The organism is Pseudomonas sp. SWI44, from assembly GCF_002947915.1.
GTDB classification, from domain to species: domain Bacteria; phylum Pseudomonadota; class Gammaproteobacteria; order Pseudomonadales; family Pseudomonadaceae; genus Aquipseudomonas; species Aquipseudomonas taiwanensis.
The window spans coordinates 2,005,623-2,061,953 of sequence record NZ_CP026674.1 but is presented as its reverse complement, the minus strand read 5'-3'; the positions used below and the strand labels follow the sequence as shown (position 1 = coordinate 2,061,953).

The window sequence follows — 56,331 nt, the reverse complement described above, 5'->3', positions numbered from 1 at the left end:
CCGCTGGTGGTCGATCGATTCTCCGAGCCTCAGCGGGCGTTGTCGATCGCCCGCATCGAGTGCCATTACTTCATGAACAACGCCTTCCTCGAACCGGACCAGCTGATCCGTGACATGCCGAAGATCGCCCACTTGCCGGCGGTGATCGTGCATGGTCGCTACGACGTGATCTGCCCGCTGGACAACGCCTGGGCGCTGCATCAGGCCTGGCCGAACAGCGAGCTCAAGGTCATTCGCGATGCCGGTCATGCCGCTTCCGAGCCGGGTATCACCGATGCGCTGGTGCGTGCCGCCGACCAGATGGCCCGCCGTTTGCTTGATCTGCCACTGGAAGAAGCATGAAGGGGTTGTTGCAACGGGTACGCGGCGCAAGGGTAGAGGTAGCGGGCGAGATCGTCGGGGCCGTCGACCAGGGTTTGTTGGTGCTGGTGGCCGTCGAACCTGGGGATACCCGCGAACATGCCGACAAATTGCTGCACAAGCTGCTCAACTATCGGGTGTTCAGCGACGAGCAGGGCAAGATGAACTTGTCCCTCAAGGATGTAGCGGGTGGTTTGCTGCTGGTGTCCCAGTTCACTCTGGCCGCCGACACACGAAGTGGGATGCGTCCGAGCTTCTCGACAGCCGCTTCACCTGCCTTGGGCGCCGAGCTGTTCGACTATCTTTTGCAGCAAGCCAAGGGCCAGCACGCCGATGTGGCCAGCGGGCGCTTCGGTGCCGACATGCAGGTGCATCTGGTCAATGATGGCCCCGTAACATTTATGTTACAAATATGAGGTCGAAAAACCCCTTGTTTGTAGGAAAACAAGGGGTTTTGTACGATAAATAGTTGCTCCAGCCTGATGCGTTGTAACGCGACCTGCTGGATAATCGCGCGCTGCGTGGACCTGCGTTCGCAGGTTCGTTTTACTCTGACTTGAGCATTGTCTGGATCCGTTTGGGGAATCATTGCGCCCTTACGGGGTCCGAACAGTGCTCGCCAACCCGGCATTGGTCGCTGGCCGTTGGTTTCATGATCTGTTTTCGGCGAGGGTTGCTCGTGATTGTTAGTCCCCATAATGCATCAAGAATCCCCGGCAATCGGTTGCGCAAGGCTCTGATGGCCAGCGTGGCGCTGGTTGGCCTGATGAGCGCGGGCCAGCTGTGGGCATTCAATCTTGACGATGTTGCAGCCAAGGCAAAGGATCTGGCCGGCCAGAAGTACGAAGCACCGAAAAGCAACCTGCCTGCGGTTTTCCGCGACATGAAGTTCGCCGACTACCAGAAGATTCGCTTCCTGCAGGAGAAAGCGGAGTGGGCCACGGACAAGACCCCCTTCAAGCTGTCCTTCTATCACCAGGGCATGCACTTCGACACCCCGGTGAAGATCAACGAAGTCACCGCCACCAAGGTCGAGGAAATCAAGTACGACCCGAGCCGCTTCGAGTTCGGTGACGTCCCGCATGACCCGGAAACCACCAAGAACCTGGGCTACGCCGGTTTCCGCGTGCTGTACCCGATCAACAAGGCCGACAAGCAGGACGAGATCATGACCCTGCTTGGTGCCAGCTACTTCCGCGTTGTGGGCAAGGGCCACGTGTACGGCCTGTCGGCCCGTGGCCTTGCCATCGACACCGCGCTGCCGTCGGGCGAGGAGTTCCCGCGCTTCACCGAATTCTGGGTCGAGAAGCCGAAGCCTGCCGACAAGCACCTGGTGATCTACGCCCTGCTCGACTCGCCACGCTCCACTGGCGCCTACAAGCTGACCCTGCGTCCGGGCACCGACACCATCGTCGACGTCAAGTCGCGTGTGTTCCTGCGTGACCAGGTCAGCCGCCTGGGCATCGCGCCGCTGACCAGCATGTTCCTGTTCGGCCCGAACCAGCCGTCGAAGGTCCTGAACTACCGTCCGGCCCTGCACGACTCCGAAGGCCTGGCCATCCATGCCGGCAACGGCGAGTGGCTGTGGCGCCCGCTGAACAACCCGAAACACCTGGCTGTGAGCAACTTCAGCATCGAGAACCCGCGTGGTTTCGGTCTGATGCAGCGTCAGCGCGCGTTCAGCGACTATGAAGACCTCGACGACAACTACCAGAAGCGCCCAAGCGCCTGGATCGAGCCCAAGGGTGACTGGGGCAAGGGTACCGTCGATCTGGTCGAGATCCCGACCGCTGACGAGACCAACGACAATATCGTGGCGTTCTGGAGCCCGGAAAAGCTGCCCGAGCCAGGTAAGCCGTTCGAGTACGACTACCGCCTGCACTGGACCATCGACGATGCCAAGTTCCAGGCCCCTGAGTTGGGCTGGGTCAAGCAGACCCTGCGCTCCACGGGCGATGTCAAGCAGTCCAACCTGATCCGTCAGCCTGACGGCAGCGTGGCCTTCCTGGTCGACTTCGCCGGCCCGGCGCTGGCCAGCTTGCCGGAAGATACCCCGGTGCGTAGCCAGATCAGCGTTGGCGACAACGCCGAGGTGGTCGAAAACAACCTGCGTTACAACCCCGAGACCAAGGGCTGGCGCCTGACCCTGCGCTTGAAGGTCAAGGAAGCCAACAAATCCACCGAAATGCGCGCGGCATTGGTACGCGACGTTCCGGTCGAGCCGGCCAAGGATGCCAAGCAGGACAAGGCTGCCGCCAAGCATGCCAAGGCTGAGAAGGCCGCCAAGACCGAACAGCCAGCCAAGGCCGAACAACCTGCCGCCGATGCGGCGTCCACCAACGGGACCCCGGCCACCACCGAAAAAGTGCTGACCGAGACCTGGAGCTATCAGTTGCCTGCCGATGAGTAACTCAAGCGCACGGCCAGAGTCGCTTCGCGAATACCTGGCCCATCTACCACTGAGCGACGAGCAGCGTGCGGAACTCGCCAGCTGCACATCGTTCAGTGAGCTGCACCAACGTCTGGCGGCCAAACTGGCCGCCGACCCAACCGAGGCCGTGCAGGCCTCGGTCGGCCCGCGCCTGACCGTGGGCAGCGCCGCCGAGCTGGAAGACGCCGAGATGCTCAGCGTCGACGGCAGCGGCCGCCTGTGCCTGAAGATCGCCCCGCCGATCAAACGCACCAAGGTGGTGCCCGAGCCGTGGCGTACCAACGTACTGATTCGCATGTGGCGGCGCATGACCGGCCGCACCAACGCGCCGCAGCCGCCCAAGCGCGAGCTGCCGCCTGCGCGCTGGCGCACCGTGGGCTCGATTCGCCGCTACATCCTGCTGGCCTTGATGATCGGCCAGACCATCGTAGCCGGCTGGTACATGAAGGGCATCCTGCCTTACCAGGGCTGGTCGTTCGTCGACTTCGACGAAGTCGTGCAGCAACCGCTCTGGGATACCGTGGTGCAGGTTTGGCCCTATGCGCTGCAGACGTCCATCCTGATCCTCTTCGGCATTCTGTTCTGCTGGGTATCGGCAGGCTTCTGGACCGCGTTGATGGGCTTCCTCGAGTTGCTCACCGGGCGTGACAAGTACAAGATTTCGGGCAGCAGCGCTGGCAACGAGCCGATTGCCCCCGAAGCGCGCACCGCTCTGGTGATGCCAATCTGCAACGAAGACGTGCCGCGGGTGTTCGCCGGTCTGCGCGCCACCTTCGAGTCGGTGGCCGCCAGCGGTAACCTCGACCGCTTCGACTTCTTCGTGCTCAGCGACACCAACGACACCGACATCGCCGTCGCCGAACAGCAGGCCTGGCTGGACGTATGCCGCGAAACCAAGGGTTTCGGCCGCATCTTCTACCGCCGTCGCCGTCGCCGCGTGAAGCGCAAGAGCGGCAACCTCGACGACTTCTGCCGTCGTTGGGGTGGCGACTACAAGTACATGGTCGTGCTCGACGCCGACAGCGTCATGAGCGGCGAGTGCCTGAGCAGCCTGGTGCGCCTGATGGAGGCCAACCCCGACGCCGGCATCATCCAGACCGGGCCGAAAGCCTCGGGCATGGACACCCTGTATGCACGTCTGCAGCAGTTCGCCACCCGTGTATACGGCCCGCTGTTCACCGCCGGCCTGCACTTCTGGCAGCTGGGCGAGTCGCACTATTGGGGCCATAACGCGATCATCCGCATGAAGCCGTTCATCGAGCACTGCGCCCTGGCGCCGTTGCCCGGCAAGGGCGCCTTCGCCGGTGCGATCCTGTCCCATGACTTCGTCGAAGCCGCGTTGATGCGCCGCGCCGGTTGGGGCGTATGGATCGCCTACGATCTGCCGGGTAGCTACGAAGAGCTGCCGCCGAACCTGCTCGACGAGCTCAAGCGTGACCGTCGCTGGTGCCACGGCAACCTGATGAACTTCCGCCTGTTCCTGGTCAAGGGTATGCACCCGGTCCACCGCGCGGTGTTCCTCACCGGCGTGATGTCGTACCTGTCGGCGCCGTTGTGGTTCCTGTTCCTGGTGCTGTCGACGGCATTGTTGGCGACCAACACGCTGATGGAACCGCAGTATTTCATCGAGCCGTACCAACTCTACCCGCTGTGGCCGCAGTGGCACCCGGAGAAGGCTGTTGCGCTGTTCTCCACCACCATCGTGCTGCTGTTCCTGCCCAAGCTGCTCAGCGTCATCCTGATCTGGGCCAAGGGCGCCACCGAGTACGGCGGTCGCATCAAGGTCACCCTGTCGATGCTGATGGAGATGCTGTTCTCGATGCTGCTTGCCCCGGTGCGGATGATCTTCCATACCCGCTTCGTGCTGGCCGCCTTCCTTGGCTGGGCCGCGACCTGGAACTCGCCGCAGCGTGACGACGACTCCACCCCATGGAGCGAGGCGGTGCGCCGCCATGGCCCGCAGACTTTGCTGGGTATCGCCTGGGCGGCGCTGGTTGCTTGGCTGAACCCCAGCTTCCTGTGGTGGCTGGCGCCGATCGTCGGCTCGCTGGTGCTGTCGATTCCGGTTTCGGTGATCTCCAGCCGTACGCGCCTGGGCCTGGCGGCCAAGGACGAGAAGCTGTTCCTCATCCCTGAGGAATACGCGACGCCACAGGAACTGCTGGCGACCGACCAGTACACCCATGAAAACCGCTGGCACGCCCTGCACGATGGCTTCGTGCGCGCGGTGGTCGACCCACGGCAGAACGCCCTGGCTTGCGCCATGGCCACGGCCCGTCACGGGCAGGCTGCGCCGATCGAGGCGTTGCGTGCCGAGCGTGTGGCCAAGGCGATGGAGGTCGGGCCCAAAGGACTGGATCTCACTACCCGCCTGGCCCTGCTGAGCGACCCGGTGGCGCTCACCCGCCTGCACGAGCAGGTGTGGGCCGAGCACAACGCAGCGTGGATCGACGTGTGGCGTGCTTCGATCAAGAACGACCCGCATTCGCCGCTGTTGCCGCTGCACCCGGAGAACGAAGGCCAGCCGGCGCTGGTCGGCGCCTGATCGGGCCTCTTCGCGGGTGAGCCGCTCCCACAGGGTATTCAACGTCCCTGCAGGAGCGGGTTACCCGCGAAGCGTTTCGGGCCCCACCGATTTTGGCCAACAAAGTCCCCCCCGGCTCTAGGTCCCAGAGCCGCCATGCGTTAGCATCCTTCTCCGATATTCCGCATAGGCCTGTAAGGCCGTGCCAACAATAAGATTCGATTATTTTCTTGCTAGGGGACCTGGTGATGATCAAGAAATACCTCTCGCGACTGCTGGTCGGTGTCACCGCCCTGGTCGCCGTGACGGCGGCCCAGGCTGGCGCCATCGATGACGCGGTCAAGCGTGGCACCCTGCGTGTGGGCATGGACCCCACCTACATGCCGTTCCAGATGACCAACAAGCGCGGCGAAATCATTGGTTTCGAAGTCGATATCCTCAAGGCCATGGCCAAGTCCATGGGCGTCAAGCTGGAGACGGTCTCCACCGCCTATGACGGGATCATCCCGGCCCTGCTGACCGACAAGTTCGACATGATCGGCAGCGGTATGACCCTGACCCAGGAACGTAACCTGCGCCTGAACTTCAGCGAACCCTTCATTGTCGTGGGCCAGACCCTGCTGATCCGCAAGGAGTTGGCGGGCGAGATCAAGTCGTACAAAGACCTGAACAACGAGAAGTACCGCATTACCTCCAAGCTTGGCACCACCGGTGAGATGGTCGCCAAGAAGTTGATCAGCAAAGCCAAGTACCACGGCTACGACAACGAGCAGGAAGCGGTGATGGACGTGGTCAACGGCAAGGCCGACGCCTTCGTCTATGACGCGCCTTACAACGTGGTTGCGGTGGAGAAGGCCGGCGCTGGCAAGCTGCTGTTCCTCGACGAGCCCTTCACCTACGAGCCACTGGCTTTCGGCCTGAAGAAAGGCGACTACGACAGCATCAATTTCATCAACAACTTCCTGCACCAGATCAAGCATGACGGGACCTACGATCGTATTCACGACAAGTGGTTCAAGAACAAGGACTGGCTGAAGGAAATGGAATAAGGCCAGGCCACAAGCCCAGGCTTTGACCCCGACGCGCAGGCAAACCCTGCGCGTTCGCATTTACGGAAGTACCCTCGTGATCAAACACAAGAAAGCCCAGTGGCCCTGGCATGCGCTGACCGCGCTGGTCCTGGTGGGCCTGGCGTTCAGCCTGTACCTGGCCACCTCGATGATTTCCTACGAGTGGCGCTGGAACCGCGTGCCGCAATACTTCGCCTACCAGGCCGAAGAAGCCCAGCGCGCCGCCAGCTACGGCACGGTCCAGGACATCGTCGTTTCCGGTGACACCGCGCGTGTCACGCTCAAGGACGAAAACGGCGACCAGCAGGTGCTCGACGTGGCCAAGGACAGCCTGCAACTGAGCCGCGGTGACGATGTCTCCGAAGGCGATCAGATCGGTGTGACCCGTCACTGGGCAGCCGGTCCTCTGGCGTGGGGCTTGTGGACCACGCTGTGGATTTCTGTGGTTTCCGGGGCACTTGGCCTGGTGATCGGCTTGTTTGCCGGATTGTGCCGGCTTTCCAGCAACCCGACCCTGCGCGACCTTTCGACGGTCTATGTCGAGTTGGTGCGCGGTACGCCGCTGTTGGTGCAGATCTTCATCTTCTACTTCTTCATCGGTACGGTGCTCAACCTGTCCCGCGAATTCGCCGGGGTGGCGGCCCTGGCGCTGTTCACCGGCGCCTACGTCGCCGAAATCGTCCGTGCCGGCGTACAGTCGATCGCCAAAGGCCAGAACGAAGCTGCGCGCTCGCTGGGCCTGAACGCCAGCCAGTCGATGCGTCACGTGATCCTGCCTCAGGCATTCAAGCGCGTGCTGCCGCCCTTGGCCGGGCAGTTCATCAGCCTGGTCAAGGACACCTCGCTGGTTTCGGTGATCGCCATCACCGAACTGACCAAGAGTGGCCGCGAGGCCATTACCACCTCGTTCTCGACCTTCGAGATCTGGTTCTGCGTGGCAGGCCTTTACCTGCTGATCAACCTGCCGCTGTCGCACCTGGCCAGCCGGCTCGAGCGGAGGCTTGCGCAAAGTGATTGAAGTTCGTGACCTGTTGAAAGTCTTCGACACGCGTGGCCAAGTGGTGCGCGCGGTGGACAAGGTGACCACGCACGTGGCCAAGGGCGAAGTGGTGGTGGTGCTGGGCCCTTCGGGGTCGGGCAAGTCGACCTTCCTGCGTTGCCTCAACGGCCTGGAGCACTTCGACGACGGCCACGTGGCCATCGACGGCCTGCAGCTGGACGACCCGAAGACCGACATCAACGCCTACCGCCGTGAAGTCGGCATGGTGTTCCAGCATTTCAACCTGTTCCCGCACATGACCGTGCTCGAGAACCTGTGCCTTGCCCAGAAAGTCGTGCGCAAGCGTGGCAAGGCCGAGCGCGAGGCCAAGGCCTGGGCATTGCTGGAGAAGGTCGGGATCGCGCAGAAAGCCAACGAGTATCCGTCCCGGCTCTCGGGCGGCCAGCAGCAGCGGGTGGCGATTGCCCGGGCGTTGGCCATGGAGCCCAAAGTGATGCTGTTCGACGAACCGACCTCGGCGCTTGACCCGGAAATGGTCGGTGAAGTGCTCGATGTCATGAAGACCCTGGCCCAGGAGGGCATGACGATGGTCTGCGTGACCCACGAGATGGGCTTTGCCCGGGAAGTGGCGGATCGGGTGCTGTTCTTCGATCACGGCAAGCTGCTGGAAGATTCGTCGCCAGCGGAGTTCTTCGCATCGCCTAAGGACCCACGGGCACAGGCGTTTCTGCGGCAGGTGCTGTAACTGCGGGGCGCGTGATGCAGGTCATGCGCTTGCCGGGGGTGCTTCAGCGTTTATCCGACCAAGCGCCGCCCTCGCGGCGCATGGCGAGCGAGGCTCCTACGTTCGTTTCTGGCCAATTGACAGAGGCGCGCGCAGTTCGCGCAGGGAAAACTGGCCCGAAACAGCCGTAGGAGCGAGCCTCGCTCGCGATGCGCCGCGCGAGCGGCGCTCGATTCACGCAACACCTCAAGACTCAAGACCGGCGCCGCAACCTCTCAAAGGCTGAACCGCCCCACCATCCCCCTCAGCTGTCGCCCCAACTGCTCCAGCTCACCACTGGACGCTGCGGTCTGCTCGCTCGCCGTACTGGTCTGGTCCGACGCATCGCGGACGTTGATCACGCTGCGGTTGATCTGCTCGGCCACCACGCTCTGTTCTTCGCTGGCCGTGGCGATCTGCTGATTCATGCCCTGGATACTCGAGACGGTATCGGTGATTTGACTCAACGCACAACCTGCCTTGCGACTCAACTCGACGCTTTGCTCGGTCAGGAGCTTGCTGCTGTCGAGCAGTGTGGTGACCTCATCGGTCCCGCTGTGCAGGTTCTCGATCAGTTGCTCGATTTCTTCGGTCGATTGCTGGGTGCGCTGGGCTAATCCGCGCACTTCGTCGGCGACCACGGCAAAACCGCGACCGGCCTCCCCAGCGCGGGCCGCCTCGATGGCCGCGTTCAGCGCGAGCAGGTTGGTTTGCTCGGAAACCGACTTGATCACATCGAGAATGCTGCCGATCCGCTCGCTTTCTCCGGCAAGGTGCTGCATGGCGGCCAGGCAGCGGTCCATTTGCCCCGCCAGTTGCTCGATGCGACCAATGGCCTGCGCTACCACCTGATCGCCCAGCTGTGCCTGGTGATCGGCGTCGGTGGCCGCCAGCGAGGCCTGTTCGGCATTCTGAGCCACCTCTTGCACGGTCGCGCTCATCTGGTTCATGGCCGTGGCCACCTGGTCGGTTTCCTCGCGTTGCTGATTGATCCGTTGCTTGGTGTCTTCGCTGCTGGCAGCCAGCTGTGTCGCGGCCTGGGACAGGTGGCTGACGCCCTGGTCGATACCGCCGATCAGCTCACGGAGGCTGATGGTCATCTCGCGCATGCTCGCTTGGAGTTGCCCCATTTCGTCGCGCCGTTGTACTGGCTCCAGTTGACTGAGGTCGCCACGGGCGATGCGTGCAGCCAAGGCCAGGGTCTGGCGCAGGGGTTGGGTGATCTGCAAGGTGATCAACCAGCCGGCCACCACGCCCACCACCAAAGCCAGCATGGCGACGCTGGTAAGCAGCGAACGGGCCGCCAGAGCCTCGCTGTCTCGCTGCTCGATCTTTCTCTGGCTCAGTTCCAGACTGGTGGCGCCCAGCTCATCGCCCATTGTTTCCATGCGCTCCTGCAGTTGCTCGACAGCCAGGGCAGCGTTGCGGTATTCGTTCAAGCTGGTCCGGTACTTGGCCAGTTCGACGCCGGGCTGCTCTCTCAATGCGCGGGATAGCCCCAGGGGAGCAAGGCCGACCAGCAACTGGGCGAGGCCTTTGTCGGCCGCATCCAGTGCTGAGTCCCCGACCTTGGCGAAGTCACTGAGCGGCGAGAAGGTGTAGGCCGGCATCTGGCTCTGCTGGTTGGCCCCATCTATGTGCCGGCCAAGCGTGTCCATCAGCCCCAGTACGCTTGCTTGCTGGCTGTCGGCAGGCATTTTCAGCAAGGCCTGGGTCTGTAGCTCGTCGATTACCTCGCTGAGTGTCTGCTCCTGCATCGCCATGGCCTGGCGTAGCGTCTGGCGGCTCTCGACCGTGCGTTGCAGGGTGGCGAAATCCTCGCGCAGACGCTGCAACTGCTGCAGCTTCTGCGTGAGCATCTGGCGTGAGGCATCCACGCCACTGCGCTGATGCAGGGTGGTCAGCATGCTTTCGAGTTGTTCGAGTATCTGCCCGATGCGGGCCTTGCTGGTGTCGTCGCTGAGGACACGGTAGGTAATGCGCTCGGCGCGCAGGTCCTTGACCAGGTCGTTGATCAGGCCGATTTCACTGAGCTGTTCCGAGCGCTCGATGGCGCCGTCCAGGGCGGTCCAGCCGGTGACGGTGGTGGTCAGGGTAAGCAGCAGGACCACGGCGAAGCCCATGGCGAGCTTCGCGGCGACGCTGATGTTGCCGAGCTTGCGATTGAGGTAGCCGAACATGTTGAGTCTCCGTGCGATTGAGAGGGGGATGAGGGCGCATTGCCAGCATCACACCTCTGCCAATCGGCAGCGGAGCTGTAGGACTTGACCTGAAAATCAGGTAGGAAATTTCACCGCAGCATGCAAGAAAATTCTGCCTGTACTGGCCTCTGCACGGGACTACCCCCGAAGAGGCCAGTACAGGCGCCCCCCGGGCAGCCTAGAGCCTGAACCGCCCCACCAACCCTTGCAGGTGCGTACCCAGGCGTGCCAGTTCCACGCTGGAGCTGGCTGTTTCCTCGCTCGCCGCCGAGGTCTGGTCGGAGATGTCCCGCACATTCATCACGCTGCGGTTGATCTCCTCGGCCACGGCGCTTTGCTGCTCGGCAGCCGTGGCGATTTGCTGGTTCATCGCCTGGATCGACGACACGGTGCGGGTGATGGTCTCGAGCGAGCTGCCGGCACGGCGGGTCAGTTCGACACTGCTGTCGGTGAGTCCGCGGCTGCTGTCCATGACGTTGGCCACGCGCTCGGTGCCACTTTGCAGGCCGGCGATCAGCTCTTCGATCTCTTCGGTCGACTGCTGAGTGCGCTGGGCAAGGCTGCGTACCTCGTCAGCGACCACGGCGAATCCGCGCCCGGCTTCGCCTGCGCGGGCCGCTTCGATGGCGGCGTTCAGGGCCAGCAAATTGGTCTGCTGTGCCACCGACTTGATCACATCCAGCACGCTGCCGATCTTGTCGCTCTCGGCCTTCAACTGGTTCATGGCTTCGCTGGAATTGACCACCTCGTTGGCCAGACGCTCGATCTGGGCAATGGCTTCGCCGACCACCCGATCACCCTCACGGGCCTGCTGGTCGGCCATGACTGCCGCTTCCGACGCCTGCTCGGCGTTACGCGCCACTTCGTGAACAGTGGCCGACATTTCGTTCATGGCCGTCGCAACCTGGTCGGTCTCGACCTTCTGGTTGCTGACCCCGGCGCTGGTCTGTTCCGTGACAGCCGACAACTCCTCGGCGGCACTGGCGATCTGGGTGACGCCGTCGCCTATACCGCCGATCAGCTCTCGCAGGCTCTTGGTCATGCGCTGCATGGTCGCTTGCAGTTGGCCAAGCTCGTCGCGGCGATCGACCGGCAGATCGTGGCGCAGGTCGCCATCGGCCACGCGCTCGGCGGCGGTCAGCGTATTGCGCAGCGGAATGATGATTTGACGGGTGATGACCCAGGCGGCCAGCACGCCCAACAGCAGAGCCAGGCCCGTTGCGGCGGCCAGCATCATCTTGGCCTGGCGAGTGCCGGCATTACGCACGTCAGTCTGCGAAACCGTCATTGCCTGGCTGGCCTGCAGCAACACCGTGCCTTGCTCAGCCATGCGTTGCAGGGCCTGTTCGCTGGCCGCCTGGGCAGTACCGAACTGGCTGACCGCATCGCGGTAGCCCGCCAGCGCGGTGGCTGCGTCGTCGAGGCTGGAGGCGTGTTCGGCGCCCACTTTGGCAGGCAGTGCCTTGAGTTCGGCCATGGCCTGGTCGATAGCTTGCAGAGCGGTCTGCTGGAAGTCGGCATTGCCGCTGTAGGTGTAGCCCCGTACCTGGAAGCGCGCTTGCTGCAGCAGGGCGCTGACTTCAACGGCGTACTGGTACTGGTTGATGTCGCCGCCTTGCAGCAGGCGCTGCTGGACCTTGCCGATCAGGTCGGCAGCCTTGTCGGCACTGTCACCCAGCACGCTGCGGCTGGCTTCGCGGCGTTGGCTGGACTGCTTGAGCTGGTTGAAAGCTTGCTGGTACTGGCGAACGGCTTCCTGTTGTTGTTCCAGGCGCTGGCGATCGACTGGCTGTTCGATCTGGCCGAGCATCAGTTGCACCTGGCGCTCCAGGTTCGTCAGGGACTTTTCCAGCTCGCCGATGGAGGTCTCATCACGTTTGCGCTCATAGTGCTGGCGCGCGATGCGTAGTTCCTGGGTGTACTGGTAGATCACGGAAATATTGCCTAGCTTGTCGCCACGGTCGATGACGCTGTCCAGGCCTTTCCAACCGGTCAGCGTGATAGCCAGGGTCAGCAGCAGCACCAGCCCGAACCCCAGCCCCAATTTGCGATTGACGCTCATATTTCCCAGCGATTGGGCAAACCAACGGTACATGATCGACTCCCCGGTTAACTCGCAACACGGATTATTGTTGTGTTGTTAAACCATCGGCCTGCGCGGAGGAAACTTGATGGGCAGAAATATCTGACTTAACTGTCAGAATATTCGCGATAACAGTGCAGTGACGGCAGTTTCGACTCGCAGGATGCGGTCACCCAGTTGCACAGGTGTCAGCCCGGCCTTGCCCAAGAGCTCGATTTCATAGGGAATCCAGCCGCCTTCAGGGCCGATGGCCAGTGTCACGGGGCCTTCGACAGCGCGTGGGCACGCCGGGTAAGGGCCAGGATGACCGACCAGGCCAAGGGTGTTTTCGACGATGGCTGGCAGGCGGTCTTCGACGAACGGCTTGAAGCGCTTCTCGATGATGACCTCGGGCAGCACCGTGTCGCGGGCCTGCTCAAGGCCGAGGATGAGGTTTTCGCGGATGCTGTCGGGGTGCAGGAAAGGCGTTTGCCAGAAGCTTTTCTCGACCTTGTAGCTGTTGACCAGGACCAACCGGGGCACACCAAGGGTGGCAACGGTCTGGAACAGCCGGCGCAGCATCTTCGGCCGTGGCACGGCCAGCACCAGGGTCAATGGCAGCTTGGCCGGTGGCGGCTGGTCGAAGCTGACGTCCAGCTCCGCTTGGTGTTTCTCCAGGCGGACCACTGTCGCTTTGCCCATCAGGCCACCGATACGTCCGACGCGCAGGGTATCCCCCACCGCGACCCGGTGGATCTCCTGCATGTGGGTGAAACGGCGGTCGGCCAGGACGACGCGGTCGGCCGAAACGAAGTCGGCCTCCTCCAGTAACAGCAGGTTCACGATTGCGTCGCTGGCGGTTGGTCGTTGTGGTCGTCTGCGGCTTCGTTCTCGTGGCCGCGTTTACGGATCAGGCTGCCACACAGCACGCCGATCTCGAACAGCAGCCACATGGGGACCGCCAGCAAGGTCTGGGAGAAGATATCCGGTGGCGTCAGGACCATGCCGACCACGAAGCAGCCGATGATCACGTAGGGGCGGATCTTCTTCAGGTACTTCACGTCGACCACGCCGATCCACACCAGCAGCACCACGGCCACTGGGATCTCGAAGGCGACGCCGAAGGCGAAGAATAGCGTCATGACGAAATCCAGGTAACTGGCAATGTCCGTCATCATCGACACGCCTTCCGGCGTGGCGCTGGCGAAGAAACCGAAGATCAGCGGGAACACCAGGAAATAGGCGAAGGCCATGCCGGCATAGAACAGCAGGATGCTCGACACCAGCAATGGGATAGCGATGCGCTTTTCATGGCGGTACAGCCCTGGCGCGATGAAGCCCCAGATCTGCTGGAGGATGAACGGGATCGCCAGGAACAGCGAGACGATCATGGTCAGTTTGAACGGCGTCAGGAACGGCGAAGCCACGTCGGTGGCGATCATCGTCGCATTGGCTGGCAGGTGTTCGCGCAGCGGGGCCGAGACCAGGGTGTAGATCTGCTGGGCGAACGAGAACAGCCCGGCAAAGATCAGGAAGATGACCGCCACGCAGCGCAGCAGGCGGGTACGCAGTTCAGTCAGGTGCGAAACCAGCGGCATCGGCTGGTCGTGTTCCGGATTTTCGCTCATGGGGCTCGCGGCGGTTGGGGCTGTTCGGACGTTTCCGGCGCACCGCCGGAGGTTACAGGCGTTGTCGCGGCTGCGGCGGGCGGTTGGCCAGGCGCGGCGGTCGGCGGCTGAGCGGGCGGCGTCTGTGGGTTGAGGATGCGCCGTGCTTCCTGCTCCATCTGCAGGATGTGCTCGTTGTGCAGCTGGCGGCGGATGTCGTCGGCGCCGATTTCACGCTCGACTTCCATCTTGATGCTGTTGAAGCTGCGCTTGAGGCGGCCGATCCACAGCCCAGCGGTACGGGCGGCGCCGGGCAAGCGCTCGGGTCCGAGCACCAGCAGGGCAACCAGGCCGACGAGCAGCAACTCGCTGAAGCTGATGCCGAACATGGGTCAGTCTTTCCGTTGCGGCTCTTGGACCGGCTGGGCCTGGCCCTCGATGGTCTGGCCCTGGGCTTGTTGCGGCGCGCTTTGCACCGGCGGCACGGGTTGGGCTGGGGGAGGCGTCTGTTCGGCTGGCTTGTTCTCTTCTTCGTTCATGGCCTTGCGAAAGCCCTTGATCGACTCGCCAAGGTCGCTGCCGAAGTTCTTCAGCTTCTTGGTGCCGAAGACCAGGACTACGACGACCAGCAGGACAATCCAGTGTTTCCAGTCAAAAATACCCATTTCGTACTCCTGAAATTTACAGGTACAGCGAAATTGTCTGGCAGCGCGGTCCCTGTGGGAGCGGTTTCACCCGCGAACACCGGCTAAGCCGGGCGATGCACCGCGTTGCACTCTTCGCGGGTAAACCCGCCCCCACGATAGGCGCGCCAAGCGCCCTCGAAAACGTATCAGGCAGAAGGCTGACGCGCGGCCTTCTCGTCATGCCCGGAAAGACCGAAACGGCGCTCCAGCTCATCGAGCACCGCTTGCGGATGCTGGCCCAGCGCACTGAGCATCACCAGGCTATGAAACCACAAGTCGGCGGTTTCATAGATGACATCGCTGTAATCCTTGCTGACGGCAGCATCCTTTGCAGCGATGATGGTTTCGACGGACTCTTCGCCAAGTTTCTCAAGGATCTTGTTCAGGCCCTTGTGGTACAGGCTGGCCACGTAAGAGCTGTCGGGGGCCGCTTGCTTGCGTTGCTCAAGCACTTCGGCCAGGCGGTTCAGGGTGTCGCTCATGTCAGTGTCCTGCGCTGTAGATGGCGTGCGGGTCCTTCAGGACCGGGTCGACGGTTTTCCACTGGCCGTCTTCGTAGACGCGGTAGAAGCAGCTTTCGCGTCCGGTATGGCAGGCGATATGGCCCAGTTGCTCGACCATCAGGATGATCACATCGGCATCGCAGTCCAGGCGCATTTCGTGCAGCTTTTGCACATGGCCCGACTCCTCGCCCTTGCGCCACAGCTTGCCACGTGAGCGCGACCAGTAGATAGCGCGTTGTTCGGCGGCGGTCAGGGCCAGCGATTCGCGGTTCATCCAGGCCATCATCAGCACGCGTCCGGTCTTATGGTCCTGGGCGATTGCCGGTACCAGGCCATCGCTGTTCCACTTGATCTCGTCCAGCCAGTCTTTCATCGTCGACTCCAAAACCGGGCCCGCGCCTGTGCCGAGCCCTTTGCGCTAGTGTGCCAGCCAGCCACGCTGCTGGCTATTGGCGCACGATCAGGTAAAGCCCCGCGGCCAGCATCAACCAGGCCGGCCAGGCGACAGGGGCGGCCAGGCTGGCGGTCTCGGCAGCGCCCACCGCCAACACCGCGCCACCGCCGAGCAGTCCCGCACCGAGCAGGCGCAGCGCCCAGCGGTCGCCCTGGCGACGACGCTCCGGCAACTGCGGATCGTGCAGGTGCGGTTGTGACAGGCGTTCGAGCAAGTCGCGGGTCATGTCGGCCAGGTGCGGCAGTTGCTCGACCTGGCTGTGCAGGTTGCCCAGAACCGCCTTGGGGCTCATGCGCTCGCGCATCCAACGCTCCAGGTACGGCTTGGCGGTGCTCCACAGGTCCAGGTCCGGGTACAGCTGACGGCCCAAGCCCTCGATGTTGAGCAAGGTCTTCTGCAGCAGCACCAGTTGCGGTTGCACTTCCATGTTGAAGCGCCGTGCGGTCTGGAACAGGCGCATCAGTACCTGGCCGAAGGAAATGTCCTTGAGTGGCTTCTCGAAGATCGGTTCGCATACGGTGCGGATAGCTGCTTCGAACTCATTGACCTTGGTGTGCGCCGGTACCCACCCAGAGTCGATGTGCAATTGCGCGACACGGCGGTAGTCACGCTTGAAGAAGGCGATCAGGTTGCGCGCCAGGTAGTCCTGGTCCTCGGCGGTGAGGCTGCCGACGATGCCGCAGTCGATGGCAATGTACTGCGGGCTCCACGGCTTGACCGTGCTGACGAAGATGTTGCCTGGGTGCATGTCGGCGTGGAAGAAACTGTCGCGGAACACCTGGGTGAAGAACACCTCGACACCCCGTTCAGCCAGCATCTTCATGTCGGTACGCTGGTCGGCCAAGGTCACCATGTCGGTCACCGGTACGCCATAGATGCGCTCCATCACCAGCACCTTCGGGCGGCACAGGTCCCAGTAGACCTGGGGCACGTACATCAGCTCCGAGCCCTCGAAATTACGCCGCAACTGGCTGGCATTGGCCGCCTCGCGGAGCAGGTCGAGCTCGTCGTAGATGGTTTTTTCGTAATCGCTGACCACTTCCACCGGGTGCAGGCGGCGCGCATCGGCCGACACCCGTTCGGCGCCCTTGGCGATCAGGAACAGCCACGCCAGGTCCTGGGCAATCACCGGCTTGAGGCCGGGGCGTACCACTTTGACCACCACCTCTTCGCCGGTTTTCAAGCGCGCGGCGTGCACCTGGGCCACCGATGCCGAGGCCAGGGGCTCGACATCGAAGCGACTGAACACATCGCTGACCCGGGCGCCCAGTTGCTCTTCGATCAGGGCCACGGCCTTTTTCGGGTCGAAGGGCGGGACACGGTCCTGCAGCAGCATCAGCTCGTCGGCGATGTCGGTGGGCAGCAGGTCGCGGCGGGTGGAGAGCAACTGGCCGAACTTGATGAAGATCGGCCCCAGGTCTTGCAAGGCCAGGCGCAGGCGCGCACCGCGGCTGAGCTCGGAAGGCTTGCGCGGCAGCCAGCGCCAAGGCATCAGCAGGCGCAGGCTCATCAGCCACCAGGGCAGGGGCAGGTCGAACAGCAGGTCATCGAGGCGGTAGCGGATCACGACGCGCTGGATGCGCAACAGACGGCGGACGGCAAGCAGCTTCATGCTTTATCGCTGGTATCAAGGGTTCGGGAAAGGCGCTGGAGGCGCGCCTCGAGGCGTTCGATGTCGACTTTAAGGGCGTCGAGCTCGCTGAAGGCGGCTTCGGCTTCGCGCTTGCCCACGAGGGTGCGCGACTCTTCGGCCAGGTACTCGGACAGGTTCTGGCTGAAGCGGGTCAGGCCTTGGCGGGTCCAGCGCGCGCGCAGACGAAGGTGGCCTGCGAGCAGCGAGGTGGCCACTGGTCCCAGCCAGCGCGACAGCTCGAACTCCCAGTCCAGTTCCAGGTCCTGCAGCACCCCGACCAGGTCGAGCAGCACGGCACTGTCACCATGCAATTCGACCTGTGGGCTGTGCAGCACGGCGTTCTTGTCTTTGGCCAGAGCCAGTTGGGCCAGGCTGCCCGCCGGGGCGCGAAGGCTGCAGTCGACCTCGCCCTCCCAGTGGGCTGCGAGCATCAGGCCTTCCTCGTCCGGCAGGATGAATACCTGCAGGGCGGGTTGGCGACAGTCGATTTCGATGACCTTGCCTTCCAGCGCAGCCAGCCGCGGCAGGGCGGTGCTGTCCATGCGCAGGACGCGGTTCAGGCCATGTTCGACGCTGGCGAGCAGCCCGGCCAGCAACATCAGGGCTTGATTCCCCGGTGCACGGCAACGATACCGCTGGTCATGTTGTGGTAGGTGACGCGGTCGAAACCGGCATCGACCATCATGGCCTTCAGGGTTTCCTGGTCGGGGTGCATGCGGATCGACTCGGCCAGGTAGCGATAGCTCTCCGAGTCGTTGGTGATCAGCTTGCCGGCCAGTGGCATGAAGGCGAACGAGTAGGCGTCGTAGGCCTTGGACATCAGCTTGTTGGTCGGCTTGGAGAACTCCAGTACCAACAGGCGACCACCGGGCTTGAGCACGCGCAGCATCGAACGCAGGGCTTCGTCCTTGTGGGTGACGTTACGCAGACCAAAGGCAATGGTCACGCAGTCGAAGTGGTTGTCGGGGAACGGCAGCTTCTCGGCATCGGCCTGGACGAACTCGATGTTGCCGGCAACACCACGGTCGAGCAGGCGGTCGCGGCCGACCTTGAGCATCGATTCGTTGATGTCGGCGAGCACCACCTGGCCGGTAGGGCCCACGAGACGGGAAAACTTGGCCGCCAGATCGCCGGTCCCGCCAGCGATGTCCAGCACGCGGTTGCCGCTGCGCACGCCCGACAGCTCGATGGTGAAGCGCTTCCACAGGCGGTGCATGCCGCCGGACAGCACATCGTTCATCAAGTCGTACTTGGCCGCCACCGAGTGGAACACCTCGGCGACCTTCTTCGCTTTTTGGCTTTCAGGCACGTCCTGGTAGCCGAAATGGGTGGTGGGTTCGGCGTGTTCGCCTTTGCGCTGGTCGTTCATATCGCTTCACCGGAAAAAATTACCGCCATTCTAGGGCGAACGGGCGGATTTGTCTTGGCGGGGTGTGCCTGGGGGAGGGGACGGGCATAATGGCGAGCATGTCTCATATCCAGGATCGTCCCCATGACCCAGATCAGCGTTGAACGCAAGCACTCCCTCGGCCGCGAAGCCGCCCGCGCCAAGGCCCAAGCGCTGGTGGAAAAGCTGTCCCGCGAATACGACCTCAAGGCCAACTGGAACGGTGACCGCGTCGATGTGACGCGCAGCGGCGCCAATGGCAGCGTCCATATCGGCGAGGACACCATTCGGGTCGAACTGAAGCTGGGCATGATGCTGTCGATCATGGGCAGCACCATCAAAAGCGAGATCGAGCGGGCGCTGGACAAGGCGTTGGCCTGATTCCACGGCCAGGGCGGTGCCCTCGCCAGTACCACCGCCCCACCTTAGGGTGAAGATTCTAATTTCACCCCCTACCTTATGCTCAAGCCCACCCCCATGGGCTCATCCTCCCTCCACTCATGAGCATGAGGTACAGAGCATGGCCAAAGTGAACGTGAAGAAAAAGGACGAAGTCCTGGGTACCTTGGGCGAGGTACGCGGCTACGCACGCAAGATCTGGCTGGCGGGCATCGGCGCTTACGCCCGTGTCGGCCAGGAAGGCTCCGATTACTTCAAGGAGCTGGTAAAAGCCGGTGAAGGCGTCGAGAAACGTGGCAAGAAGCGCATCGACAAAGAGCTCGATGCCGCCAACAGCCACATCGACGAGGCCACCGAGGAAGTGAGTCGCGTACGTGGCAAAGTCGAAGTTCAACTCGACAAAATCGAAAAGGCCTTCGACGCACGCGTCGGTCGCGCCTTGAATCGCCTCGGCATTCCGTCTAAACATGACGTTGAGGCGCTGTCCATCAAGCTTGAACAGCTTCATGAGCTGCTCGAGCGCGTCGCGCACAAACCATAAGGAGAGCAGGATGGCTGGCAAGAAGAGTACCGACAAAGAAAGCAGCTCCTGGATCGGCGGGATCGAAAAGTACTCCCGCAAGATCTGGCTGGCAGGCCTGGGTATCTATTCGAAGATCGACCAGGATGGCCCCAAGCTGTTCGACTCGCTGGTGAAGGACGGCGAGAAGGCTGAGAAGCAGGCCAAGAAGACCGCTGAAGACGTGGCGGAAAGCGCCAAGTCCACCACCACCTCGCGTGTGTCCGGCGTCAAGGACCGTGCCTTGGGCAAGTGGAGCGAGCTCGAGGAAGCCTTCGACAAGCGCCTGAACAGTGCCATCTCGCGTCTGGGCGTGCCGAGCCGCAACGAGATCAAGGCCCTGCACCAGCAGGTGGACAGTCTGACCAAGCAGATCGAGAAACTGACTGGTGCGTCCGTCACCCCGATCTCCTCCCGTAGCGCGGCCAGCAAGGCTTCCGCAACCAAGACAGCGGCCAAACCGTTGGCCAAGGCTGCTGCCAAGCCTGCGGCGAAAACCGTAGCTGCCAAACCCGCCGCCAAGACCGCTGCAGCCAAACCAGCAGCTGCCAAGCCAGCAGCAGCCAAGCCAGCAGCAGCCAAGCCAGCAGCGAAGCCGGCTACCAAGCCTGCGGCCACCAAGCCTGCTGCCGCGAAGAAACCGGCAGCGAAGAAGGCCCCGGCCAAACCGGCCGCCGCTAAGCCAGCAGCACCCGCTGCGAGCGCTGCTCCGGCCGCTACCGCCGCTCCGGCGCCTGCTGCCACTGCGGCCAGCAGCACGCCGTCGGCGCCGCTGAGCGTGGTCGGCCAGGCCTGATACCGCGCCGTGCCATCGCCGGCAAGCCAGCGCCTACACCTGAACCGTAGGAGCCGGCTTGCCAGCGATCGCGTCAACCCTTGTGCTCGCTTTCATCCTTCCAGATACCGCACCGCCAACTGTTCCGCCGCCACGCGCGCGGGTGGCTGCAGATGCGGCGCCACTAGCATCATCACCTGGTAGACCACGATCCCCACATCGCCTTCCCGGCCTAGTACCCGCTGGTAATCCAGCGAACACATCAAGGTCAGGGTGATCTGTTCCACCAGTTGCCCCAGCGCCTGCGTTTCGCTGACGACCTGCCCCTGGGCCTTGAGGCTGGCCAGCAAGGCAGCGAGCGTGCGCTTGAGGGCATTGATCAGGCTGCGGATGCCACGGGCCAGCTTCGGCAGGCGTCCGATCAGATTCGACAAGTCTTGGAACAGAAACCGGTACTGGGCCATGCGCTCGACGATCAGGTGCAGGAACAGCCAATAGTCCTCGGCGTCCAGACGTACATCCAGCGGAGGATCGAGCAGCGGCAGCAGTTCCTCTTCGAAGCGCTCGAACAACCCAATCACCAGTGGCTCCTTGCCATGGAAGTGGTAGTACAGGTTGCCGGGACTGATGCCCAGTTCGTTGGCGATCTCAAGGGTCGAGACATTGGGTTCGCCCTGCTGGTTGAACAACTGCAGGGCGCATTCGAGGATACGGTCGCGGGTCTTCATCCGGTCAAGGTGCTCAGCGTGCCAGTACGTAGCTGCCTGGCGCGGGGCCCAGCGGTGGATAGGTGCTGTTGCCTAGCTCCAGGCGCGGGGCCTTGAGCGGGCCGGAACGCGGTGTGATCCATTCCAGCCACAGCGGCCACCAGCTGCCATCGCTGCGCTTGGCGTCATGGAACCAGGCGCGAGGGTCGCTGGAGAGCTTTGGGTTGTCCAGGTAGTAGGACTTGGGGTTGCCAGGCGGGTTGATGATGCTCTGGATGTGCCCGCTGTTGGCCAGCACGAAGCGCCGCTCGCCCCCCAGCAGCAACGCCGATCGGTACACCGCGTCCCACGGGGTGATGTGGTCGTTGCTGCCAGCCACGGTAAAACTGTCGAGATCGACCTGCTTGAGGTCGATGGGCGTGCCACACACTTCCAGCCCCGCAGGGTGGGTCAGTGGATTGTGTTTGAAGAAGTCCAGCAGGTCGCCATGCAGCGCGGCGGGTAGGCGCGTGCTGTCGGCGTTCCAGTAGAGGATGTCGAAGGCCGGTGGGGCCTTGCCGAGCAGATAGTTGTTGACCCAGTAGTTCCAGATCAGGTCGTTGGGCCGCATCCAGGCGAAGATCCGCGCTACCTCGGCGCCATCGAGGACGCCACGTTGGTACGAGCGGCGTTTGGCTGCCTCGATGGTCTGCTCGTCTGCGAACAGGCTGGCCGGGCTGTCGAACTTGCTGTCGAGCAGGCTGACCAGGTAAGTCGCGCTGCGTACCCGGCGCAACTGATGCTTGGCTTGCAGGTGGCCCTGCAACGCCGCCATGGTCAGGCCACCCGCGCAGGCGCCCATCAGGTTGGGGTCACGGTTGCCGCTGATACTGCGGCAGGCATTGAGCGCTTCTTCGACGGCCTGGACGTAGGTGGACAGCCCCCATTCGCGGTGGCGTGGGTCGGGGTTGCGCCAGCTGATCATGAATACCTGCAGACCATTCTTGAGCATGTACTGGACGAAGCTGTTGGTCGGCCCCAGGTCGAAGATGTAGAACTTGTTGATCTGCGGCGGCACCACCAGTAGTGGCCGTGCATGCTGCTTCTCGCTCATTGGCTTGTACTGGATCAGCTCCAGCAGCTCATTGCGAAACACCACTGCGCCCGGGGTCGAAGCCAGGTTGCCGCCGACTTCGAAGGCGCGTTCGTCGACCTGGCGTGGCAGACCGTCGTTGTGGCGCAGGTCGTCGAGCAGGTGGGACACGCCCCTTAACAGGCTTTGGCCGCCAGTATTGAGCAGTTCTTTCACCGCCAGCGGGTTGAGCAGCGAGTTGCTTGGCGCCAGGGCATCGTTGATCAAGGTGAACAGAAACTGCGCGCGAGCCCGGTCGTCATCGGACAGTGAACTGTCTTCGATCCAGAGGCGGGTTTGCTTCTGCCAGGCCAGGTAGGCTTGCAGGCCACGACTGTAGAGCGGATTCTGGCTCCAGGTCGGATCGCTGAAGCGGTTATCGCGGGGGTTGGGCTGGTTGGGCGTTTCGCCGAGCATCACCCGTCCCAGCTGGCCACCCAAGGCCAGCAGGTGGCGTGCGGTATGCAGCGGGTTGCGCAGGCCATGGCGCCCGACATGGCGCAGGGTGGAAATCAGGTCGCGACCACGCAGGCCGACGATGGCGCTCTGCACGTTCATGCTGCTCACGGGAGCGTGGATCGTCCCTCTTTCCGGTTTCTCTTTCATGTCAACACTCCCTCGTTGAACCGTTCTCACCTTCACGCCGTACAAACAAGAGCGCAGCGCGCTGCTCAGCCACCAGAGGCGGGCCGAGGGTGCATGACTGCCCGTTGGCGTTCTTCGTGGAGGAACTTCATGATGATCGGGGCCACGGCTTCTGCCCGTGTAATCAGGAACAGGTGGCCATCGTCGATTATGTGTAGCTCGGCGTTGGGAATTCGCCAGGCCAGCAAACGCATGTTGATCAGCGGGATCAGTGGGTCGTCGTCGCCTGCCAGTACCAGCGTGGGCTGGCTGATCTTGTGCAGCCAGTGAATGCTGGTCCAGCCAAGCCCCGCGAACAGTTGCCAGTAGTAGCCCATCTTGCCGCCGGAGCGAACCTTGGCGGCATGGTGCATGGCCAGTTCAGGGTCGCGGCGAAAACCGCCGCCGTAGATCAACGGTGCGATGCGGATTACATGGGAAGGCTGCACGTAGCGCCGGGGACTGGCCATCATCCACAACACCTTGGGCTTGCCTGGCACCATCACCGCGCCCGCGGCAGTCGCCGCCAGCACCAGTTTCTTGCAGCGCTCGGGGTAGTCATGAGCGAATTGCTGGGCAAGCGCTCCGCCCCAGGACACTCCGATGACGTTGACTTGGCCATAGTCGAGGTAGTCGAGCATGCGTGCGGTAAGCTTGGCCAAGCCGGGAAAGCGATAGGGGTGGCGTGGGGTCGACGAACCCCCGACGCCGGGCACATCGAAGGCGATGACTTCCAGGTCTGGGTCCAGGGCCTCGATGAACGGAAACACCAGTTCCAGGTTGGCACCGATGCCATTGAATATCAGCAACGGCGTCAAGTGCGGCTTGCCTGGTCGGACGGCGGTGCGGATGGACTGGTTGTCCAGCTCGACAGTCCTGAATATGTAAGGTTGCGGCATGCGCGTGACTCTGTGGTGAAAGTAGCGCCGTGGCTCACCGCTCGGTGGCCACGGCTGTGCAACTTAACGTTCGTGGACGTAGGTGCCTGGCGATGCCTCCCCGGCAGCGTAGGTGCGGTTGCCAAGGCGCGTCGGTGCTTTCTTGAGCTCGCCTGCACGCTCGCCCAGCCAGCTTTGCCAGTGCAGCCACCAGGAGTCGGCGTGCTTGGTGGCGTTTTCCTGCCAGGCCAGTGGGTCGCCGGGGCGGTCGGCACCGGTCATGAAGCGCGCCTTGGGGTTGCCCGGCGGGTTGAGAATGCTCTGGATATGGCCGCTGCTGGAAAGCACGAACTCGATCTTGCCACCGAACAGATGCGCCGAGCGGTAGCATGACTGCCATGGCGTGATGTGGTCGGCAGTACCGGCAAGGCTATAGATATCGCATTTGACCTGTTTCAGGTCGATGGCTGTGCCGCACACTTCCAGCGCGTCGGGGCGGGTCAGCGGGTTGTTCTTGAACATCTCGATGAGGTCGCCGTGGAAGGCGGCCGGCAGGCGCGTGGTGTCGTTGTTCCAGAACAGGATGTCGAACACCGGTGGCTCGTTGCCCAGCAGGTAGTTGTTGACCCAGTAGTTCCAGATCAGGTCGTTGGGGCGCATCCAGGCGAAGACCTTGGCCATGTCGCTGCCTTCGAGCACGCCGGCCTGGTAGGAGTGGCGCTTGGCCGACTCGAGGGTCTGCTCGTCGACGAACAGCGCGACCTGGTTGTCCACCGTGGTGTCCAGCACACTGACCAGCAAGGTCAGGGCATTGACCTTCTTCTCACCCAGTGCGGCGTAGTGCCCGACCAGCGCGGTGCAGGTGATGCCGCCGGAGCAGGCGCCGAGCATGTTCAGGTCCTTGCTGCCGGTGATCGACAGCACGGCGTCCACCGCCTCCTTGAGCGCATCGATGTAGGTCGACAGGCCCCATTCGCGCTGGGCCTTGGTCGGGTTGCGCCAGCTGATGATGAATGTCTGCTGCTGGGAGCGCAGGCAGAAGCGTGCCAGGCTCTTTTCCGGGCTCAGGTCGAAGACATAGAACTTGTTGATCTGCGGCGGTACCACCAGCAGCGGGCGACTGTGCACCTGTTCGGTGATCGGGCTGTACTGGATCAGCTCCAGCACGTCGTTGCGGTACACCACCGCGCCCTCGCTGGTGCCGAGGTTCTTGCCCACTTCAAACGCCTTCATGTTCACCTGGCTGGGCATGCCGCCATTGTGCACGAGGTCCTTGGCCAGATTGGACAGGCCATCGAGCAGGCTCTTGCCGCCGGTTTCGAAGAAGCGTTTGACTGCTGCCGGGTTGGACAGGGTATTGGTCGGCGCCATCGCTTCGGTCATCAGGTTGATGACGAACTGGCCGCGACTGATGTCTTGCGGGGACAGGTCGCTTTCACCGATCCAGTCGTGCAGCTCCTTGCGCCAGGCCAGGTAGGTCTGCAGGTAACGACGGTACAGTGGGTTGTTGCTCCAGGCCGGATCGGTGAAGCGACGGTCGTCGTTCTCGGGTTTCAGGGCGGACTTGCCCAGCAACACGTTTTTCAATTCCAGGCCGAAATGCGCCACGTGCTTGGCACTGTGCAGGGGTTGGCGCACGGCCTGGCGCAGTACGGTACGAGCAGAGCTCAGCAGGTCCTTGCGGCGAATGCCGATGACCGGGTTCAACCCCAGGGTGTTTTCCGAGGCTTGCCGCTGCAACTCATCGTTGTTCTTGTTACTCATCTACGACGCTCCGTTGTCCTGAGACGCGTACCGGTTTTCCGTGACAGGTGCACGGACGACAGCCCGGTACTACTACTCGGTTGACCAGTGATAAGGAACAGCGGTACTGCGACCGGGTGCGTGTCGGTGATGAGCTGCGGGGATTCTGCGTGTGAAGACAGCCTGCTTTCGCTCGCGACCTCTACAACAACCAGCCTCTCCCCCGAACGCATGAATAGCGATGCAGGGAACTTGCCAGCTCCATTGGTTACCCGACTTTCATGTAATGCGCAAGACAACCCGTAGCGGGTCGTCACTAAGGCATTCAAGCAGATGAGATTAGAAAATGCGCTCTAATGCGTGCGGCCATTGAGCTAGAGCATCAGCTTGACGACGGATTCCGAGGGATCGCGGGATTTTCCGGCCTTGTGCAGTTCATCCAGGTACTCGGCCCAGAGTTGTTCCTGGCGCAGGCACAGTTGCTCGAGGTACTCCCAAGTGAACAAACCGCTGTCATGCCCGTCGTCGAAGGTCAATTTCAGTGCATATTGACCCGCCGGTTCCAAACCGACCAGACCGACGTTGATCTTGCCAAATTGCAAGATGGGATTGCCGTGGCCCTGGACCTCGGCGGAGGGGGAGTGCACCCGCAGGAATTCGGCAGGCAGGTGGTAGACCTCGTCGGGGCCGTAGGTGAGGCTGAGGGTTTTCGAAGCTTTGTGCAGGTTGATGGCGGTGGGCAGGCGGGCCATGGGGCGAATCTCTCGGACGCGGATATTGCTAGCTTCCAGCTTCCGCTGCAGGGATTCAAGGGCCCATTCGCGGCTAAACCCACCGCCACAGGCTCCTATGGCGGCGGGTTTAGCCTTGATGCAGTTGCCAGTCTTACAGGATGTAGCGCGACAGGTCTTCGTTCTGCGCCAGCTCACCCAGGTGGCCATTGACGTAAGCTGCGTCGATCTTGATCGGCGTCTCGTCATGGGCGCTGGCCAGATCGCCAGCACTGAACGACACCTCTTCGAGCAGGCGCTCGAGCAGGGTGTGCAGGCGACGGGCACCGATGTTCTCGGTCTTCTCGTTGACTTGGTAGGCGATCTCGGCCAGGCGCTTGATGCCGTCGGCGGCGAACTCGATGTTCAGGCCTTCGGTTTTCAGCAGCGCGGCGTACTGCTCGGTCAGCGATGCGTGCGGCTCTTGCAGGATGCGCTCGAAGTCTTCCGGGGTCAGCGCCTTGAGCTCCACGCGGATCGGCAGACGGCCTTGCAGCTCGGGCACCAGGTCGCTTGGCTTGCTCAGGTGGAACGCACCTGAGGCAATGAACAGGATGTGGTCGGTCTTGACCATGCCCAGCTTGGTATTGACGGTGCAGCCTTCGATCAGCGGCAGCAGGTCGCGCTGCACGCCTTCACGGGACACATCGGCACCGCCGACGTTGCCACGCTTGGCCACCTTGTCGATTTCGTCGATGAACACGATGCCGTGCTGTTCGACCGCTTCCAGGGCCTTGGCCTTGAGCTCTTCCTCGTTGACCAGGCGGCTCGCCTCTTCGTCGCGCACCATCTTAAGCGCTTCCTTGACCTTGAGCTTGCGCGACTTGCGCTTGCCCTTGCCCATGTTGGCGAACAGGCTTTGCAGCTGGTTGGTCATCTCTTCCATGCCCGGCGGCGCGGCGATTTCGACGCCCATGGAGTCAGCCACTTCGATCTCGATTTCCTTGTCGTCCAGCTGGCCTTCGCGCAGGCGCTTGCGGAACAGCTGGCGGGTGTTGGAGTCGGTGCTGGTCTGTGCGGCCTCTTCGGCGAAGCTGCTGACACGGGCTTGCGGCAGCAGTGCGTCGAGGATGCGATCTTCGGCAGCGTCTTCGGCGCGGTGGCGCACGCGGATGATCTCTTGCTCGCGCAGCATCTTCAGGGCGGCATCGGCCAAGTCGCGGATAATCGATTCGACATCGCGGCCCACATAGCCCACCTCGGTGAACTTGGTAGCTTCGACCTTGAGGAACGGCGCGTTGGCCAGCTTGGCCAGTCGGCGGGCGATTTCGGTCTTGCCGACGCCGGTAGGGCCGATCATCAGGATGTTCTTCGGGGTTACCTCGGCGCGCAGCTCGGCGGGCAGCTGCATGCGCCGCCAGCGGTTGCGCAGGGCGATCGCCACGGCGCGCTTGGCGTCGTCCTGGCCGATGATGTGGCGGTTGAGTTCGTGGACGATCTCGCGGGGGGTCATGGACATGGTCAAAACGGTCCTTGGGCGGAGTGGTTCAGTGTGGAAAAGCCCCATCACCGGGAGGGGGCGCCAGAACAACTGATTACTCGGCCAGGTCCTGCTCCTCGATGGTCAGGTTATGGTTGGTGAACACGCAGATGTCGGCGGCGATGTTCAGGGCGGATTCGGCGATCTCGCGCGCCGAAAGGTCGGTCTTGTCCAGCAGGGCGCGGGCTGCGGCCTGGGCGTAGGCGCCGCCGGAACCCATGGCGATCAGGCCATCTTCGGGTTCGACTACGTCGCCGTTGCCGGTGATGATCAGGGAGGCGTCCTTGTTGGCGACGGCCAGCATGGCTTCCAGGCGGCTCAGGGAGCGGTCGGTACGCCATTCCTTGGCCAGCTCGACGGCGGCGCGGATCAAATGGCCTTGGTGCTTTTCCAGCTGGCCTTCGAAGCGCTCGAACAGGGTGAAGGCGTCGGCAGTGGCGCCAGCGAAGCCCGCGATGACCTGTCCGTGGTACAGGCGGCGCACCTTCTTGGCATTGCCTTTCATCACGGTGTTGCCAAGGGATACCTGGCCGTCGCCGCCCATGACGACTTTGCCGTTACGGCGGACAGAAACGATGGTGGTCAAGGGGAGAGTCTCCACGCAGCGGGGCGAAAGTGCCTGATGCAGACTCATATGGGGGTGTGGGGAAGGATTTCAACCGCGGGGGATGAATGGTCAGGCTTGGCAGGTAGGCCTGTGTCGGATCATTCGCGGGTAAACCCGCTCCTACAGGTCTTGCGCTGCCCTTGAAAACAGCCGTGTCCCTGTAGAAGCGGGTTTGCCCGCGAATGTCTTGACTCAGGCCTCGTGGCAGAGGTGCCCATCGACCAAGGTATAACGCACCGCACCCGGCAGGCAGTGGCCGATGAACGGACAGTTCTCACCCCGGGAGAACCACTGTTCGCCAGCAACCGTCGACGCTTTGGGATCGAACAGCACCAGGTCGGCCGCGCCGCCTGCTTTGAGCTCACCGGCCGGCAGGCGCAGGGCTGCAGCCGGGCCACTGGTCAGGCGAGCCAGCAGGGTCGGCAGATCCAGCAGGCCGTCGTCAACCAGGGTCATGGCCAGTGGCAGCAAAAGCTCGACGCTGCTGATGCCTGGCTCGGTCGCGCCGAAGGGGGCCAGCTTGGCGTCACGTTCGTGGGGTTGGTGGTGGCTGGAGATCGCCTGGATCACCCCCGACTTGACCGCCTCGCGCAGGCCATCGCGGTCAGCGGCGGTGCGCAGCGGCGGTTGTACGTGGTACAGGCTGGAGAAATCTCGCAGCGATTCGTCGGTGAGAATCAACTGGTACAGTGCCACGTCAGCGGTCACCGGCAGCCCCAACTGCTGCGCCTGGGCGATCAGCCGGGCGCCGCGGGCGCTGGTGATCTGGGTGAAGTGCGCACGCACGCCGGTCTGCTCGACCAGCAGCAGGTTGCGCGCCAGGGCAACGGTTTCGGCGGTTTCCGGGATGCCCGGCAAGCCGAGGAAGCTGGCCATGGCGCCTTCGTGAGCCAGGCCGCCTTGGGCCAGGTCGCGGTCCTGGGAGTGGAACACCACTGTCAGGTCGAAGGTGGCGGCGTACTCCAAGGCACGAGCCAGGGTGCGGTTGTTGGGGATTTCCTTGAGGCCGTTGCCGAAGGCTACGCAACCGGTGTCGCGCAGGGCCACCAGCTCGGCCAGTTGCTCGCCTTCCAGGCCTTTGGTCAGGGCGCCGATGGGGTAGACCTTGCTGTTGCCTGCCTCGCGCGCGCGGTCGAGGATCAGTTCGGCCACCGCCGAAGTGTCCAGCACTGGGCGGGTTTGTGGCGGGCAGCACAGGCTGGTCACGCCGCCAGCCACGGCCGCACGGGTTTCACTGGCAATGTTGCCTTTGCGGCTGTAGCCCGGTTCGCGCAGCGAAACACCCAGGTCTACCAGGCCGGGCGCGGCGACCAGGCCGTCGGCCTGGATCGTGCGGCTGGCGCTGAAACCTGCCGGTGCCGCCCCGATGGCGGCGATGCGGCCACCGTCCAGGTGCAGGTCGGTGACCTGGTCCAGGCCAGTCTTGGGATCGATGACCCGGGCGCCGAGAATACTGATGGTCACTGGGCGTTCTCCTGGTCGAGTTGACGTTGCGCGTTCTGCCCGCTCATGGCCATGGACAGCACGGCCATGCGCACGGCGATGCCGTAGGTGACCTGATTGAGGATCACCGAGTGTTTGCCATCGGCCACTGCCGACTCGATTTCCACGCCGCGGTTGATCGGCCCCGGGTGCATGACGATGGCGTCGGGCTTGGCGGTGGCCAGGCGAGCGGTGGTCAGGCCGAACAAACGGTAGAACTCGCCTTCGCTGGGCAGCAGGCCACCGGCCATGCGCTCGCGCTGAAGGCGCAGCATGATCACCACGTCGACATCCTTCAGGCCTTCGGCGAGGTCGGTGTAGACCTTCACGCCGTATTGCTCGATGCCGATCGGAATCAGGGTTTTCGGGCCGACCACGCGGATGTCCGGGCAGCCCAGGGCCTTGAGCGCCAGCATGTCGGAGCGGGCGACGCGCGAATGCAGGATATCGCCGACGATGGCCACCGAAAGGTTCTCGAAGCTGCCTTTGTGACGGCGGATGGTGAGCATGTCGAGCATGCCCTGGGTGGGGTGTGCATGGCGGCCGTCACCGCCGTTGATCACCGCGACATCCGGGCAGACATGCTCGGCGATGAAGTGGGCGGCACCGGAGTCGGAGTGGCGTACGACGAACATGTCGGCGGCCATCGCTTCGAGGTTGCGCAGGGTGTCGAACAGGGTCTCGCCCTTGCTGGTCGAGGAGGTCGATACGTTGAGGCTGATCACGTCAGCCGACAGGCGTTGGGCAGCCAGTTCGAAGGTGGTGCGGGTTCGGGTGGAGTTCTCGAAGAACACGTTGCACACGGTCTTGCCGCGCAGCAAAGGAACTTTCTTGACGGCCCGGGCGCCGACTTCCAGGAAGGAGTCGGCAGTGTCGAGGATCTCGGTCAGCAGTTCGCGGGGCAAACCGTCGAGCGAGAGGAAGTGGCGCAGCTGGCCCTGATCATTGAGCTGCAGCGGGCGCTTGGCGTCGAGTGGCGTCATCGCGGGGGACTCTTAAAGGGCGGAAGCGGTGGCGAGGTCCTGGCGCTCGAGTGCGAGCGGTGCGGGTCCGGTCAATTTTACCCGCTCATTGGGGGCCAGCGACAGGGTGGCACCGAGCACGTTCGGGCGGATCGGCAGTTCACCGGCGTCGAGATCGACCAGGCAGACCAGTGTCACGCTGGCCGGGCGGCCGTAGTCGAACAGTTCGTTGAGGGCGGCGCGGATGGTGCGGCCGCTCATCAGCACGTCATCGATCAGCACCAGATGCTGGCCTTCGACCTCGAACGGCAGCTCGGACGGCCGCACCTGCGGATGCAGGCCGTTCTGGCTGAAGTCGTCACGGTAGAACGAGACATCCAGGGTCCCCAGTGGGCTGCTATCACCCATTTCCTGCTGCAGGGCCTGGGCTACCCAGACACCGCCCGTGCGGATGCCGATGAAGCGGGGTTCGGTAATGGCGCGGCGGGCCAGATGGGCGCGAAGGTCGACAGCCATCTGCCGGATCAGCTCGGCGGGGTTGGGTAGGCTCATTGCGTGCTCCTTGGGAGGGCGCCGGGTTGGCCCGGCGGCAAAGCGGATTTAAGTGTTGGCCTCCAGCCAGCCTTGCAGCAGCAGGGCAGCGGCGATGGCATCGACCGGGTTGTCGCGGTAGCTGCCGTGCCGGCCGCCACGGGCCATCTGCTCGCCTTTGGCTTCAAAGGTAGTCAGGCGTTCATCGTGGGTGTGCACGGGCAGGTTGAAGCGGCCATTGAGGCGGCGGGCAAACTTTTCAGCACGCTCGCTCATGTCGCTGGGCGTGCCGTCCATGTTCAGCGGCAGGCCGACGACGATGGCGTCGGGTTTCCATTCCTTGATCAGCTTCTCCACCTGGTTCCAGTCCGGTACGCCGTTCTGCGCCTTGAGCACACATAGCTCGCGGGCTTGTCCGGTGATCACTTGGCCCACTGCCACGCCAATTTGTTTACTGCCGTAGTCGAAGCCCAGCAGCAGGCGAAGTTCGGCCATCAGGCGTGGCCCGCCTGGCTGGTCAGCAGATTGAGGTTGATCCCCAGGCTGGCGGCGGCGGCATCAAGCCGCAGGTCGCTGGCCAGGCCAAAGATGATCTCGGGGTCGAAGGGGCAGTTGAGCCAGGCGTTGTCGGCCAGTTCGGCCTCCAGCTGGCCAGCTTCCCAGCCCGCGTAGCCCAGGGTGATTAGACTCTGTTTAGGGCCCACCCCGGCAGCGATGGCCAGCAGCACGTCCTGCGAAGTGGTCAGCGACAGGCCGTCGAGGGCGACGGTGGCCTGGAAGCTGCATTCGTTGGTGTGCAGGACGAACCCTCGGTCGGTCTGCACCGGGCCGCCTTGGTAGATCGGCACCTGCAAGGTGCTGGCCGGTGGCTCCTCGTCCGGGCGCAACTGCTCGAGAATGTCGGCCAGGTTCAGCTCCTGAGGTCGGTTGACCACCAGGCCCATGGCGCCATTGGCGTTATGCTCGACGATGTACGTGAGGGTCTGGGCAAAGTTCGGATCGGTCATGTGTGGCATGGCGATCAGGAACTGGTGCTTGAGGTAGCTCGGAGTGAGGGTTTTCATGGGAGATAGTGTGGCGCCAGGTGGCGAGACTGACAAGGTGCTCTGTATGTCGGGAGGTTTTTGGCGTTTGTGGGATTGGGCGCCGCTTGTGCGGCGCATCGCGAGCAAGGCTCGCTCCTACGAGGGGGGAGCGGTGTCGGGTGCAAGTTATGCTGGCGTGACTGGCCCGGAACAAGCTGGCGTTTGTGGGATTGAGCGCCGCTTGTGTGGCGCATCGCGAGCAAGGCTCGCTCCTACGAGGGGGGAGCGGTGTCGGGTGCAAGTTATGCTGGCGTGACTGGCCCGGAACAAGCTGGCGTTTGTGGGATTGAGCGCCGCTTGTGTGGCGCATCGCGAGCAAGGCTCGCTCCTACGGGGAGGGGCGGGTGCTAATTACGCTGGCGTGACCGGCCCGAACAAAGCGTAGGAGCGAGCCTTGCTCGCGATGCGCAGCGCGAGCGACGCTCGATTCACGCCCCACCACAAGCCCCAGACCGTACCCTCTCGATCAATTACTGGACAGCCGGTCCCCACGGGCAAATCGCCAGGTCCGAATGATCTCCAGCCGATCGAACTCCGCCAGATCCCCGGTAAACGGCGCAAACGGCGCAGCCAGCCGCACGATTCGTTGCGCCGCCTGGTCCAATACTGGCTGTCCGGATGACTCCAGCACCAGCACCTCGTACAGCGAACCATCGCGGTTGATCGACACCATCATCCGCAAGTTGCCGTAGATCTGCTGCCGGCGCGCCTCTTCGGGGTAGTTGAGGTTGCCCACCCGTTCGACCTTTTTGCGCCACTCCTCTTTGTACCAGGCGCCCTTGTCGCGCATGGTCGAGGCGGCGTTGAGCCGGTGGATGCGCGGGCGTTTGGCATACAGCTGCTGCTCGTGGGACAACTCGGCCTCGAGGCTGGCGATCTGGCTGGACAATTGCGAGCTGTCGAAGTCCGGTGCGGGCACCGCAGGCTTGGGCTGCGGTTTGCTCTCCTTGGGCTCGACCTTCTGCGGTTTGGGCGCCTTGGTGGCCACTGCGGATTTTTGCGGCGCCGGTGGTGGCTCCACGTCAGGCTTCGCCGCTGGAGGAGGGGTGACCTTGTTGATCTTGCTGTCCTGGAACGGTGCAACCTCGGTGGTCTTCGGGACCGCCTTTTTGTCCAGGGTACCGCTGCCTTGCTGGTCGTTCTGTGCCTGGAAGTCGGCCTTCTCCGGCGGCTTCTCGCTCTTGAAGGTGGCCAGGGTGATGTCCATGGTGTGACGGATCTGCGCCGGTTCGACGGCGCTGAAGCCCACACCAAGGATCAGCGCCAGGTGAACCAGGGCAGCCAGGAACAGGGTGAAGCCAAGCCGGTCCACCGGGCGAACGCGCGGTGGCAGCAGGTCGGCGGGGATGTCGGCAGGCAGCGTCATCAGGTATCCAGCAACCGCGGGGCGGGGCAGCAGGTCAGTTGTAAAGGACCGGCATCATACCCCACTCCGCGTATTTGCCGCGTGTCGGCGGTCAGCGCGTCTTCAACTGGCGATCAATGGCGTCCATCAGCTTGCCGCCGATGTCCGTGTTGTAGGCCGCATCGATCTCGCGGATGCAGGTCGGGCTGGTGACGTTGATTTCGGTCAGGTAGTCGCCGATCACATCCAGGCCGACGAACAGTAGGCCCTTCTCTCGAAGGGTCGGGCCCACCTGGGCGGCGATCCAGCGGTCGCGCTCGGTCAGCGGGCGGGCTTCGCCACGGCCGCCGGCGGCCAGGTTGCCACGGGTTTCGCCACTGGCCGGAATGCGCGCCAGGCAATAGTCGACCGGCTCGCCGTCGATCATCAGGATGCGCTTGTCGCCGTCCTTGATCTGCGGCAGGTAGGCCTGGGCCATGATCTGCTGGCCGCCGTGCTGGGTCAGGGTCTCGAGGATCACCGAGAGATTGGGGTCGCCCGGGCGGTGGCGGAATACCGAAGTGCCGCCCATGCCATCCAGCGGCTTGAGGATCACGTCGCCATGGGTGGCCGCGAATTTGCGCAGGATGTCGGCGCGACGGCTGACCAGGGTCGGGGCCATGCACTGCGGGAATTGCGTGGCAAAGAGCTTTTCGTTGCAGTCGCGCAGGCTTTGCGGGCGGTTGACCACCAGCAGGCCGTCACGCTCGGCCTGCTCCAGCAGGTAGGTGCTGTAGACGAACTCCATGTCGAAGGGTGGGTCCTTGCGCATCAGCACCACGTCCAGATCGGTCAGCGCGCTGTCCTGCTCCTCACCCAGCTCGAACCAGCGGGCCGGGTCGGCGAATACCTTCAGTGGGCGCATCTGCGCACGGGCCTGGCCAGCACCCAGGTACAGGTCACGCTGTTCCATGTAGAACAGGCTCCAGCCACGGGCCTGGGCGGCCAGCAGCATGGCCAGCGAACTGTCCTTCTTGTAGGAGATGGACGCGATGGGGTCCATGACAATGCCGAGGCGAACGCTCATGGGGTGGTTCCTCTTGGCGGCCCGAGGCCGCGATGGATCGAAAGAAAAGTGGCTCAGGGTGGCGCCGGGAACGCGGCTGGTCAAGGGGCGCGGCAGATGGAATGGCCTTGCGGAGTATGCTAAAAGTGCAGCTGCAAGCACTTTGTGGCGTCTGTGTCGCAGCGGGCGCACAGCCCATCGCCGGCAAGCCTGCGCTCACCGTGTAGGCGCCGGCTTGCCGGCGATGGCCGCACCACTTGCAGCTAACTTCCACTGGTAGGCATTTATGGAACAACCCCTGAAGGTGATGGTGATCGACGATTCACGCACGATCCGCCGCACCGCGCAGATGTTGCTCGGCGAAGCGGGCTGCGAGGTGATCACCGCCAGCGACGGCTTCGATGCCCTGGTCAAGATCGTCGACCACCAACCGCAGATCATCTTCGTCGATGTGTTGATGCCGCGTCTGGACGGGTATCAGACCTGCGCCGTGATCAAGCACAACAGCGCCTACAGGGACATCCCGGTCATTCTGCTGTCGTCCCGCGATGGCCTGTTCGACAAGGCTCGCGGCCGGGTGGTCGGCTCGGACCAGTTCCTGACCAAACCCTTCAGCAAGGAAGAGCTGCTCGACGCGATCAGGGCGCATGTCCCTGGTTTCGCCGCGCCCGAACAACACGCACCCTGATCGCGCCCGCCATGGCGCCGTTTTCATTGTCCTGATGGGGAACCAGCATGGCCCGAGTTCTGATTGTCGACGATTCGCCGACAGAGATGTACCGATTGACCGAGTGGCTTGAAAAACGCGGCTACCAGGTGCTCAAGGCCAACAACGGTGCCGATGGTGTCGCCTTGGCCCGCCAGGAAAAGCCCGACGCGGTGCTGATGGACATCGTCATGCCAGGCATGAATGGTTTCCAGGCTACCCGGCAGCTCAGCAAGGACCCGGAAACCAGCGCCATCCCGGTGATCGTGGTCACCACCAAGGACCAGGAAACCGACCGCATCTGGGCCACGCGCCAGGGCGCCCGTGACTTCCTGACCAAGCCCGTGGAAGAAGACGCACTGATCGCCAAGCTCAAAGAGGTGCTGGGCGCTTGACCACCCGTCCGCAAGGCGCGTCGCTCACCGCTTTCGAGCTGTTGCTGGACATAGACCGGCGCTGCCGTTTGCTGGTGGCTGACCAGCCACCGCAGGATACCCGCCTGCAACAGTGGAGCGGCATCGGCTTTCGCATTGCCGGACAATGGTTCGTAGCACCCATGGGCGAAGTCGCCGAAGTGCTGCGTGAGCCGCGCAGCAGTCGGGTGCCGGGCGTGCAGCCGTGGGTATGCGGTGTGGCCAATCTGCGTGGCCGGTTGCTGCCGGTCATGGACCTGAGCAGCTTTTTCGGCCTCGGCCCGGCGGCTCCGGGCAAGCAGCGTCGGGTCCTGGTGCTGGACCACGAAGACCTCTTCGTTGGGCTGTTGGTCGACGAGGTGCTGGGCCTGCAGCACTTCGCCTTGAGCAGCCTTGAACTGTCGCCGCCCCAGCCGTTGCTGCGTGCTGCGACGCGTTTCGTCCAGGGGCATTTCCCCCGCGAGCGCAACTGGGCGATTTTCAGCCCCTTCGCCCTGGCCCAGGCCCCGGGCTTTCTCGATGTGGCGTTATAGGACCTTCGAACGTGAACAAGCCGGCCACCAGTGTCACTCCGCCCCCAGTGACCCAGCGCACGCGCAGCAGCGCGCAGATCACCGTGTTGTTCGTGGTGTTGATTCTGTCGATCATCCTGCTGTTCGCCAATTTCGCCTACCTCAACACCCAGTCCAACCACGACAAGCAGTACATTGGTCATGCTGGCGAGTTGCGCGTGCTGTCCCAACGCATCGCCAAGAACGCCACCGAGGCGGCCGCCGGCAAGGCCCTGGCTTTCAAGCTGCTGTCCGATGCACGCAACGACTTCGAGCGGCGCTGGAGCTACTTGCGCGAAGGTGACAAGTCCACTGGCTTGCCTGCAGCGCCTGTCGCGGTGCGCGACGAGATGGAGGCGGTGCGCCAGGACTGGGAAAACCTGCGCAAGAACACCGATACCATCCTGGCCAGCGAGCAGACCGTGTTGTCGCTGCACCAGGTAGCGGCAACCCTGGCTGAGACCGTGCCGCAGTTGCAGGTCGAGTACGAAAAAGTCGTGGAGATCCTGCTGCAGAGCGGCGCCCCGGCCAACCAGGTGGTGGTCGCCCAGCGCCAGTTGTTGCTGGCCGAACGTATTCTCGGTTCGGTCAACACGGTGTTGGCGGGTGATGACACGGCCGCCCAGGCTGCCGACGCCTTTGGTCGCGATGCCAGCCGGTTCGGGCAGGTGCTCGAAGGCATGCTCGGGGGCAACCCGGCGATTCAGGTCACGCGCGTGGAGGACGCCGATGCGCGGGCGCGGTTGGCCGAAATTGCCGAGCTGTTCCAGTTCGTGGCCGGTTCGGTGGACGAAATTCTTGAAACTTCGCCCGAGCTGTTCCGCGTGCGCGAGGCTGCCAGCAACATCTTCAGCCTCTCGCAAACTTTGCTGGACGAGGCCTCGCACCTGGCCAACAGCTTCGAGAACCTGGCCAGTGGGCGGACCCTCGACACCGTCGGCGGTTACGTGCTGGGTCTGCTTGCACTGGCCTCGATCATCCTGATCGGCCTGGTGATGGTGCGGACAACGCATCGGCAGTTGCAGGAAACAGCAGAAAAGAACGAGCGCAACCAGCAGGCGATCATGCGCCTGCTCGATGAGATCGAAGAACTGGCCGACGGCGACCTGACCGTGACGGTGTCGGTGACCGAGGACTTTACCGGCGCCATCGCCGACTCGATCAACTATTCCGTGGACCAGCTCCGCGATCTGGTCGCGACCATCAACCACAGCGCCGAACAGGTCGCCGCGGCGGTGCAGGACACCCAGAACACCGCGCGCCAGCTGGCCAAGGCTTCGGAGCATCAGGCCGAGCAGATCAGCGAGGCGTCGCTGGCGGTGGGCGACATGGTCGAGTCGATCGACCGGGTATCGGCCCATGCCTACGAGTCGGCCAAGGTAGCCGAACGGTCGGTGGCCATCGCCAACAAAGGCAATGAGGTGGTGCACAACACCATCAACGGCATGGACAACATCCGCGAGCAGATCCAGGACACCGCCAAGCGGATCAAGCGGCTTGGCGAGTCCTCCCAGGAGATCGGTGATATCGTCAGCCTGATCGACGACATTGCCGACCAGACCAACATCCTTGCCCTTAACGCGGCAATCCAGGCATCGCTGGCGGGCGAAGCCGGTCGCGGCTTTGCCGTGGTCGCCGACGAGGTGCAGCGCCTGGCGGAGCGCTCCTCCTCGGCAACGCGGCAGATCGAGGCCTTGGTACGCACCATTCAGGCCGATACCAACGAAGCGGTCATCTCGATGGAACAGACCACCGCCGAAGTGGTGCGCGGCGCGCGCCTGGCGCAGGACGCCGGGGTAGCACTGGCTGAGATCGAAGGCGTGTCGCAGAACCTTGCCGAGCTGATCCACAGCATTTCCGATGCCGCCCAGTTGCAGACGTCGTCGGCTGGTCAGATTTCCCACACCATGGCGGTGATCCAGCAAATTACCGCGCAGACCTCCGCAGGCTCTGGGGCGACCGCCGACAGTATCCGCCACCTGGCTCGCATGGCCAGCGAGATGCGTCGCTCGGTGTCCGGCTTCACCTTGCCGGCACCTGCCGAGCCACGCTGAGGAGTTGTCCATGGCGTCTGCCGCAGTCACCCCCGAACGTCACGATACGGTTGCCCTGGCCTGGACCAAGGCAGCCATCCTCGATTGCCTTGGTCAGGCCCGCCAGGCGCTGGAGCGCTTTGCCGGGGAACCGGGCGACCTGTCGATACTGGCGTTCGTCGTCGATAACCTGCACCAGGTTCATGGTTGCTTGCGCATGCTTGAATTGCGGGGCGCGGCCCACCTGGCTGAAGAATTGGAGCTACTGGCCAGGGCCTTGGCCGAAGGCCAGGTCAGCCCACGAGGAGAGTGCCTGGGCGCGGTGTTCCGGGGCCTGGAGCAGCTGCCCTCCTATCTGGAGCGGTTGCGCGGTGCGCGCCACGACTTGCCCTTGGTGATGTTGCCCTTGCTCAACCAACTGCGCACCTGCCGTGGTGTAGGCCCGCTGGCCCAAGGCAGCCTGATCGGCGGCGCCGCCGAGCGCTTCGCCGGGGCCGACGACCTCGCCAACCTCGACCTGTCGCTGGGCAACTGGCGCGAGCAGATGCAGGCGGGGCCAGGGCGCGATGCCCTGCGCTCGGTGGTGACGGCGTTGTGCGATGACCTGATGCGCATCAAAGAGCGCCTGGACCATTTCGTGCGTGGCGACCGTCAGCACAGCGAGCAACTGGAAGACTTGCTGGCGCCCCTGCGCCATGTCGCCGACACCTTGGCGGTGTTGGGTTTCCAGCAACCACGACGGGTGATCATCGACCAGGTTCTGGCCCTGCAGGCACTGGCGCTCGGCGAGCGTGCAGCAGATGACGCCGTGCTGATGGATGTGGCAGGCGCGTTGCTGTACGTCGAAGCCACCCTCAACGGCATGGTCGGGCCACTGGAGGAAGGCGGCCAGGGCGGGCTGCCTGGCTCGGACCTGGCCGAAATTCGACAGCTGGTGCTGAGCGAGTCGCTGTCAGTGGTGCAGCAGGCCAAGGACCTGATCGGTGACTGCCTGGAATCCGGCTGGCCCCGGCAACGTCTGCAGCCCCTGCCAGGCTTGCTGCAGCAGGTGCGCGGCGCGTTGTCGATGCTCATGCTGCCGGTTGCCGCCGAGGTGTTTGCCGGCTGCGCAAGTTACGTCCAGGGGTGGTTGCAGCACCTGGACGTCGAACCGCCAGCGGACGAGCTCACGCACCTGGCCGAAGCACTGAGCGCTGCTGAGTGCTACTTGCAATGGCGGGTGGCCGATCCATTGGCCGATGGCCAGCCCTTCATCGACATGGCCCGTGCCAGCCTGGCGGCATTGGGGGTGCAATGCACGCTGGTCGAGACTGGCGCCGACTCGTCGGCGGGAAGCGACGGCATCGACGACGAACTGCGCCAGGTGTTCCTTGAGGAAGCCGGCGAATTGCTGCCGGACATCGAACGGCATTGGTTGCGCTGGCGGGCCGACAACCACCTGCGTGAAGCCTTGATCGAAGTGCGCCGCGCCCTGCACACGCTCAAGGGCAGTGGGCGCATGGTGCATGCCGAGGCGGTAGCGGAGCTGGCCTGGGGCGCCGAGCATTTGCTCAACCGCGTGCTGGAAGGGCGCATCGCGCTGGTGCCGGAGGCCGTGGTGACGTTGCAGCGTGTATTCGTTCACCTGCCCGACCTGCTGGCCGACTTTGCGGCAGGGCAGTTGCCACAACTGACCGAAATCGAACAGCTGGCGAGTCACCTGCACGTGCTGGCCGAGAACGATGCACCTGCCAGCACCGAGGTCGAGGGTCTCGACCCGCAACTACTGGACATTTTCCGCAACGAGGCACAGGGGCACCTGGCTTGCCTGGACAGCTTCCTGCAGGAGGCGGCCGGCCACGACACCCCGGTGAGCGATGCCCTGCAGCGTGCCTTGCATACCTTGAAAGGCAGCGCGGCCATGGCGGGTGTCATGCCGATCGCCGAGCTGGCCACCGCATTCGACCGGCTGGTTCGTGAATACAAGGGGCATCAGTTGCCGCTGCAAGTCGCCGAGCTGCAATGGCTGGAAGCAGCGCGCACCTTGTTCCACCTTGGCCTGGCCCAGCTCGGCAGTACGCCGCTGGCGGCCATTGCCGGTGCGGCGCAATTGATGGAGCAGGTCGGGCAAAGGGTGGACGAGCGCCTGGCCACGCTGCACGAAGACCCCCAGCATGGGCGTCGAAGCAAACGGGATCCGCAATTGATCGCCAGTTTCCTGGGGCAAGGCATGGACATCCTGCTCGATGCCGAGTCGCTGCTTTCACGCTGGCAGGAGCACCCCGGCCAGCGGCAGGAACTGGACACCCTGCTGGATGAACTGACCACCCTCGGTCACGGCGCGCACTTGGCGGACCTGTGGCAGATGGATGATGTCTGCGAGGCGCTGCTGGATCTTTACGGGGCAGTGGAAGAGGGCAGCTTGGTTGCGGATGCGCGCTTCTTCGCCCAGGCCCAGCAGGCCCACGAGGCGCTGCTGGACATGCTCGACGAAGTGGCGGCGGGGCAGGAGGTCACGGCCAGGCCGGAGCGGATCGATGCGTTGCGCAGCCTGCTGGCCGAGGCCCTGGCACCGGATGCCACCGGCCTGGTGGGCCGCGATTCGGTCAAGCCTCTGCGGCCCGCCGTGGACCTTGAAGACCCGGCGTTGGCGCAACTGTTCCTCGAAGAGGCGCGGGACATCCTCGACAGTGCCGACCAGGCCTTGGAGCAATGGGGTCAGGAACCGGACAATCTTTCCACGCTCTCGTCCCTGCAACACGACATGCAGACCCTCAAGGGGGCTGCACAAATGGCTGCGGTCGGCGCGGTCGAGCGGCTGGCCCAAGAGCTTGGCCTTTTTTACGAGGCCCTGGTCGACCGCCGTCTTGGCTCAAGTACCGGGTTGATCGCTTTGCTACGGCGGGGCCACGCGGCCCTGGGCGAGATGCTCGACACTTTGCGCCAGGGCCAGCCGCCGTCTTCGGCGGTCGACTTGTTGGGCGAAATGCGCGAGGTGCGCCACGCGCCGCCACCGCCCAGCAGCGAGGCGATTGTGGAAGAGGCGGACAGCCCGGGCGACAAGGAACTGCTGGAAGTCTTCCTGGAAGAGAGCTCGGACATCGTCGAAAGTGCCGCCGAGGCCCTGGCGCGCTGGCAAGCCGACCCGCGCAGCAGCGTCGAGGTGGATAACCTGCTGCGTGACCTGCACACCCTCAAGGGCGGGGCACGCATGGTCGAAATCGCGGCCATCGGCGACCTGGCCCATGAGCTGGAGTTCCTCTACGAACTGCTGGCCGCCGGGCGTCTGCCACCCAGCCCGCCATTGTTCGCCTTGCTGCAAAACTGTCACGACCGCCTGGCGCACATGCTCGATGCCGTGCGCCTGGGCCAGCCGTTGCATGCAGCCACGGCGCTGATCGACTACATCCGTAACTTCAGCAGTGCGGCCCTGACCGACAGCGCTGCCGGCCAGGCCCCGGCCGACGCGACACCGGCCGAAGCGCCCGCCACGACGCCCGAGCGGGCAGCGGGCGATATGGTCAAGGTCGATGCCGAGTTGCTCGATGAGCTGGGTAACCTGGCCGGCGAGCATTCGGTGATTCGCGGGCGTATCGAGCAGCAGGTCAACGACGCGCAGTTCGCGTTGAACGAAATGGAAACCACGCTGGAGCGCATGCGCGATCAACTGCTGCGCCTGGACATCGAGACCCAGGGGCGGATTTCCAGCCGTCAGCAAATCGAGGGCGATGCCTACGACGACTTCGACCCGCTGGAAATGGACCGTCACTCCCAGTTGCAGCAGCTGTCGCGGGCACTGTTCGAGTCGGCCTCCGACTTGCTCGACCTCAAGGAAACCCTGGCTCAGCGCGCCCAGGAGGCCTACAGCCTGCTGCAGCAGCAGGCACGGGTAGCCAGCCAGTTGCAGGAAGGCCTGACCGCGACCCTGATGGTGCCGTTCGAGCGGCTGGTGCCGCGCTTGCAGCGAGTGGTACGGCAGGTGGCGACCGAGCTGGGCAAGCAGGTGGAGCTGGTGGTCGGCAATGCCGAAGGCGAACTGGATCGCAGCGTTCTGGAGCGCATGGTAGCGCCCCTGGAACATATGCTGCGCAATGCCGTGGACCATGGTCTGGAGTCGCGTGAGGCACGCCTGGCCGCTGGCAAGCCGGAGCAGGGCACCATTCACCTGAACCTGCTGCACGAAGGCGCCGACATCGTCATCGAAATGACCGACGATGGTGCCGGTGTGCCGTTGGAGGCGGTGCGGCGCAAAGCGATCAAGCGCGGGTTGCTGGACCCGCAAGCACAATTGAGCGATCACGAAATCCTGCAGTTCATCCTGCGCCCAGGTTTTTCCACGGCCGAGAAGATCACCCAGATTTCAGGGCGCGGACTGGGCATGGATGTGGTCCATGAAGAGGTCAAGCAGCTGGGCGGCTCGATGAGCATCGAGTCGGCCCAAGGCAAGGGCGCGCGTTTCCTGATTCGCTTGCCGTTCACGGTGTCGATCAACCGCGCTCTGATGGTGCACCTGGGGGAAGAGCAGTACGCCATTCCGCTCAATACCATCGAAGGTATCGTCCGCGTGCCGCCAGCGGAACTCGATGCCTGCTACCAACTGAGTTCGCCTCGCTATGTGTACGCCGGCCATGCCTACGAGCTGCGTTATCTTGGCGAGTTGCTGCAGGGCGTGGCGCGGCCCAGCTTGCTGGGCCAGAGCGTGCCCCTGCCGGTCTTGCTGGTTCATTCCCAGGAGCAATCGTTCGCCATCCAGGTCGACAGCCTGTCACCCAGCCGTGAGATCGTGGTGAAGAGTCTGGGCCCGCAGTTCGCCGCAGTGGCGGGGCTGTCCGGTGCGACCCTGCTCGGTGACGGCCGCGTGGTGCTGATTCTTGACCTGCTGGGCCAGCTGCGTGGTCAGCAACGGCGTCTGGCACGCCTGCCGGGAGGCAGCGATGCGCAGCGCCAGGCATTTGGCCCCGCGCCACGACGGGCGCTGCTGGTGATGGTGGTGGACGACTCGGTTACCGTGCGTAAGGTCACCAGCCGCCTGCTGGAGCGTCACGGCATGAGCGTGTTGACGGCCAAGGACGGTGTAGATGCCATGACCCAGCTCGAAGAGCATCGGCCCGATGTGCTGCTGCTGGATATCGAAATGCCGCGCATGGACGGTTTCGAGGTGGCCACCCGCATTCGCCGCGACGAGCGCCTCAAGGACCTGCCGATCATCATGATCACCTCGCGTACTGGGCAGAAGCACCGTGATCGGGCGATGGCCATCGGCGTCAACGAATACCTCGGCAAGCCTTATCAGGAGTCGGTCCTGTTGCAGAGCATCGCCCACTGGAGCCAGACCCATGCTTGAACTGATCGCAGGCCAGCGCAGCAGCCTGACCGGGTTGCTGCTGCCCCTGGGGGACCGCACCTTGGTATTGCCCAACGTTGCCGTGGCCGAGTTGCTTGGCCGACGTTCGCTGCCGTGCGAGCGCAACGCGCTGGCCTGGCACCTGGGCTGGATCGACTGGCGCCAGCAGCACTTGCCGTTGATCGGTTTCGAAGCGGCCTGCGGCGGCGAAACCCCCTGTGGCGAACGCGCGCGCATCGTCGTGCTCAATGCCTTGGGCGACACCGGGCTGCGTTACCTGGCGTTGTTGCTGCAGGACATTCCCCGTTCGTGCAAGCTCGACAGCCAGCTCAACTATGTGGATGTGGCGCTGGGCAGCCTGGAGCTGGCAGCGGTGCAGGTGGGCGAGCAGGTGGCGCGGGTGCCGGACCTGGTGGCGCTGGAGCGGTTGGTGCGTGACGCGCAACTGCAACCTGTCGCCAGTTAGCATGTGCTTTGGCTAGCCCCTACACACAGCGAGTTGTAGAAGCCGGCTTGCCGACGATAGAGTCGGAATCGACCAAGACAGGAACCCTGCCCACCTCAGGAGGTCTGTGTTTGCATGTATTACGGTGAACGCTTCAACGCCTGGACGCATCTGGTCGGTGCTGTGCTGGCCTGCATCGGCGCCATCTGGCTGATCGTGGTAGCGGGCCTGCAGGGCGACCCCTGGAAAATCGTCAGTTTCTCCATCTATGGCAGCACATTGCTGCTGCTTTACAGCATTTCCACTCTCTACCACAGCACTCGTGGACGGGCGAAAGTGATCATGCGCAAGCTCGATCATCTTTCGATCTACCTGCTGATCGCCGGCAGCTACACGCCATTCTGCCTGGTCAGCTTGCGGGGGCCTTGGGGCTGGACCCTGTTTGGCGTGGTCTGGGGCCTGGCGGTGATTGGGATGCTGCAGGAAATCAAGCCGCGTTCCGAAGCTCGGATCCTGTCGATCGTCATCTACGCGGTGATGGGCTGGATCGTCCTGGTCGCGGTCGAACCGTTGTTGCGCAGCCTGGGTGGCGCCGGCTTCGCCTGGTTGGCGGCCGGCGGGGTGTTCTACACCGTGGGCATCATCTTCTTCGCCTTCGACAGTCGCTTCCGCCACTGGCATGGCATCTGGCACCTGTTCGTGATCGCCGGCAGCCTGATGCACTTCATTGCCGTGTCGTTCTACGTGCGTTAGAAGTCGCCCCACAACTGCTGTGCCACCGACAGCGCCACCACCGGTGCAGTTTCGGTGCGCAGCACCCGTGGGCCGAGCCGGGCGGCGTGGTAGCCGGCGGCTTTTGCCTGGTCGACTTCCGCTTCGCTCAGGCCGCCTTCCGGGCCAATCAGGAAGGCCAGGCGCGTCGGTTTGGCGTGGCGGGTCAGAGGCTCTGCTACCGGGTGCAATACCAGCTTGAGGTCGGCTTCGGTGCTTTTGAGCCACTCGGCGAGGGTGACGGGAGGGTGAATGATCGGCAGGGTGGATCGGCCACATTGCTCGCAGGCGCTGATCGCCACCTGGCGCCAATGGGCCAGGCGCTTGTCGGCGCGCTCGTCCTTCAGGCGCACTTCACAGCGTTCGCTGACGATTGGGGTAATCTCGTTCGCCCCAAGCTCGGTGGCTTTCTGAATCGCCCAGTCCATGCGTTCGCCTCGGGACAAGCCCTGGCCGAGATGAATGTGCAGTGGCGATTCGGCCTGCCCAGGCAGAGCCTGGTCAAGGCTGACGCGTACGCTTTTCTTGCCCACCTCCAACAGTTGGCCGAGGTACTCCTGGCCGCTGCCGTCGAACAGTTGCACGGCATCGCCAGCCGCCATGCGCAGCACGCGGCCAATGTAGTGGGCCTGCGCTTCGGGCAGGTCGTGCTCGCCTGGGCTCAGGGGGGCGTCTATGAAGAAGCGGGACAGTCTCATGGTTCTGCTCGGAGTATTGAGGGTACGAATCTCCCGGTGGGAGCGGCGAAATGCGAGGTCAGCCCGGATCACGGAAGCCAGGGTGGAAATCAGCCGGCACCGCGACACTCACACTGTCGCGCGTGGCGATGTCGATACCTTCGCTGGCCACGTCGGCAAGGAAGTCGATCTGCTCAGGGGTGATCACGTACGGCGGCAGGAAGTACACCACGCTGCCCAGCGGGCGCAGCAGTGCGCCGCGTGTCAGGGCATGCTCGAACACTTTCAGGCCGCGACGCTCTTGCCAGGGGTAGGCGACCTTGCCGGCTTTGTCCTGGACCATCTCGATGGCCAAGGCCATGCCGGTCTGACGGATTTCCGCGACATGCGCGTGATCGGCCAGGTGCGCAGTGGCACTGGCCATGCGCTTGGCCAGGGCCTTGTTGGCTTCGATGACGTTGTCTTGCTCGAAGATGTCCAGGGTCGCAAGTGCCGCTGCGCAGGCCAACGGGTTACCGGTGTAGCTGTGCGAATGGAGGAAGGCCCGCAGGGTCGGGTAATCGTCGTAGAACGCCTGGTACACGGTGTCTGTGGTCAGGCACGCGGCCAACGGCAGGTAGCCGCCGGTAAGGGCCTTGGACAAACACAGGAAGTCCGGACGTATGCCAGCCTGTTCGCACGCGAACATCGTCCCGGTGCGGCCGAAGCCGACGGCGATCTCGTCGTGGATCAGGTGCACGCCATAGCGGTCGCAGGCTTCGCGCAGCAGTTTGAGGTAGACCGGGTGGTACATGCGCATGCCGCCGGCACCCTGGATCAGCGGTTCGATGATAACGGCCGAGAGGGTCTGGTGGTGCTCGGCCAGGGTTTGCTCCATGGCCGCGAACATGTTGCGCGAGTGCTCTTCCCAGCTCATGCCTTCCGGGCGCAGGTAGCAATCCGGGCTAGGCACCTTGATGGTATCGAGCAGCAGCGCCTTGTAGGTTTCGGTGAACAGCGGCACGTCGCCCACCGACATCGCGGCGATGGTCTCGCCGTGGTAGCTGTTGGTCAGAGTGACGAAGCGCTTTTTCGCCGGCTTGCCGATGTTCTGCCAGTAATGGAAGCTCATCTTCAACGCCACTTCGATGCACGATGAGCCGTTGTCGGCGTAGAACACCCGGTCGAGCCCGGCCGGTGTCATGGCGACCAAGCGCTCGGACAGCTCGATGACCGGCTGGTGGCTGAAACCGGCCAGGATGACGTGCTCCAGCTGGTCGACCTGGTCCTTGATGCGCTGGTTGATGCGTGGGTTGGCGTGACCGAATACGTTGACCCACCAACTGCTGACGGCGTCCAGGTAGCGCTTGCCTTCGAAGTCCTCGAGCCACACACCTTCGCCGCGCTTGATCGGGATCAGCGGCAGCTGCTCGTGGTCTTTCATCTGGGTGCAGGGGTGCCACAGGACCTTCAGGTCACGTTGCATCCACTGATCGTTGAGGCCCATCGGCACTTCTCCTGGCATTGCAGCTTGGTTTGACCGCGTAAGCCTAAGCAATGCCGCCGGGCACGACAACCGCTGCCGTCAGATGGCGACAGGTGCGCGTCCAGGCCCGCTTGGGCAAGGTGCTGAAAATCGTGTGCTGGCGAGACGCAAAAACAAAAATGTCAGTTGGCAAAGGCACTTGATATCACTGAGCTGGCAGGGTCTGCAGACCTGACGTATTCTTAACGCATCTCCCTCGGGGCATCCCTGCCTCTCCCTATTCTGTTGCTTTTAACTCGGAGTTCGCCGATATGGCCGCTGCTTGGGTGCGCCTGTGCGCGTTGGTATTGATTGGTGTGTCCAGCGGTGCCGCGCTGGCAAAGGACAAGACACCCTCGGCAATCGTGGTGGGTGGCGGCCTGGCAGGCCTGACCGCCGCTTACGAGCTGCAGAACAAGGGCTGGCAGGTGACTCTGCTGGAAGCCAAGTCGGGCATGGGTGGTCGCTCGGGGCTGGCCACCAGCGAGTGGATCGGCAACAGCAAGGCCCAGCCGGTGCTGAACCAGTACCTGGACCGTTTCAAGCTTGAAACACTGCCCGCGCCAGAGTTCGTTCGTACCCCTGGCTACCTGATCGACGGCGAGTATTTCAGTGCCACGGACCTGGCCGCCAAGCAGCCGGCCACCGCCGAAGCCATCAAGCGCTACGAGAAGACGCTCGATGATCTGGCCCGCTCGATCGAGGACCCGCTGAACCCGCAGGCAACCAGCACCCTGTTCGCTCTGGACCAGATCAACGTCTCCACCTGGCTCGACAAGTTGCAGTTGCCGACCACTGCACGACAGTTGATCAACCAGCAGATCCGTACCCGCTATGACGAGCCGTCGCGTCTGTCGCTGCTCTACTTCGCACAGCAGAACCGTGTCTATCGTGGGGTCAGTGACCGCGATCTGCGCGCCGCCCGTCTGCCCGGGGGTAGCCCGGTCCTGGCGCAGGCTTTCGTCAAGCAGCTCAAGACCATCAAAACCAGCTCGCCGGTGACCTCCATCGTGCAGGACAAGGACGGCGTGACGGTCAAGGTCGGTAGCGTCGGCTATCAGGCGGACTACCTGGTGATGGCCGTGCCGCTGCGTGCCCTGGCCAAGATCCAGATGACCCCAGGCCTGGACAGCCAGCACCTGGCGGCCCTCAAGGGCACCAACTATGGCTGGCGCGACCAGCTGATGCTCAAGTTCAAGCAGCCTGTGTGGGAAAGCAAGGCCCGGATGTCGGGTGAAATCTTCAGCAACGCTGGCCTTGGCATGCTGTGGATCGAACCAGCGCTCAAGGGCGGTGCCAACGTCGTTATCAACTTGTCCGGCGACAATGCCCGCCTGTTGCAGGCATTTGGCGACAAGCAGATGGTCGACCAGGTACTGATCCGGTTGCACGCGTTCTATCCAAAGGCCCGTGGTTCGTTCTCTGGGTATGAACTCAAGCGCTACAGCACCGACGCCAACACTGGCGGCGCTTACTTGGCCTATGGCCCAGGCCAGATCAGCAAGTACTGGCGCCTGTGGGAGCGTCCGGTGCAACGCATTAGCTTCGCCGGCGAGCACACCGATGCATTGTACCCAGGCACTCTCGAAGGCGCCCTGCGCAGTGGTCAGCGTGCTGCCAGCCAGGTTCAGGACCTGCTGGCAGGCAAGTCGTTCGACCCGGCTAAAGCGGCGCCGGTGGCTGCAGCTGCGGCAACCGGTGCTGTAGCGGCCAAGAAGGAGGGTGGGTTCTTCTCGCGTCTGTTTGGCGGCGGCGACAAACCCGAAACCAAACCAGCAGCCGTCGTGAAAACAGATGCGGTGGCTCCGGCCCCGGCCCCGGCCCCTGTCGCCACCCCTGCGCCGACCCCTGTAGCAGCGCCTGCGGTCGTGGCCAAGGAAGAGCCGGCCAAGCCTGCCGCTACCAAGGCCACCCCGGCCAAGCACGCCCCGGCGCACAAGCCGGCAGTCAAGCAGGCGCACAAACCTGTCGAGGCGAAGAAGGCTACGGTCAAATCGGAGCCGGTCAAGAAAGCGGTAAACAACACCCAAGCGAAAGCTGACTGAAGCCCGCGTACCGGCTCCTGCACGACCTGCAGGAGCCGGCCTGTCGGCGCTGAGTCCGGCACTGACAAGCGATCCCTCCCCGACTATTGTTAATGTTTCCTTAATAGGAAACGTTCACAATCGGCATCGGAATTTTCGATTAATCGAAGCAACTTTTTGTGCTTTTCTTCGATACGTTACGCGTTAGTCTGTGCACAGCTTTCACGGGGGAACACGTCGACATGCAACTGCGCAACTCACCCGCTCGTTACGGCGCGGTCAGCATCTTTTTGCACTGGGGCGTGGCCCTGGCGGTCTTCGGGCTTTTTGGCCTGGGCCTGTGGATGGTCGGCCTCGACTACTACAGCCCATGGCGCAAATCCGGCCCTGATCTGCACAAGAGTATCGGTCTGGTGCTACTGGTGGTGATGGTATTGCGTGTGGTTTGGCGCTTCATCAGCCCACCGCCTCCAGCGCCGGCCAACCATGGGCCGCTGACGCGTGTAGCTGCCAAACTGGGCCATCTGGCACTGTACCTGGGGCTGTTCGCGGTGATGATCGCCGGTTACCTGATCTCCACCGCCGATGGCGTCGGTATTCCGGTGTTCGGCTTGTTCGAAGTGCCGGCTCTGGTCAGTGATTTGCCCGACCAGGCCGATCTGGCTGGCGAGATTCATCTCTACCTGGCTTGGGCGCTGGTGATTTTCGCCGCCTTACATGGCCTGGCAGCGCTGAAGCACCACTTCATCGACCGTGACGCGACCCTGACCCGCATGCTGGGCCGCAAAGCTTGATTCTCAACCTCAATTGCAAAGGAAAGAAAGGATGTTGAAAAAGACTTTTGCCGCTCTGGCGCTCGGTACCGCTCTGATCTCTGCTGGCCAGGCCATGGCCGCCGAGTACAAGATCGACAAGGAAGGCCAGCACGCGTTCGTCGACTGGAAGATCAGCCATCTGGGCTATAGCTTCATCCACGGCACCTTCAAGGACTTCGACGGTAACTTCACCTGGGACAGCGCCAAGCCTGAAGCCAGCAAGATCAATGTCGACCTGAAGACCGCCAGCCTGTGGTCCAACCATGCCGAGCGTGACAAGCACATCGCCAGTGCCGACTTCCTGGATGTGAAGAAGTATCCGCAAGCCAAGTTCGTCTCCACCAGCGTCAAGTCCACCGGTGCCAAGACTGCTGACGTGACTGGCGACCTGACCCTGCACGGCGTCACCAAGCCGGTCACCTTCAAGGCTGTGTTCAACGGCGAAGGCAAAGACCCATGGGGCGGTGAGCGTGCTGGTTTCAACGCCACCACCACGCTGAACCTGAATGACTTCGGAATCAAAGGCCCAGGCCCTACCTCGCAGACCCTTGACCTGGATATCAGCGTCGAAGGTGTGAAGCAGAAGTAATTCGCGCTAGCAATGAAAACGCCGCCCAATGGGCGGCGTTTTCATTTGTAGCCGAACGATCAGCGATTGCGGGTCAGCAGCGCAGGGCGCTCACCACGCGGCCGGCTCGGCAGCTCTTCCAGTTGTTCCGGCGTTGGGTAGCGGTCGAGCTTGGATTCCTTGCGGATGATCACCGGCTGATGCTGCGGTTCGCGCGGACTACGCACTGCCGGTTCCTGCCGTGTGTTGTCGCTGCGACCGGCCGAGCGGTTACGACCACCCGCGTTACCATCACGGCGCGCACCGCCACCTCCACCGCCATTGTTGTTGCGGGGCGGGCGTTTTTCGCCGCTGGCGCCGCGTTGCTGGCCGCCATTTCGGCCTTGGCCCTGGCTGCCGCCGTTGCTGCGCTGTCCCTGACCTTGCTGTTGACCCTGGCCTGCGGCGCCTGGGCGACGGTTGCGGCCCTGGTTCTTGGCGTTTTGGTAGGGGCTGACGTAGTCGGCACGGTTACCGAAGTTGTCGATCTCGTCATCCAGGAACTCTTCTGGATCACGGTCGGCAGGTACTTTCGGCACAGCGTTGGTGCTGGCCTGCTGCTGGCGAGGCTTCTTGTCGCGTTGCTTGCGCTGCTGTTGCTGGCGCTCGCCGGACTTCTCCTTGTCAGCGGGTTTGTCGGCGGCCTGTTGCTTGGCCTTGCCTTTGTCCTTTCCCTTGTCCTTGCGTCCGCCACTGCCTTCCTGGCCTGCTTCGCCACGGGCCTGCTGGTTGCGACCACCACGGCCATTGTGCTGTTGACGCTCACGGGTTTCTGGCTTCTCGGCTTCGACCTTGCTGGCATCGAAGCCCATCAGGTCGCCGTCCGGGATCTTCTGCTTGGTGACGCGCTCAATGCTCTTGAGCAGCTTCTCTTCATCAGGAGCGACCATCGAGATCGCTTCGCCCGAACGCCCGGCGCGGCCGGTGCGGCCGATACGGTGGACGTAGTCTTCCTCGACATTGGGCAGCTCGAAGTTGACCACATGGGGCAACTGGTCGATGTCCAGGCCGCGGGCGGCGATGTCGGTGGCGACCAGTACGCGAACACTGTTGGCCTTGAAGTCAGCCAATGCCTTGGTGCGGGCGTTCTGGCTCTTGTTGCCATGGATCGCCGCGGCGGTGAGGCCGTGCTTTTCCAGGTATTCGGCCAGGCGGTTGGCGCCATGCTTGGTACGGGTGAAGACCAGCACTTGTTCCCAGGCGCCGAGGGTGATCAGGTGAGCCAGCAGTGCGCGCTTGTGGCTGGCGGGCAGACGGTAGACGCGCTGTTCGATTCGCTCGACCGTGGTATTCGGTGGTGTGACCTCGATACGCTCCGGGTTGTGCAGGAGCTTATCGGCCAGGTCGGTGATGTCCTTGGAGAAGGTAGCCGAGAACAGCAGGTTCTGGCGCTTGGCCGGCAGGCGGGCAAGGACTTTCTTCACGTCATGGATGAAGCCCATGTCGAGCATGCGGTCGGCTTCGTCGAGCACCAGGATTTCCACATGGGACAGATCGACACTGCCTTGGCCTGCCAAGTCCAGCAAGCGACCCGGGCAGGCGACCAGGACATCGACGCCCTTGGCCATGGCCTGAATCTGCGGGTTCATGCCGACGCCACCGAAGATGCAGGCGCTGACCAGGGAAAGGTCACGGGCATAGACCTTGAAGCTGTCATGGACCTGGGCCGCCAATTCGCGGGTTGGCGTCAGAACCAGCACGCGAGGCTGGCGTGGGCCATGGCGTTGCGATTTGTCGGGGTGGCCACCCGGGAACAGGCGCTCGAGGATCGGCAGGGCAAAACCGCCAGTTTTGCCAGTACCTGTCTGGGCGGCGACCATCAGGTCGCGACCTTGCAACACGGCGGGAATGGCCCGCTGTTGCACCGGAGTCGGCTGGGTGTAGCCCGCTGCCTCGATAGCGCGGACAAGAGCCTCGGAGAGACCGAGGGAAGCAAAGGACATGGGCAATCCTGTTCTCGTGGGGGCTGGGCCCGTTGGGATATTCTGCCTGGCGCGACGGGCATCGGCGGGATGCGATCGCGTCCGGTCCAGCTGGGCTTTCACTGCGCATCCGGGCAGCGGAGGGCGAGCGCGAAGGGGCGTCGTTACCGATCAGGATGCCTGTTGCGAGGCCGAGCGTCCGGGCGTGAGCCGGGCGGGAAGGCCCGAGTATAACAGAGCTATCGCTGCGTGCTGCGTTCCTGCTGCTCAACGGCGCCAGGAATATTGTCGAAGTCGTCGGAGTAGCGGTTGTTGATCGCCGCGTAGGCCGGTTCCTGCTTGAAGCGTTGCAGCTCTTCGGAGAAATGCCTGGCCAGGTCCTCGCGCCCAGGTTTGCGGGCCAAACCCAGGTATTGCGCCTGGCGACTGATCATCAGTGGCAGCTCCTCGACCTGCCGTTCGAGCCCCAATTGCTTGCGGAGATAACGACCGACCCGGCGGTCGGTCACCAGCAAGTCGATGCGGCCGAGCATCAATTTGCCGAAGTTGGCCTCATGGGTAGGGGCTGCCTCCCGGCGAAAGTAAGGCGATTCGCTGAACGAGGCGCCGTAGGAGTAGCCGGGCGAAGTGCCCACCGTCAGCCCGGTCAGGTCTTCCAGGCGGGTGACGGGGTGGCGGCGCACGCTGGCTTGGAACAGGACGAACTCGACGTCCGACATAGGCTCGTCGGGGTAGACCATGTACGGTTTGCGCGATTCGGTCTCGAAAATATCCATCACCCCGTCGGCCAGCCCTTGCTCGACCATGGCCAAGCACCGTTTCCAGGGTAGGAACTGCCATTCGACATCGAAGCCCAGGCGCTTGAACACTTCGGTGGTGACTTCGTAGTCGATGCCTTTGGGCTGGCCGTCGTGCTGGTACACGTACGGTGCCCAGTCGTCGGTGACCAGGCGCAAACGTTCACCCAAGGCCAGAGGGCTCAGGCAGGCGAACAACAGGAGGCACAGCAGGCGGGCGACGTCATGCATGGCCGCAGATTACGCGCTCGCTTAGGCCAAGGCCAGATATCGGCGCGCCAGTTCAGGTCTGCGGGACGTCGAGCAGGTGGCCCTCGATTTCCTTACGCCGGCCACCGAGTGACAGGCGCATGCCCGGATGGCGCAGGCAGCGGCGCAATTGCTCGGGCTCCATGCGGCCCTCGCGCGCCACATAGTTCTCCAGGGCTTTGTCCCACCAGGCCGGGGCGCAGGCCCGGTCGAACTCGTTGCCATACGGGTAGCAGCCGTACAGCAGTTCTCGGGCGAACTGGCGTTCCTGGCTCGGCAAGGTCAGCGTCAGTGCCTTGTAGCCCAACCGGTGCAGGGCTGGCGGGCGCGGCAGTCGGTCATTGACCTGCAGCACGTCGGCCCGGGCCGCCTCACTGAGTGGTTCATCGGCGTGCTTGCGCAGCCAGGCCTGGATCTTGGCGCGGAACTGCTGCTTGCGGCTCCAGTAGTGGTGGATCACATCGGTGCACTCGGCCAGCGCGAGGGTGCGGTGGGCGGCCACTGCAAGGCAGAACTCTTCGAGTGTGTAGGCGGTGGGTGCCAAGGGATAGAACTCGTCCATCATGGCAATGGAGCGGTCCAGTATCTGAGCATCAGCCTGGGTCAGGCCGATGACTCCGGAGTTGACCATGCGCGTCTGATCGTCAGCCAGTCCGCGTTGGCGAAGTATGGCGTGAAGGCTTTCGTACAGCACGGCCTTGCGGTTCGCGCCGTAGGGCGCGCCAATGAAGTTGCACAGCAACTGGCCTGGCTTGACGCGTTCGAACAGGCGCAGCGGCGAGGTGCGGAAGAACGTATCGGTGTCGATCAGTACCGCCAGCGGATGCTGTTCGAGCACTTGGCGCAATAGCACGTGCTTGCTGCGAAAGTGATAACCATGGGGAAGATTCCAGGCCGTGCGCGTCGCAGCGTCCAGCACGTGGACGTTGACGGGCAGTTTGCCGTAGGGCGCCGGGTTGTCGGTGTAGACATGGATGTCAACGGCGGCGCCAGGCGTTTCACCCAGGTGAGTGAGGGCGCTGACGATGCTGAAGCAGGCCTCTTGGTGATAAGTCACCGGGCCGAACGCGAGGTAGATGAGCTGCGAGCGTGCAGGCGACGGTGTCTGCATATCGGGCAAACCTGGCTGTCCACAGGGATAATAAGGCTTTAGTGTAAGACTAAAGCCTTAATTGTTCCTTAAACAGATGTTTCCAAGTTGTTTCAGCGAGGCAGCTTCAGGTTGTTCCAGATAGCCAGACTTGGCTCGGCCTGGTTCAGGGTGTAGAAGTGCAGGCCCGGTGCGCCGCCTTGCAGCAGTTGTTCGCACATGCGGCTGATCACGTCTTCGCCGAAGGCCTGGATGCTGGCGGTGTCATCGCCATAGGCTTCCAGCTGCTTGCGGATCCAACGTGGAATCTCGGCGCCGCAGGCGTCGGAGAAACGGGCCAGCTTGCTGTAGTTGGTGATGGGCATGATGCCCGGCACTACAGGGATGTCCACGCCCATCTTCTGTGCGCGCTCGACGAAATAGAAGTAGCTGTCGGCGTTGAAGAAGTATTGGGTGATGGCGCTGTCGGCACCGGCCTTGACCTTGTGCACGAAATTGGCCAGGTCGTGTTCGAAGTTGCGTGCCTGCGGATGCATTTCCGGATAAGCGGCAACTTCCAGGTGGAAGTGATCGCCGGTTTCCTGGCGGATGAACTCGACCAGATCGCTGGCGTAGCGCAGCTCGCCGCTGGCCATGCCCATGCCCGATGGCAGGTCACCACGAAGGGCGACGATGCGCTTGATGCCGGCGGCCTGGTACTGGTTAAGCAGGGCGCGCAACTCGTCCTTGCTATCGCCGACGCAGGACAGGTGGGGGGCGGCCGGTACCTTAACTTCGCTTTCCAGCTGCAGCACGGTATTGAGCGTGCGGTCGCGGGTCGAACCACCGGCACCGTAGGTGCAGGAGAAGAAGTCGGGGTTGTAGCTGGCCAGCTGGCGGGCAACGCCCATCAGTTTTTCGTGGCCGGCATCGGTCTTGGTGGGGAAGAACTCGAAACTGTAGCGGCGTTCTTGTGACATCTCTCGTTCCTTCAGCTGCCAGCGCCAGGCGGGCAACTGCAAATAAAAGCCAGGGCGGTTTGGGCCGGCCTGGCTCGGGCATCGTTGCGAAGCGTTGCCTGCAAGGGCCAGGCAAGGTGCCTGGCCCTTGGGCCGCTGATCAGTAGCGGTAGGCGTGCGGCTTGAACGGGCCTTCGACAGTCACACCGATGTACTCTGCCTGCTGCGGGGTCAGCTGGGTGACCACGCCGCCGAAGCCGCGGACCATTTCCAGGGCCACTTCTTCGTCGAGTTTCTTCGGCAGCACTTCAACGGTCAGGCGCTCGGCTTTCTTGGCGGCTGGCAGGTCGGCGAACTTCTGCTCGAACAGGAAGATCTGGGCCAGTACCTGGTTGGCGAACGAACCATCCATGATGCGGCTTGGGTGGCCAGTGGCGTTACCCAGGTTAACCAGGCGGCCTTCGGCCAGCAGGATCAGGTAGTCGTCGTTGTGCGGGTCGAAGGTACCAGCGCCGGTGCGGTGGATCTTGTGGACCTGTGGCTTGACCTCTTCCCATGCCCAGTTCTTGCGCATGAAGGCGGTGTCGATTTCGTTGTCGAAGTGGCCGATGTTGCAGACCACGGCACGCTTCTTCAGGGCCTTGAGCATGTTGGCGTCGCAGACGTTGACGTTACCGGTGGT

At 63.3% G+C, this 56,331-nt stretch carries 52 protein-coding genes (2 of these 52 running past the window's edge); 20 read left to right on the top strand and 32 right to left on the bottom strand.

Annotated elements, in window-relative coordinates:
• The 7 genes from pip to C4Q26_RS09755 form a co-directional block, all read left to right on the top strand.
• Window positions 1–342, top strand: partial view of a prolyl aminopeptidase gene (gene pip, locus C4Q26_RS09785; protein WP_023378301.1) — the 3' portion only. The gene continues 630 nt to the left of window position 1, outside the view; the window shows 342 of its 972 coding nt (coding positions 631–972); its start codon lies beyond the left edge, outside the window; its stop codon occupies window positions 340–342.
• Entirely contained in the window at window positions 339–776 is a 438-nt protein-coding gene (gene dtd, locus C4Q26_RS09780; RefSeq protein WP_023378302.1) for a D-aminoacyl-tRNA deacylase, read from the top strand. The genes pip and dtd overlap by 4 nt, the downstream gene beginning before the upstream one ends.
• A gap of 263 nt (window positions 777–1,039) precedes the next feature.
• Window positions 1,040–2,770: a glucan biosynthesis protein G gene (locus C4Q26_RS09775; protein WP_209439668.1), complete on the top strand. Its 1,731-nt coding sequence runs from the start codon at window positions 1,040–1,042 to the stop codon at window positions 2,768–2,770.
• Window positions 2,763–5,336 (top strand): glucans biosynthesis glucosyltransferase MdoH, encoded by a 2,574-nt coding sequence (gene mdoH / locus C4Q26_RS09770; protein ID WP_104883034.1) that lies wholly within the window; start codon window positions 2,763–2,765, stop codon window positions 5,334–5,336. Before C4Q26_RS09775 ends, mdoH begins: the two co-directional genes overlap by 8 nt.
• A 230-nt stretch (window positions 5,337–5,566) precedes the next feature.
• The gene (locus tag C4Q26_RS09765; protein WP_027907935.1) at window positions 5,567–6,364 is read left to right on the top strand and encodes a transporter substrate-binding domain-containing protein; all 798 of its coding nucleotides are present in this window, start codon (window positions 5,567–5,569) and stop codon (window positions 6,362–6,364) included.
• A gap of 76 nt (window positions 6,365–6,440) precedes the next feature.
• The gene (locus tag C4Q26_RS09760) at window positions 6,441–7,403 is read left to right on the top strand and encodes an amino acid ABC transporter permease (RefSeq protein ID WP_027907936.1); all 963 of its coding nucleotides are present in this window, start codon (window positions 6,441–6,443) and stop codon (window positions 7,401–7,403) included.
• A complete protein-coding gene (locus tag C4Q26_RS09755) occupies window positions 7,396–8,130 on the top strand; it encodes an amino acid ABC transporter ATP-binding protein (protein WP_104884035.1) in 735 nt (244 codons plus the stop codon). Before C4Q26_RS09760 ends, C4Q26_RS09755 begins: the two co-directional genes overlap by 8 nt.
• Before the next feature lie 254 nt (window positions 8,131–8,384).
• Here C4Q26_RS09755 and C4Q26_RS09750 read toward each other — a convergent pair whose 3' ends face one another.
• The 11 genes from C4Q26_RS09750 to ubiE form a co-directional block, all read right to left on the bottom strand.
• The gene (locus C4Q26_RS09750; RefSeq protein ID WP_104882266.1) at window positions 8,385–10,328 is read right to left on the bottom strand and encodes a methyl-accepting chemotaxis protein; all 1,944 of its coding nucleotides are present in this window, start codon (window positions 10,326–10,328) and stop codon (window positions 8,385–8,387) included.
• Between the two features lie 199 nt (window positions 10,329–10,527).
• Window positions 10,528–12,444, bottom strand: a complete 1,917-nt coding sequence (locus C4Q26_RS09745) for a methyl-accepting chemotaxis protein (protein ID WP_023378309.1) — start codon at window positions 12,442–12,444, stop codon at window positions 10,528–10,530.
• Between the two features lie 102 nt (window positions 12,445–12,546).
• The gene (locus C4Q26_RS09740; RefSeq protein WP_104883033.1) at window positions 12,547–13,254 is read right to left on the bottom strand and encodes a 16S rRNA (uracil(1498)-N(3))-methyltransferase; all 708 of its coding nucleotides are present in this window, start codon (window positions 13,252–13,254) and stop codon (window positions 12,547–12,549) included.
• Window positions 13,251–14,039: a twin-arginine translocase subunit TatC gene (tatC, locus tag C4Q26_RS09735; RefSeq protein ID WP_023378311.1), complete on the bottom strand. Its 789-nt coding sequence runs from the start codon at window positions 14,037–14,039 to the stop codon at window positions 13,251–13,253. Before tatC ends, C4Q26_RS09740 begins: the two co-directional genes overlap by 4 nt.
• A complete protein-coding gene (gene tatB, locus C4Q26_RS09730; RefSeq protein ID WP_023378312.1) occupies window positions 14,036–14,407 on the bottom strand; it encodes a Sec-independent protein translocase protein TatB in 372 nt (123 codons plus the stop codon). Before tatB ends, tatC begins: the two co-directional genes overlap by 4 nt.
• Window positions 14,408–14,410: 3 nt before the next feature.
• Window positions 14,411–14,683: a twin-arginine translocase TatA/TatE family subunit gene (locus C4Q26_RS09725; RefSeq protein ID WP_023378313.1), complete on the bottom strand. Its 273-nt coding sequence runs from the start codon at window positions 14,681–14,683 to the stop codon at window positions 14,411–14,413.
• Between the two features lie 167 nt (window positions 14,684–14,850).
• Window positions 14,851–15,186, bottom strand: a complete 336-nt coding sequence (locus tag C4Q26_RS09720) for a phosphoribosyl-ATP diphosphatase (protein WP_023378314.1) — start codon at window positions 15,184–15,186, stop codon at window positions 14,851–14,853.
• A gap of 1 nt (window position 15,187) precedes the next feature.
• A complete protein-coding gene (hisI, locus tag C4Q26_RS09715; protein ID WP_023378315.1) occupies window positions 15,188–15,580 on the bottom strand; it encodes a phosphoribosyl-AMP cyclohydrolase in 393 nt (130 codons plus the stop codon).
• A 73-nt stretch (window positions 15,581–15,653) separates the two neighbouring features.
• The gene (ubiB, locus tag C4Q26_RS09710; RefSeq protein WP_023378316.1) at window positions 15,654–17,273 is read right to left on the bottom strand and encodes a ubiquinone biosynthesis regulatory protein kinase UbiB; all 1,620 of its coding nucleotides are present in this window, start codon (window positions 17,271–17,273) and stop codon (window positions 15,654–15,656) included.
• The gene (locus C4Q26_RS09705) at window positions 17,270–17,893 is read right to left on the bottom strand and encodes an SCP2 domain-containing protein (RefSeq protein WP_027907938.1); all 624 of its coding nucleotides are present in this window, start codon (window positions 17,891–17,893) and stop codon (window positions 17,270–17,272) included. The genes ubiB and C4Q26_RS09705 overlap by 4 nt, the downstream gene beginning before the upstream one ends.
• Window positions 17,893–18,663 carry a bifunctional demethylmenaquinone methyltransferase/2-methoxy-6-polyprenyl-1,4-benzoquinol methylase UbiE gene (gene ubiE, locus C4Q26_RS09700; RefSeq protein WP_023378318.1) on the bottom strand — a complete coding sequence of 257 codons (771 nt, stop codon included), beginning with the start codon at window positions 18,661–18,663 and terminating at the stop codon, window positions 17,893–17,895. Before ubiE ends, C4Q26_RS09705 begins: the two co-directional genes overlap by 1 nt.
• A 123-nt stretch (window positions 18,664–18,786) precedes the next feature.
• Here ubiE and C4Q26_RS09695 point away from each other — a divergent pair, with 123 nt between their 5' ends.
• The 3 genes from C4Q26_RS09695 to C4Q26_RS09685 all read left to right on the top strand — a co-directional run bounded on the left by C4Q26_RS09695 (window position 18,787) and on the right by C4Q26_RS09685 (window position 20,435).
• Window positions 18,787–19,062, top strand: coding sequence for a polyhydroxyalkanoic acid system family protein (locus tag C4Q26_RS09695; RefSeq protein ID WP_023378319.1), 276 nt, complete (start codon window positions 18,787–18,789; stop codon window positions 19,060–19,062).
• A gap of 139 nt (window positions 19,063–19,201) precedes the next feature.
• Complete coding sequence (locus tag C4Q26_RS09690; protein ID WP_023378320.1) at window positions 19,202–19,621, top strand: phasin family protein; 420 nt, start codon at window positions 19,202–19,204, stop codon at window positions 19,619–19,621.
• A 10-nt stretch (window positions 19,622–19,631) separates the two neighbouring features.
• Entirely contained in the window at window positions 19,632–20,435 is an 804-nt protein-coding gene (locus tag C4Q26_RS09685; RefSeq protein ID WP_104883032.1) for a phasin family protein, read from the top strand.
• A gap of 92 nt (window positions 20,436–20,527) precedes the next feature.
• Here the strand turns inward: C4Q26_RS09685 and C4Q26_RS09680 are convergent, their stop codons facing one another.
• The 14 genes from C4Q26_RS09680 to gshB all read right to left on the bottom strand — a co-directional run bounded on the left by C4Q26_RS09680 (window position 20,528) and on the right by gshB (window position 34,805).
• On the bottom strand, window positions 20,528–21,142 hold the full coding sequence (locus C4Q26_RS09680; RefSeq protein ID WP_023378322.1) for a TetR/AcrR family transcriptional regulator: 615 nt from the start codon (window positions 21,140–21,142) through the stop codon (window positions 20,528–20,530).
• Between the two features lie 13 nt (window positions 21,143–21,155).
• The gene (phaC, locus tag C4Q26_RS09675) at window positions 21,156–22,838 is read right to left on the bottom strand and encodes a class II poly(R)-hydroxyalkanoic acid synthase (protein ID WP_104883031.1); all 1,683 of its coding nucleotides are present in this window, start codon (window positions 22,836–22,838) and stop codon (window positions 21,156–21,158) included.
• A 65-nt stretch (window positions 22,839–22,903) separates the two neighbouring features.
• Window positions 22,904–23,755: a poly(3-hydroxyalkanoate) depolymerase gene (gene phaZ / locus C4Q26_RS09670; RefSeq protein WP_023378324.1), complete on the bottom strand. Its 852-nt coding sequence runs from the start codon at window positions 23,753–23,755 to the stop codon at window positions 22,904–22,906.
• Between the two features lie 63 nt (window positions 23,756–23,818).
• A complete protein-coding gene (phaC, locus tag C4Q26_RS09665) occupies window positions 23,819–25,498 on the bottom strand; it encodes a class II poly(R)-hydroxyalkanoic acid synthase (RefSeq protein ID WP_023378325.1) in 1,680 nt (559 codons plus the stop codon).
• A gap of 353 nt (window positions 25,499–25,851) precedes the next feature.
• On the bottom strand, window positions 25,852–26,229 hold the full coding sequence (locus C4Q26_RS09660) for a gamma-butyrobetaine hydroxylase-like domain-containing protein (RefSeq protein ID WP_023378326.1): 378 nt from the start codon (window positions 26,227–26,229) through the stop codon (window positions 25,852–25,854).
• 133 nt (window positions 26,230–26,362) lie between these two features.
• Window positions 26,363–27,706, bottom strand: coding sequence for an ATP-dependent protease ATPase subunit HslU (gene hslU, locus C4Q26_RS09655; protein ID WP_023378327.1), 1,344 nt, complete (start codon window positions 27,704–27,706; stop codon window positions 26,363–26,365).
• A 76-nt stretch (window positions 27,707–27,782) separates the two neighbouring features.
• Window positions 27,783–28,313, bottom strand: a complete 531-nt coding sequence (hslV, locus tag C4Q26_RS09650; protein ID WP_023378328.1) for an ATP-dependent protease subunit HslV — start codon at window positions 28,311–28,313, stop codon at window positions 27,783–27,785.
• 213 nt (window positions 28,314–28,526) lie between these two features.
• A complete protein-coding gene (locus C4Q26_RS09645) occupies window positions 28,527–29,798 on the bottom strand; it encodes a dihydroorotase (protein WP_023378329.1) in 1,272 nt (423 codons plus the stop codon).
• Window positions 29,795–30,799, bottom strand: coding sequence for an aspartate carbamoyltransferase catalytic subunit (locus C4Q26_RS09640; protein ID WP_027907939.1), 1,005 nt, complete (start codon window positions 30,797–30,799; stop codon window positions 29,795–29,797). Before C4Q26_RS09640 ends, C4Q26_RS09645 begins: the two co-directional genes overlap by 4 nt.
• Before the next feature lie 12 nt (window positions 30,800–30,811).
• On the bottom strand, window positions 30,812–31,330 hold the full coding sequence (gene pyrR, locus C4Q26_RS09635; protein ID WP_023378331.1) for a bifunctional pyr operon transcriptional regulator/uracil phosphoribosyltransferase PyrR: 519 nt from the start codon (window positions 31,328–31,330) through the stop codon (window positions 30,812–30,814).
• 48 nt (window positions 31,331–31,378) lie between these two features.
• The gene (ruvX, locus tag C4Q26_RS09630) at window positions 31,379–31,804 is read right to left on the bottom strand and encodes a Holliday junction resolvase RuvX (protein ID WP_023378332.1); all 426 of its coding nucleotides are present in this window, start codon (window positions 31,802–31,804) and stop codon (window positions 31,379–31,381) included.
• Window positions 31,804–32,373, bottom strand: coding sequence for a YqgE/AlgH family protein (locus C4Q26_RS09625; protein ID WP_023378333.1), 570 nt, complete (start codon window positions 32,371–32,373; stop codon window positions 31,804–31,806). The genes ruvX and C4Q26_RS09625 overlap by 1 nt, the downstream gene beginning before the upstream one ends.
• Window positions 32,374–32,860: 487 nt before the next feature.
• Window positions 32,861–33,760, bottom strand: a complete 900-nt coding sequence (locus C4Q26_RS09620) for an energy transducer TonB (RefSeq protein WP_104883030.1) — start codon at window positions 33,758–33,760, stop codon at window positions 32,861–32,863.
• 91 nt (window positions 33,761–33,851) lie between these two features.
• Window positions 33,852–34,805: a glutathione synthase gene (gene gshB, locus C4Q26_RS09615; protein ID WP_023378335.1), complete on the bottom strand. Its 954-nt coding sequence runs from the start codon at window positions 34,803–34,805 to the stop codon at window positions 33,852–33,854.
• 265 nt (window positions 34,806–35,070) lie between these two features.
• Between gshB and C4Q26_RS09610 the strand changes: the two genes are divergently transcribed.
• The 7 genes from C4Q26_RS09610 (at window position 35,071) to C4Q26_RS09580 (ending at window position 45,008) form a co-directional block, all read left to right on the top strand.
• On the top strand, window positions 35,071–35,472 hold the full coding sequence (locus C4Q26_RS09610) for a PleD family two-component system response regulator (RefSeq protein WP_023378336.1): 402 nt from the start codon (window positions 35,071–35,073) through the stop codon (window positions 35,470–35,472).
• A gap of 47 nt (window positions 35,473–35,519) precedes the next feature.
• The gene (gene pilH, locus C4Q26_RS09605) at window positions 35,520–35,885 is read left to right on the top strand and encodes a twitching motility response regulator PilH (RefSeq protein ID WP_023378337.1); all 366 of its coding nucleotides are present in this window, start codon (window positions 35,520–35,522) and stop codon (window positions 35,883–35,885) included.
• Entirely contained in the window at window positions 35,882–36,436 is a 555-nt protein-coding gene (locus C4Q26_RS09600; protein ID WP_023378338.1) for a chemotaxis protein CheW, read from the top strand. The genes pilH and C4Q26_RS09600 overlap by 4 nt, the downstream gene beginning before the upstream one ends.
• Window positions 36,437–36,447: 11 nt before the next feature.
• Window positions 36,448–38,508 (top strand): methyl-accepting chemotaxis protein, encoded by a 2,061-nt coding sequence (locus C4Q26_RS09595; protein WP_023378339.1) that lies wholly within the window; start codon window positions 36,448–36,450, stop codon window positions 38,506–38,508.
• Between the two features lie 10 nt (window positions 38,509–38,518).
• A complete protein-coding gene (locus tag C4Q26_RS09590) occupies window positions 38,519–43,810 on the top strand; it encodes an Hpt domain-containing protein (protein ID WP_104883029.1) in 5,292 nt (1,763 codons plus the stop codon).
• Window positions 43,803–44,276 carry a chemotaxis protein CheW gene (locus C4Q26_RS09585; protein ID WP_023378341.1) on the top strand — a complete coding sequence of 158 codons (474 nt, stop codon included), beginning with the start codon at window positions 43,803–43,805 and terminating at the stop codon, window positions 44,274–44,276. The genes C4Q26_RS09590 and C4Q26_RS09585 overlap by 8 nt, the downstream gene beginning before the upstream one ends.
• A 114-nt stretch (window positions 44,277–44,390) precedes the next feature.
• A complete protein-coding gene (locus tag C4Q26_RS09580; protein WP_027907942.1) occupies window positions 44,391–45,008 on the top strand; it encodes a hemolysin III family protein in 618 nt (205 codons plus the stop codon).
• Here the strand turns inward: C4Q26_RS09580 and C4Q26_RS09575 are convergent.
• Together C4Q26_RS09575 and C4Q26_RS09570 are read right to left on the bottom strand one after the other, a co-directional pair.
• Window positions 45,005–45,724 (bottom strand): 16S rRNA (uracil(1498)-N(3))-methyltransferase, encoded by a 720-nt coding sequence (locus tag C4Q26_RS09575; protein WP_023378344.1) that lies wholly within the window; start codon window positions 45,722–45,724, stop codon window positions 45,005–45,007. The genes C4Q26_RS09580 and C4Q26_RS09575 overlap by 4 nt on opposite strands.
• A 58-nt stretch (window positions 45,725–45,782) precedes the next feature.
• A complete protein-coding gene (locus C4Q26_RS09570) occupies window positions 45,783–47,189 on the bottom strand; it encodes an adenosylmethionine--8-amino-7-oxononanoate transaminase (protein ID WP_027907943.1) in 1,407 nt (468 codons plus the stop codon).
• Between the two features lie 290 nt (window positions 47,190–47,479).
• Between C4Q26_RS09570 and C4Q26_RS09565 the strand changes: the two genes are divergently transcribed.
• From C4Q26_RS09565 to C4Q26_RS09555, 3 genes are all read left to right on the top strand, one after another.
• Window positions 47,480–49,252 carry an FAD-dependent oxidoreductase gene (locus C4Q26_RS09565; RefSeq protein ID WP_023378347.1) on the top strand — a complete coding sequence of 591 codons (1,773 nt, stop codon included), beginning with the start codon at window positions 47,480–47,482 and terminating at the stop codon, window positions 49,250–49,252.
• 221 nt (window positions 49,253–49,473) lie between these two features.
• Window positions 49,474–50,025 (top strand): cytochrome b, encoded by a 552-nt coding sequence (locus C4Q26_RS09560; protein ID WP_023378355.1) that lies wholly within the window; start codon window positions 49,474–49,476, stop codon window positions 50,023–50,025.
• Between the two features lie 31 nt (window positions 50,026–50,056).
• Window positions 50,057–50,635: a YceI family protein gene (locus C4Q26_RS09555; RefSeq protein WP_027907944.1), complete on the top strand. Its 579-nt coding sequence runs from the start codon at window positions 50,057–50,059 to the stop codon at window positions 50,633–50,635.
• Window positions 50,636–50,694: 59 nt separating this feature from the next.
• Here C4Q26_RS09555 and C4Q26_RS09550 read toward each other — a convergent pair whose 3' ends face one another.
• The 5 genes from C4Q26_RS09550 to ahcY all read right to left on the bottom strand — a co-directional run.
• Window positions 50,695–52,596, bottom strand: a complete 1,902-nt coding sequence (locus C4Q26_RS09550; protein ID WP_023378358.1) for a DEAD/DEAH box helicase — start codon at window positions 52,594–52,596, stop codon at window positions 50,695–50,697.
• 218 nt (window positions 52,597–52,814) lie between these two features.
• A complete protein-coding gene (locus tag C4Q26_RS09545; protein WP_104883028.1) occupies window positions 52,815–53,603 on the bottom strand; it encodes an ABC transporter substrate-binding protein in 789 nt (262 codons plus the stop codon).
• 52 nt (window positions 53,604–53,655) lie between these two features.
• Window positions 53,656–54,732 carry a hypothetical protein gene (locus tag C4Q26_RS09540; RefSeq protein ID WP_027907945.1) on the bottom strand — a complete coding sequence of 359 codons (1,077 nt, stop codon included), beginning with the start codon at window positions 54,730–54,732 and terminating at the stop codon, window positions 53,656–53,658.
• A 92-nt stretch (window positions 54,733–54,824) separates the two neighbouring features.
• A complete protein-coding gene (gene metF / locus C4Q26_RS09535; protein WP_023378361.1) occupies window positions 54,825–55,670 on the bottom strand; it encodes a methylenetetrahydrofolate reductase [NAD(P)H] in 846 nt (281 codons plus the stop codon).
• Window positions 55,671–55,809: 139 nt separating this feature from the next.
• Window positions 55,810–56,331, bottom strand: partial view of an adenosylhomocysteinase gene (gene ahcY, locus C4Q26_RS09530; protein ID WP_023378362.1) — the final stretch only. 888 nt of this gene lie beyond the right edge of the window; 522 of the gene's 1,410 nt are visible here — the last part of the coding sequence; its start codon lies beyond the right edge, outside the window — the gene reads right to left on this strand; its stop codon occupies window positions 55,810–55,812.

Excerpts from the sequence above, each read along its gene's own strand:
- dtd (WP_023378302.1), top strand. The coding sequence starts at position 339 with ATGAAGGGGTTGTTGCAACGGGTACGCGGCGCAAGGGTAGAGGTAGCG.
- mdoH (WP_104883034.1), top strand. The coding sequence starts at position 2,763 with ATGAGTAACTCAAGCGCACGGCCAGAGTCGCTTCGCGAATACCTGGCC.
- C4Q26_RS09750 (WP_104882266.1), bottom strand. The coding sequence starts at position 10,328 with ATGTTCGGCTACCTCAATCGCAAGCTCGGCAACATCAGCGTCGCCGCG.
- C4Q26_RS09745 (WP_023378309.1), bottom strand. The coding sequence starts at position 12,444 with ATGTACCGTTGGTTTGCCCAATCGCTGGGAAATATGAGCGTCAATCGC.
- tatC (WP_023378311.1), bottom strand. The coding sequence starts at position 14,039 with ATGAGCGAAAATCCGGAACACGACCAGCCGATGCCGCTGGTTTCGCAC.
- tatB (WP_023378312.1), bottom strand. The coding sequence starts at position 14,407 with ATGTTCGGCATCAGCTTCAGCGAGTTGCTGCTCGTCGGCCTGGTTGCC.
- C4Q26_RS09725 (WP_023378313.1), bottom strand. The coding sequence starts at position 14,683 with ATGGGTATTTTTGACTGGAAACACTGGATTGTCCTGCTGGTCGTCGTA.
- C4Q26_RS09720 (WP_023378314.1), bottom strand. The coding sequence starts at position 15,186 with ATGAGCGACACCCTGAACCGCCTGGCCGAAGTGCTTGAGCAACGCAAG.
- hisI (WP_023378315.1), bottom strand. The coding sequence starts at position 15,580 with ATGAAAGACTGGCTGGACGAGATCAAGTGGAACAGCGATGGCCTGGTA.
- ubiB (WP_023378316.1), bottom strand. The coding sequence starts at position 17,273 with ATGAAGCTGCTTGCCGTCCGCCGTCTGTTGCGCATCCAGCGCGTCGTG.
- C4Q26_RS09705 (WP_027907938.1), bottom strand. The coding sequence starts at position 17,893 with ATGTTGCTGGCCGGGCTGCTCGCCAGCGTCGAACATGGCCTGAACCGC.
- ubiE (WP_023378318.1), bottom strand. The coding sequence starts at position 18,663 with ATGAACGACCAGCGCAAAGGCGAACACGCCGAACCCACCACCCATTTC.
- C4Q26_RS09695 (WP_023378319.1), top strand. The coding sequence starts at position 18,787 with ATGACCCAGATCAGCGTTGAACGCAAGCACTCCCTCGGCCGCGAAGCC.
- C4Q26_RS09690 (WP_023378320.1), top strand. The coding sequence starts at position 19,202 with ATGGCCAAAGTGAACGTGAAGAAAAAGGACGAAGTCCTGGGTACCTTG.
- C4Q26_RS09685 (WP_104883032.1), top strand. The coding sequence starts at position 19,632 with ATGGCTGGCAAGAAGAGTACCGACAAAGAAAGCAGCTCCTGGATCGGC.
- C4Q26_RS09680 (WP_023378322.1), bottom strand. The coding sequence starts at position 21,142 with ATGAAGACCCGCGACCGTATCCTCGAATGCGCCCTGCAGTTGTTCAAC.
- phaC (WP_104883031.1), bottom strand. The coding sequence starts at position 22,838 with ATGAAAGAGAAACCGGAAAGAGGGACGATCCACGCTCCCGTGAGCAGC.
- phaZ (WP_023378324.1), bottom strand. The coding sequence starts at position 23,755 with ATGCCGCAACCTTACATATTCAGGACTGTCGAGCTGGACAACCAGTCC.
- phaC (WP_023378325.1), bottom strand. The coding sequence starts at position 25,498 with ATGAGTAACAAGAACAACGATGAGTTGCAGCGGCAAGCCTCGGAAAAC.
- C4Q26_RS09660 (WP_023378326.1), bottom strand. The coding sequence starts at position 26,229 with ATGGCCCGCCTGCCCACCGCCATCAACCTGCACAAAGCTTCGAAAACC.
- hslU (WP_023378327.1), bottom strand. The coding sequence starts at position 27,706 with ATGTCCATGACCCCCCGCGAGATCGTCCACGAACTCAACCGCCACATC.
- C4Q26_RS09640 (WP_027907939.1), bottom strand. The coding sequence starts at position 30,799 with ATGACGCCACTCGACGCCAAGCGCCCGCTGCAGCTCAATGATCAGGGC.
- pyrR (WP_023378331.1), bottom strand. The coding sequence starts at position 31,330 with ATGAGCCTACCCAACCCCGCCGAGCTGATCCGGCAGATGGCTGTCGAC.
- ruvX (WP_023378332.1), bottom strand. The coding sequence starts at position 31,804 with ATGGCCGAACTTCGCCTGCTGCTGGGCTTCGACTACGGCAGTAAACAA.
- C4Q26_RS09625 (WP_023378333.1), bottom strand. The coding sequence starts at position 32,373 with ATGAAAACCCTCACTCCGAGCTACCTCAAGCACCAGTTCCTGATCGCC.
- C4Q26_RS09620 (WP_104883030.1), bottom strand. The coding sequence starts at position 33,760 with ATGACGCTGCCTGCCGACATCCCCGCCGACCTGCTGCCACCGCGCGTT.
- gshB (WP_023378335.1), bottom strand. The coding sequence starts at position 34,805 with ATGAGCGTTCGCCTCGGCATTGTCATGGACCCCATCGCGTCCATCTCC.
- C4Q26_RS09610 (WP_023378336.1), top strand. The coding sequence starts at position 35,071 with ATGGAACAACCCCTGAAGGTGATGGTGATCGACGATTCACGCACGATC.
- pilH (WP_023378337.1), top strand. The coding sequence starts at position 35,520 with ATGGCCCGAGTTCTGATTGTCGACGATTCGCCGACAGAGATGTACCGA.
- C4Q26_RS09590 (WP_104883029.1), top strand. The coding sequence starts at position 38,519 with ATGGCGTCTGCCGCAGTCACCCCCGAACGTCACGATACGGTTGCCCTG.
- C4Q26_RS09585 (WP_023378341.1), top strand. The coding sequence starts at position 43,803 with ATGCTTGAACTGATCGCAGGCCAGCGCAGCAGCCTGACCGGGTTGCTG.
- C4Q26_RS09580 (WP_027907942.1), top strand. The coding sequence starts at position 44,391 with ATGTATTACGGTGAACGCTTCAACGCCTGGACGCATCTGGTCGGTGCT.
- C4Q26_RS09575 (WP_023378344.1), bottom strand. The coding sequence starts at position 45,724 with ATGAGACTGTCCCGCTTCTTCATAGACGCCCCCCTGAGCCCAGGCGAG.
- C4Q26_RS09570 (WP_027907943.1), bottom strand. The coding sequence starts at position 47,189 with ATGGGCCTCAACGATCAGTGGATGCAACGTGACCTGAAGGTCCTGTGG.
- C4Q26_RS09565 (WP_023378347.1), top strand. The coding sequence starts at position 47,480 with ATGGCCGCTGCTTGGGTGCGCCTGTGCGCGTTGGTATTGATTGGTGTG.
- C4Q26_RS09560 (WP_023378355.1), top strand. The coding sequence starts at position 49,474 with ATGCAACTGCGCAACTCACCCGCTCGTTACGGCGCGGTCAGCATCTTT.
- C4Q26_RS09555 (WP_027907944.1), top strand. The coding sequence starts at position 50,057 with ATGTTGAAAAAGACTTTTGCCGCTCTGGCGCTCGGTACCGCTCTGATC.
- C4Q26_RS09550 (WP_023378358.1), bottom strand. The coding sequence starts at position 52,596 with ATGTCCTTTGCTTCCCTCGGTCTCTCCGAGGCTCTTGTCCGCGCTATC.
- C4Q26_RS09545 (WP_104883028.1), bottom strand. The coding sequence starts at position 53,603 with ATGCATGACGTCGCCCGCCTGCTGTGCCTCCTGTTGTTCGCCTGCCTG.
- C4Q26_RS09540 (WP_027907945.1), bottom strand. The coding sequence starts at position 54,732 with ATGCAGACACCGTCGCCTGCACGCTCGCAGCTCATCTACCTCGCGTTC.
- metF (WP_023378361.1), bottom strand. The coding sequence starts at position 55,670 with ATGTCACAAGAACGCCGCTACAGTTTCGAGTTCTTCCCCACCAAGACC.